The organism is Dactylosporangium sp. NPDC048998 (assembly GCF_043197855.1).
Lineage (GTDB): Bacteria > Actinomycetota > Actinomycetes > Mycobacteriales > Micromonosporaceae > Dactylosporangium.
Genome location: NZ_JBICTV010000025.1, coordinates 55,979 through 112,712, shown reverse-complemented (window position 1 = coordinate 112,712; position 56,734 = coordinate 55,979). Strand labels below are relative to the sequence as shown.

Annotated in this window: 47 protein-coding genes, 1 tRNA gene and 1 pseudogene (2 of these 49 cut by a window edge); 25 read left to right on the top strand and 24 right to left on the bottom strand. The window is 73.3% G+C overall.

Annotation, left to right across the window (positions count from 1 at the left end):
• The 4 genes from ACGFI8_RS36475 to ACGFI8_RS36460 all read left to right on the top strand — a co-directional run.
• Positions 1–460, top strand: the end of a protein-coding gene (locus ACGFI8_RS36475; protein ID WP_392811622.1) for a glycoside hydrolase family 27 protein. The gene continues 749 nt to the left of window position 1, outside the view; 460 of the gene's 1,209 nt are visible here — the last part of the coding sequence; its start codon lies beyond the left edge, outside the window; it ends in the stop codon at positions 458–460.
• Positions 461–542: 82 nt separating this feature from the next.
• Positions 543–1,421: an ABC transporter substrate-binding protein gene (locus ACGFI8_RS36470; RefSeq protein ID WP_392811621.1), complete on the top strand. Its 879-nt coding sequence runs from the start codon at positions 543–545 to the stop codon at positions 1,419–1,421.
• A complete protein-coding gene (locus tag ACGFI8_RS36465) occupies positions 1,421–2,275 on the top strand; it encodes an amino acid ABC transporter permease (RefSeq protein WP_392811620.1) in 855 nt (284 codons plus the stop codon). Before ACGFI8_RS36470 ends, ACGFI8_RS36465 begins: the two co-directional genes overlap by 1 nt.
• Positions 2,272–3,018, top strand: a complete 747-nt coding sequence (locus tag ACGFI8_RS36460; protein ID WP_392811618.1) for an amino acid ABC transporter ATP-binding protein — start codon at positions 2,272–2,274, stop codon at positions 3,016–3,018. The genes ACGFI8_RS36465 and ACGFI8_RS36460 overlap by 4 nt, the downstream gene beginning before the upstream one ends.
• Here the strand turns inward: ACGFI8_RS36460 and ACGFI8_RS36455 are convergent.
• The 5 genes from ACGFI8_RS36455 to ACGFI8_RS36435 form a co-directional block, all read right to left on the bottom strand.
• Positions 3,015–3,359 carry a DUF488 domain-containing protein gene (locus ACGFI8_RS36455; protein ID WP_392811616.1) on the bottom strand — a complete coding sequence of 115 codons (345 nt, stop codon included), beginning with the start codon at positions 3,357–3,359 and terminating at the stop codon, positions 3,015–3,017. The genes ACGFI8_RS36460 and ACGFI8_RS36455 overlap by 4 nt on opposite strands.
• A gap of 32 nt (positions 3,360–3,391) precedes the next feature.
• Entirely contained in the window at positions 3,392–4,699 is a 1,308-nt protein-coding gene (locus tag ACGFI8_RS36450; protein ID WP_392811615.1) for an LLM class flavin-dependent oxidoreductase, read from the bottom strand.
• A gap of 26 nt (positions 4,700–4,725) precedes the next feature.
• Complete coding sequence (locus ACGFI8_RS36445) at positions 4,726–5,688, bottom strand: LLM class flavin-dependent oxidoreductase (protein ID WP_392811613.1); 963 nt, start codon at positions 5,686–5,688, stop codon at positions 4,726–4,728.
• Positions 5,685–6,968: an MFS transporter gene (locus ACGFI8_RS36440; protein WP_392811611.1), complete on the bottom strand. Its 1,284-nt coding sequence runs from the start codon at positions 6,966–6,968 to the stop codon at positions 5,685–5,687. The genes ACGFI8_RS36445 and ACGFI8_RS36440 overlap by 4 nt, the downstream gene beginning before the upstream one ends.
• A 134-nt stretch (positions 6,969–7,102) precedes the next feature.
• Positions 7,103–7,327: a hypothetical protein gene (locus ACGFI8_RS36435; RefSeq protein ID WP_392811610.1), complete on the bottom strand. Its 225-nt coding sequence runs from the start codon at positions 7,325–7,327 to the stop codon at positions 7,103–7,105.
• A 196-nt stretch (positions 7,328–7,523) separates the two neighbouring features.
• On the opposite strand from ACGFI8_RS36435, the gene ACGFI8_RS36430 reads away from it, so the two are divergent.
• The 5 genes from ACGFI8_RS36430 to asnB all read left to right on the top strand — a co-directional run bounded on the left by ACGFI8_RS36430 (position 7,524) and on the right by asnB (position 15,392).
• Positions 7,524–8,105 (top strand): cadmium resistance transporter, encoded by a 582-nt coding sequence (locus ACGFI8_RS36430; RefSeq protein WP_392811608.1) that lies wholly within the window; start codon positions 7,524–7,526, stop codon positions 8,103–8,105.
• Between the two features lie 141 nt (positions 8,106–8,246).
• Complete coding sequence (locus tag ACGFI8_RS36425) at positions 8,247–8,642, top strand: hypothetical protein (RefSeq protein ID WP_392811606.1); 396 nt, start codon at positions 8,247–8,249, stop codon at positions 8,640–8,642.
• 133 nt (positions 8,643–8,775) lie between these two features.
• Positions 8,776–11,106: a beta-galactosidase gene (locus ACGFI8_RS36420; protein WP_392811605.1), complete on the top strand. Its 2,331-nt coding sequence runs from the start codon at positions 8,776–8,778 to the stop codon at positions 11,104–11,106.
• Positions 11,107–11,192: 86 nt separating this feature from the next.
• Positions 11,193–13,376, top strand: coding sequence for a diguanylate cyclase (locus tag ACGFI8_RS36415; protein WP_392811604.1), 2,184 nt, complete (start codon positions 11,193–11,195; stop codon positions 13,374–13,376).
• 180 nt (positions 13,377–13,556) lie between these two features.
• Positions 13,557–15,392 (top strand): asparagine synthase (glutamine-hydrolyzing), encoded by a 1,836-nt coding sequence (gene asnB / locus ACGFI8_RS36410; RefSeq protein ID WP_392811603.1) that lies wholly within the window; start codon positions 13,557–13,559, stop codon positions 15,390–15,392.
• A 10-nt stretch (positions 15,393–15,402) separates the two neighbouring features.
• Here asnB and def read toward each other — a convergent pair whose 3' ends face one another.
• Entirely contained in the window at positions 15,403–15,951 is a 549-nt protein-coding gene (def, locus tag ACGFI8_RS36405) for a peptide deformylase (protein WP_392811601.1), read from the bottom strand.
• A gap of 51 nt (positions 15,952–16,002) precedes the next feature.
• Here def and ACGFI8_RS36400 point away from each other — a divergent pair, with 51 nt between their 5' ends.
• Positions 16,003–16,572, top strand: a complete 570-nt coding sequence (locus ACGFI8_RS36400) for a winged helix-turn-helix domain-containing protein (RefSeq protein WP_392811599.1) — start codon at positions 16,003–16,005, stop codon at positions 16,570–16,572.
• Positions 16,573–16,663: 91 nt separating this feature from the next.
• Here ACGFI8_RS36400 and ACGFI8_RS36395 read toward each other — a convergent pair whose 3' ends face one another.
• Entirely contained in the window at positions 16,664–18,370 is a 1,707-nt protein-coding gene (locus ACGFI8_RS36395; protein ID WP_392811597.1) for a dihydroxy-acid dehydratase, read from the bottom strand.
• Between the two features lie 64 nt (positions 18,371–18,434).
• Here ACGFI8_RS36395 and ACGFI8_RS36390 point away from each other — a divergent pair, with 64 nt between their 5' ends.
• The 4 genes from ACGFI8_RS36390 (at position 18,435) to ACGFI8_RS36375 (ending at position 25,691) form a co-directional block, all read left to right on the top strand.
• Complete coding sequence (locus ACGFI8_RS36390) at positions 18,435–19,343, top strand: SMP-30/gluconolactonase/LRE family protein (protein ID WP_392811595.1); 909 nt, start codon at positions 18,435–18,437, stop codon at positions 19,341–19,343.
• A complete protein-coding gene (locus ACGFI8_RS36385; RefSeq protein ID WP_392811594.1) occupies positions 19,325–20,335 on the top strand; it encodes a zinc-binding dehydrogenase in 1,011 nt (336 codons plus the stop codon). Before ACGFI8_RS36390 ends, ACGFI8_RS36385 begins: the two co-directional genes overlap by 19 nt.
• Before the next feature lie 227 nt (positions 20,336–20,562).
• On the top strand, positions 20,563–20,709 hold the full coding sequence (locus ACGFI8_RS36380) for a hypothetical protein (protein ID WP_392811592.1): 147 nt from the start codon (positions 20,563–20,565) through the stop codon (positions 20,707–20,709).
• A 14-nt stretch (positions 20,710–20,723) separates the two neighbouring features.
• Positions 20,724–25,691, top strand: coding sequence for a carbohydrate-binding protein (locus ACGFI8_RS36375; RefSeq protein ID WP_392811591.1), 4,968 nt, complete (start codon positions 20,724–20,726; stop codon positions 25,689–25,691).
• Between the two features lie 97 nt (positions 25,692–25,788).
• Here ACGFI8_RS36375 and ACGFI8_RS36370 read toward each other — a convergent pair whose 3' ends face one another.
• Entirely contained in the window at positions 25,789–26,067 is a 279-nt protein-coding gene (locus ACGFI8_RS36370; protein WP_392811666.1) for a zinc-binding dehydrogenase, read from the bottom strand.
• 415 nt (positions 26,068–26,482) lie between these two features.
• Positions 26,483–26,638: pseudogene (locus ACGFI8_RS36365) on the bottom strand (alcohol dehydrogenase catalytic domain-containing protein); the annotation flags it as partial.
• A gap of 282 nt (positions 26,639–26,920) precedes the next feature.
• Here ACGFI8_RS36365 and ACGFI8_RS36360 point away from each other — a divergent pair.
• From ACGFI8_RS36360 to ACGFI8_RS36350, 3 genes are all read left to right on the top strand, one after another.
• A complete protein-coding gene (locus ACGFI8_RS36360; RefSeq protein WP_392811589.1) occupies positions 26,921–27,403 on the top strand; it encodes a nuclear transport factor 2 family protein in 483 nt (160 codons plus the stop codon).
• 70 nt (positions 27,404–27,473) lie between these two features.
• Entirely contained in the window at positions 27,474–29,711 is a 2,238-nt protein-coding gene (locus tag ACGFI8_RS36355; protein WP_392811588.1) for an ATP-dependent RecD-like DNA helicase, read from the top strand.
• Positions 29,712–29,754: 43 nt separating this feature from the next.
• Positions 29,755–29,827: transfer RNA gene (locus ACGFI8_RS36350), tRNA-Leu, on the top strand.
• Between the two features lie 20 nt (positions 29,828–29,847).
• Here the strand turns inward: ACGFI8_RS36350 and ACGFI8_RS36345 are convergent.
• Positions 29,848–30,366, bottom strand: coding sequence for a hypothetical protein (locus tag ACGFI8_RS36345; protein WP_392811586.1), 519 nt, complete (start codon positions 30,364–30,366; stop codon positions 29,848–29,850).
• Positions 30,367–30,548: 182 nt separating this feature from the next.
• Between ACGFI8_RS36345 and ACGFI8_RS36340 the strand changes: the two genes are divergently transcribed.
• Positions 30,549–31,208, top strand: coding sequence for a response regulator (locus tag ACGFI8_RS36340; protein WP_392811585.1), 660 nt, complete (start codon positions 30,549–30,551; stop codon positions 31,206–31,208).
• 9 nt (positions 31,209–31,217) lie between these two features.
• Here the strand turns inward: ACGFI8_RS36340 and ACGFI8_RS36335 are convergent, their stop codons facing one another.
• Both ACGFI8_RS36335 and ACGFI8_RS36330 read right to left on the bottom strand, forming a co-directional pair.
• Positions 31,218–31,883, bottom strand: coding sequence for an ABC transporter ATP-binding protein (locus ACGFI8_RS36335; protein WP_392811584.1), 666 nt, complete (start codon positions 31,881–31,883; stop codon positions 31,218–31,220).
• 75 nt (positions 31,884–31,958) lie between these two features.
• On the bottom strand, positions 31,959–32,327 hold the full coding sequence (locus tag ACGFI8_RS36330; RefSeq protein ID WP_392811582.1) for a hypothetical protein: 369 nt from the start codon (positions 32,325–32,327) through the stop codon (positions 31,959–31,961).
• Positions 32,328–32,696: 369 nt separating this feature from the next.
• Here ACGFI8_RS36330 and ACGFI8_RS36325 point away from each other — a divergent pair, with 369 nt between their 5' ends.
• On the top strand, positions 32,697–33,794 hold the full coding sequence (locus ACGFI8_RS36325; protein WP_392811581.1) for a peptidoglycan-binding protein: 1,098 nt from the start codon (positions 32,697–32,699) through the stop codon (positions 33,792–33,794).
• Positions 33,795–33,877: 83 nt separating this feature from the next.
• Here ACGFI8_RS36325 and ACGFI8_RS36320 read toward each other — a convergent pair whose 3' ends face one another.
• Together ACGFI8_RS36320 and ACGFI8_RS36315 are read right to left on the bottom strand one after the other, a co-directional pair.
• Positions 33,878–35,077: an ABC transporter permease gene (locus ACGFI8_RS36320; RefSeq protein ID WP_392811579.1), complete on the bottom strand. Its 1,200-nt coding sequence runs from the start codon at positions 35,075–35,077 to the stop codon at positions 33,878–33,880.
• Positions 35,064–36,215: a peptidoglycan-binding protein gene (locus ACGFI8_RS36315; protein ID WP_392811577.1), complete on the bottom strand. Its 1,152-nt coding sequence runs from the start codon at positions 36,213–36,215 to the stop codon at positions 35,064–35,066. The genes ACGFI8_RS36320 and ACGFI8_RS36315 overlap by 14 nt, the downstream gene beginning before the upstream one ends.
• A 265-nt stretch (positions 36,216–36,480) precedes the next feature.
• Here ACGFI8_RS36315 and ACGFI8_RS36310 point away from each other — a divergent pair, with 265 nt between their 5' ends.
• Complete coding sequence (locus tag ACGFI8_RS36310; protein WP_392811575.1) at positions 36,481–36,852, top strand: MmcQ/YjbR family DNA-binding protein; 372 nt, start codon at positions 36,481–36,483, stop codon at positions 36,850–36,852.
• A 96-nt stretch (positions 36,853–36,948) separates the two neighbouring features.
• Here the strand turns inward: ACGFI8_RS36310 and ACGFI8_RS36305 are convergent, their stop codons facing one another.
• The 3 genes from ACGFI8_RS36305 to ACGFI8_RS36295 form a co-directional block, all read right to left on the bottom strand.
• Positions 36,949–38,469, bottom strand: coding sequence for a family 43 glycosylhydrolase (locus ACGFI8_RS36305; RefSeq protein WP_392811574.1), 1,521 nt, complete (start codon positions 38,467–38,469; stop codon positions 36,949–36,951).
• A gap of 195 nt (positions 38,470–38,664) precedes the next feature.
• Complete coding sequence (locus ACGFI8_RS36300; RefSeq protein WP_392811573.1) at positions 38,665–42,705, bottom strand: discoidin domain-containing protein; 4,041 nt, start codon at positions 42,703–42,705, stop codon at positions 38,665–38,667.
• Between the two features lie 383 nt (positions 42,706–43,088).
• Entirely contained in the window at positions 43,089–43,325 is a 237-nt protein-coding gene (locus tag ACGFI8_RS36295) for a hypothetical protein (RefSeq protein WP_392811571.1), read from the bottom strand.
• A gap of 283 nt (positions 43,326–43,608) precedes the next feature.
• Here ACGFI8_RS36295 and ACGFI8_RS36290 point away from each other — a divergent pair, with 283 nt between their 5' ends.
• Entirely contained in the window at positions 43,609–45,180 is a 1,572-nt protein-coding gene (locus ACGFI8_RS36290) for a mucoidy inhibitor MuiA family protein (protein ID WP_392811569.1), read from the top strand.
• A gap of 22 nt (positions 45,181–45,202) precedes the next feature.
• Here ACGFI8_RS36290 and ACGFI8_RS36285 read toward each other — a convergent pair whose 3' ends face one another.
• Complete coding sequence (locus tag ACGFI8_RS36285; protein ID WP_392811567.1) at positions 45,203–46,081, bottom strand: alpha/beta fold hydrolase; 879 nt, start codon at positions 46,079–46,081, stop codon at positions 45,203–45,205.
• A 65-nt stretch (positions 46,082–46,146) separates the two neighbouring features.
• Between ACGFI8_RS36285 and ACGFI8_RS36280 the strand changes: the two genes are divergently transcribed.
• The gene (locus tag ACGFI8_RS36280; protein WP_392811565.1) at positions 46,147–46,869 is read left to right on the top strand and encodes a MerR family DNA-binding transcriptional regulator; all 723 of its coding nucleotides are present in this window, start codon (positions 46,147–46,149) and stop codon (positions 46,867–46,869) included.
• A gap of 9 nt (positions 46,870–46,878) precedes the next feature.
• Here the strand turns inward: ACGFI8_RS36280 and ACGFI8_RS36275 are convergent, their stop codons facing one another.
• The 5 genes from ACGFI8_RS36275 to ACGFI8_RS36255 form a co-directional block, all read right to left on the bottom strand.
• Positions 46,879–47,388 carry a hypothetical protein gene (locus tag ACGFI8_RS36275; RefSeq protein WP_392811563.1) on the bottom strand — a complete coding sequence of 170 codons (510 nt, stop codon included), beginning with the start codon at positions 47,386–47,388 and terminating at the stop codon, positions 46,879–46,881.
• 107 nt (positions 47,389–47,495) lie between these two features.
• Positions 47,496–48,218 (bottom strand): hypothetical protein, encoded by a 723-nt coding sequence (locus ACGFI8_RS36270; RefSeq protein ID WP_392811561.1) that lies wholly within the window; start codon positions 48,216–48,218, stop codon positions 47,496–47,498.
• A gap of 266 nt (positions 48,219–48,484) precedes the next feature.
• Positions 48,485–49,435 carry a DUF1861 family protein gene (locus tag ACGFI8_RS36265; protein ID WP_392811559.1) on the bottom strand — a complete coding sequence of 317 codons (951 nt, stop codon included), beginning with the start codon at positions 49,433–49,435 and terminating at the stop codon, positions 48,485–48,487.
• Positions 49,436–49,537: 102 nt separating this feature from the next.
• Positions 49,538–50,536, bottom strand: coding sequence for a cation diffusion facilitator family transporter (locus tag ACGFI8_RS36260; protein ID WP_392811557.1), 999 nt, complete (start codon positions 50,534–50,536; stop codon positions 49,538–49,540).
• A 128-nt stretch (positions 50,537–50,664) separates the two neighbouring features.
• A complete protein-coding gene (locus tag ACGFI8_RS36255; RefSeq protein WP_392811665.1) occupies positions 50,665–51,948 on the bottom strand; it encodes a multidrug effflux MFS transporter in 1,284 nt (427 codons plus the stop codon).
• Between the two features lie 127 nt (positions 51,949–52,075).
• Between ACGFI8_RS36255 and ACGFI8_RS36250 the strand changes: the two genes are divergently transcribed.
• On the top strand, positions 52,076–52,984 hold the full coding sequence (locus ACGFI8_RS36250; RefSeq protein ID WP_392811556.1) for a 2-hydroxyacid dehydrogenase: 909 nt from the start codon (positions 52,076–52,078) through the stop codon (positions 52,982–52,984).
• 229 nt (positions 52,985–53,213) lie between these two features.
• Positions 53,214–53,852 (top strand): TetR/AcrR family transcriptional regulator, encoded by a 639-nt coding sequence (locus tag ACGFI8_RS36245; protein ID WP_392811554.1) that lies wholly within the window; start codon positions 53,214–53,216, stop codon positions 53,850–53,852.
• A gap of 74 nt (positions 53,853–53,926) precedes the next feature.
• Here ACGFI8_RS36245 and ACGFI8_RS36240 read toward each other — a convergent pair whose 3' ends face one another.
• Positions 53,927–54,640 (bottom strand): DUF421 domain-containing protein, encoded by a 714-nt coding sequence (locus ACGFI8_RS36240; RefSeq protein ID WP_392811552.1) that lies wholly within the window; start codon positions 54,638–54,640, stop codon positions 53,927–53,929.
• A 172-nt stretch (positions 54,641–54,812) separates the two neighbouring features.
• Between ACGFI8_RS36240 and ACGFI8_RS36235 the strand changes: the two genes are divergently transcribed.
• Positions 54,813–56,734 carry the 5' portion of an Hsp70 family protein gene (locus tag ACGFI8_RS36235; RefSeq protein ID WP_392811550.1) on the top strand. Its footprint extends 508 nt past the window's final position, so only the first 1,922 of its 2,430 coding nucleotides appear in the window; it begins with the start codon at positions 54,813–54,815; its stop codon lies beyond the right edge, outside the window.

Sequence of the window (56,734 nt, the reverse complement as noted above, 5' to 3'; positions counted from 1 at the left end):
CGGCGGCTGGAACGACCCCGACATGCTCGAGGTCGGCAACGGCATGACGGCGACCGAGGACCGCGCCGAGCTCAGCCTGTGGGCCGCGATGGCCGCGCCGCTCATCGCCGGCGCCGACCTGGCCACCGCCGGCGCCGCGACCCTGGCCGACCTCGCCAACCCCGGCGTGATCGCGGTCGACCAGGACCCGCTCGGCCGCCCGGCCCGCCTGATCTCCGCCGCCGGCGGCCTCGACGTGCTGGCCCGGCCGCTCGCCAACGGGGACGTCGCCGTGGTGCTGTTCAACGAGACGGGCACCGCCGCCACGATCACCACCGGCGCGGCCCGGGCCGGCGCGCCCGCCGCGGCCCGGTACACGCTGCACGACCTGTGGGCCGGGACCACCGCGACCACGACCGGCCCGATCGCCGCGACGGTGCCCGCGCACGGGGCGGCGATGTTCCGGGTCGCGAAGGGATAGTCGCGAAGGGGTGGCGTCGGGGCACGTGATCGGCCCCACCTTTCCGGTATTCCTACTCGGAAGCATGGTTATGATCCCGGCCATGCGTCCCGCGACCCTCCTCCTCGCTGCCGGGCTGGCCTCCGTCCTGGCGGCCGCGGCCGGCTGCGCGCCCGCCGACGACAACACCGCGGCGCCCGCCGCATCCGGTGGCAGCGCCGGCGCCGGCTCCTGCGCGCCCGCCCAGCTCAAGACCGTGGCCGCGGGCAAGCTCACCGTCGGCACCGACGACCCGGTGTACCCGCCGTGGTTCAACGACAACAAGCCCGAGAGCGGGCAGGGCTTCGAGTCCGCCGTCGCCTACGCGGTGGCCGAGAAGCTCGGCTACGCCAAGGACCAGGTGGTCTGGACCCGCGTCACGTTCAACAACGCCATCGCGCCCGGGCCGAAGACGTTCGACTTCGACATCAACGAGTTCTCCATCACCGACGAGCGCAGGAAGGCCGTCGACTTCTCCTCGCCGTACTACGACGTCACCCAGACCGTCATCGCGCTGAAGAGCTCGAAGCTCGCCGGGGCGAAGAGCCTCGCCGACCTCAAGGGCGCCAAGCTCGGCGCGCAGGTCGGCACCACGAGCTACCGGTCGATCACCGAGATCGTGAAGCCGGACGCGCAGCCCTCGGTGTACAACAACAACGACGACGCGAAGCAGGCGCTGCAGAACGGGCAGATCGACGGGCTCGTGGTCGACCTGCCGACCGCCTTCTACATCACCGGGGCCGAGATCACCGACGCCGTGATCGTCGGGCAGCTGCCGCCGGCATCGGGCACGCCGGAGCAGTTCGGCCTGGTGCTCGACAAGGGCTCGGCGCTCACCGGCTGCGTGAGCGGCGCCGTCGACGCGCTGCGCGCCGACGGCACGCTGAAGAACCTGCAGCAGCAGTGGCTGTCCGCGACTCAGGGCGCCCCGACGCTGTCCTGATGGAGCACCCCGTCCTGATCAAGTCCCCGGTACAGCTGGGGCGCGAGGCGTACCGCCGCCGGCAGACGATGCTGTCGGTGGTGGTCGCCGCCGTCTCCACGGCCGTGGTCGGCGGCCTGCTGTTCGTCGCCGTCACCGGCGCGCCGGGCTGGCCGCGGGTGCGCCACAGCTTCTTCGATCCGGATACCGCGCGCCGGGCACTGCCCGCGGTGGCCCGCGGCCTGCTGCTCAACCTCGAGATGCTGGTGTTCTGCGCCGCCGGCGCGCTGCTGCTCGGGCTCGGCATCGCGATGCTGCGCACGCTGCGGCCGGCGGTGTTCTTCCCGTTGCGCGCGCTCGCGGTCTGGTACACGTACACCTTCCGCGGGCTGCCGCTCGTCATCACCATCTACCTCTTCGCGTTCGGCGTGCCCGGGCTGCGCCTGTCCGGGACCCCCTCGGTGCTGGTGCTCGGCGGGGCCGCGCTGGTGCTGACGTACGGCGCCTACATCGCCGAGGTGTTCCGGGCCGGCATCGAGTCGGTGCACCCGTCGCAGCGGGCCGCGGCGCGCTCGCTCGGGCTCACGTACCGCCAGACCATGCGTCACGTCGTGCTGCCGCAGGCGGTGCGCCGCGTCGCCCCGCCGCTGCTCAACGACCTCGTGGCGATGCAGAAGGACGTCGGCCTCATCTCGCTGGCCGGCCCGGTCGACGCTGTCCGCGCCGCGCAGATCGAGACGTCGGTCTCGTACAACTACACGCCGTACGTCGTTGCCGGGGTCCTGTTCGTGCTTCTGGCGATCCCCCTCATCGCCGTGACCGACTGGGTCACCGTCAGGGCGGCCCGCCGCCAGTCCGGAGACAACGGCCTATGACCACCGTCCTGTCCGTCGAGGGCGTGCACAAGGTGTTCGGTGCCCGCCCCGTGCTGCGCGGCGTCTCCCTCGACGTGGCCGAACACGAGGTGGTGGCGCTCATCGGCGCCAGCGGCTCGGGCAAGTCGACGCTGCTGCGCTGCATCAACCTCCTGGAGCCGGTCGACGACGGCACGATCCGTCTCGACGGCGAGGACATCACCGATCCGAGGGTGAACCCCGACCGGGTCCGCCGCCGCATCGGGATGGTGTTCCAGGCGTTCAACCTGTTCCCGCACATGTCGGTGCTGGACAACGTGACGCTCGCCCCGCGGCGGGTGCACGGCCGGTCGGCCGCCGAGGCCCGCGAGCGGGCGATGGTCCTGCTCGCCCGCATCGGCCTCGCCGACCTCGCCGGCTCCTACCCGGACCGGCTCTCCGGCGGCCAGCAGCAGCGGGTCGCCATCGTGCGGGCGCTGGTGAACGCGCCGCGGCTGCTGCTGCTCGACGAGGTCACCTCGGCGCTCGACCCGGAGCTCGTCGGCGAGGTGCTGGAGCTGATCCGCGACGTCAAGTCCGACGGCGTCACCATGCTGCTGGCGACGCACGAGATGGGCTTCGCGCGGCAGGTGGCCGACCGGGTCTGCTTCCTCGACGGCGGGGTGCTGGTCGAGCAGGGGCCGCCGGAGCAGGTCCTCGGCGAGCCGCGGGAGCCGCGGACCCGGCAGTTCCTGAGCCGCATCATCGAGGCCGGAAGGCTCTAGCTCAGCAGCTCGGCGAGCACGGCGGTCTGGGAGTGGCCGACGTCGCGGGTGGCGGTCAGCAGGGTGAGCGGGGCGTCCCCGGCGAGCTCGCGCAGCCGCCCCAGCGCCGCGGCCTGCTCGCCGCCGTCCAGCTCGGCCCGGTACCGCTCGGCGAACTCCGCGAAGCGGTCCGGGTCGTGGCCGTACCACTTGCGCAGGTCGGCGGACGGGGCCACATCGCGCAGCCACTCGTCGACGGCGGCGCCCTCCTTGCGCAGCCCGCGCGGCCACAGCCGGTCGACCAGCACCCGCCGCCCGTCGTCGGGCCCCGGCGGGTCGTATACGCGCTTGACGTGTACCACCCCTCCAGCCTGCCTCGCGCCGGCCCCCGGCGTCATGACCCTCGGCGGTCGAGCGGGGGCAGGTCGAGGTGCTCGCGCAGGGTGGTGCCCTCGTACCGCGTTCGGTACACCCCGCGCTCCTGCAGTTGCGGCACCAGCCGGTCCACGACGTCCTCCACGGTGCCGGGCAGCAGCTGAGGCAGCAGGTTGAACCCGTCGACGGCGCGCGTGCGCACGTAGCGGGCCCACTCGTCGGCGACCTGACCCGGCGTGCCGACGAAGGCGCCGTGCCCGGGCGTGACCTCGATGACCAGCTCCCGGATCGACAGGTTGCGCTCGGCGGCCAGCGCGCGCCACTGCCGGATCCGCTCGAGCTTGCCGGTGCGCAGCTCGATCGAGATCGTGCCGCGCGACGGGTCCAGCTCCTCGTCGGTCGGGTCGATGTCGGGCAGCGGGCCGTCCGGGTCGTAGCCGGACAGGTCCTTGCCCCAGAACTGCTCCAGGTAGGCGATGGCCCGCGGGCCCGTGGTCTGCTCGCGGCGGATCCACGCGGCCCGCTCCTCGGCCTCGGCCCGGGTGTCGCCGAGCACGACCGACGCCCCGGGCAGGATGCGCACCGCGTCGGGGGAGCGGCCGTAGGCGGCCAGCCGGCGGCGCAGGTCCTCGGCATAGGCGAGGGCCTTGTCGTACTCGGTGTTCGCGGAGAACACGACGTCGGCGTGCCGTGCGGCCAGGTCGCGTCCGCCGGGGGAGTCGCCGGCCTGGAACAGCACCGGCCGGCCCTGCGGGCTCGCCGGCACCGTCGCCGCCGCGCGCAGGTCGACCAGGTCGGTCCGCCGCGCGACGACCTCGCCGGGGGCGGCCGCCCACAGCGCCTTCGCGGCCTCGACGAACTGCCCGGCGCGCTCGTAGCGCCGCTCGTGCGGCAGCCAGCCGCCGTGCCGGAAATTGGCGCCCGTCCACGCGTTGTCGGTGGTGACGACATTCCACCCGGCGCGGCCGCCGGAGACGAGGTCGAGGCTCGCCAGGCGGCGGGCGAGGTCGGCCGGGAAGTTGTACGTCGTGTTCTGCGTGGCCACCAGCCCGATCCGCTCCGTGACCGCGGCGAGGGCGGTGAGCTGGGTGATCGCGTCCGGCCGCCCGGCCACGTCGAGGTCGTGGATCTCGCCGCGGTTCTCCCGCACGCGCAGCCCATCGCCGAGGAAGAACGCGTCGAAGAGGCCGCGCTCGAGGGTCCGCGCCACGTGGACGAACGTGTCGATGTGGGTGTGCGAGGCGAAGTCGGGCCGGGTCCACAGCAGGTTGGGGCCGACGCCGGTGAAGAAGACGCCGAGGTGCAGCCGGGGCTTGGGGTCGCTCACGAGGGGCTCCTTCTCAGACGACGGGCTCAGACGGCCGCGAAGCGGTTGGCGGGGCGGGGCAGGCCGAGCGTGTCGCGCAGGGTCGGGCCGGCGGCGCGCGGGGCGACGGCGGGCAGCACCCGTTCGGCGAGGATCGGCAGCTCCTCGTCGAGCCGCGCGGGGTGCAGCCGCACCCCGTCCACGGCGCCGGACAGCTCGGTGAGCAGCGCGACGAGGCCGTCGGGCGGGCCGGCGTACCGGATCCGGTCGGTGGCCGGCCGGGTGTCCGGCGCGCCGGTCAGCGCGGACTCGACCTCGGCGAAGACGAGCGGGGCACCCTCGGCGCGGGCCCGCTCGGCCCGCCGCCGCACCGCGTCCGGCCCGTCGCCGCCGACCAGTGCCACGTCGAGGCGGTCCGTCACGCCGAGGGTGTCGGCGCCGAGGACGACGACCTGGCCCTGCGGCGGCCGGGGCGTGATGAGTGGCCCGACGATCGAGAACGTGGGGCCCTCGAAGTCGACGTGGTGCACTCGCCGCCGGTCGAGGAACCGGCCGGTGGCCACGTCGCGGATCACCGCGTCGTCCTCCCACGAGTCCCACAGCCGGCGGGCGGCCTCGACGACGTCGGCGGTCTCCCGGCGCAGCGCCGCGGGCTCCAGCGGTGCCCGGCCGATGGTGGCGAGGGCCTCGACGGTGTTCGCCGCGCCGACGACCCAGGCCGCGCGGCCGAGGGAGGCATGGTCGAGGCTGGCCAGCTGGGTGGCCAGGTGGAACGGCTCGGTCGCGGTGGCGTGCAGTTCGGGCCCGAGCCCGATCCGTTCGGTACGCCGGGACAGGAACGCCGCCCGGACACCGGCCTCGACGCGTGCCCGCCCCTCGGGCAGCGGCGTGTCGGCGAGCGTGACGAGCGCGACGCCGGCCCGTTCGGCGGCCCGCGCCGTGCGGGTAAGGGCCTCGATGTCGGCGGGGTCCGGCGCCCCGTCGAGCTCGAGCGCGACGTGCAGGGTCATGAGCGTGCTACCTCCAGTGCGTGCGGTTCCCGGGCACCGTGCCGGCCCGGGCGGGCGCCGTCGGCGACGGCGAAGAGCAGCGCCAGCACCACCAACGCCAGGCAGAGCAGGACGCCGTGCAGCAACGCGGCGCGGTACCCGGCGCCCCCGGCTACGGCTGCGCCGAGGAAGATCCCGGTCACCGCGGCGATGCTCACGCTCGCCGAGAGCCGCTGCGACAGCTGCAGGATCGCGGCGCTGAGCCCGTTCGCGCCGGCCGGGGCGTGGGCGAGGGTCAGCGCCTGGTTCGGGGCGTTGACCAGGCCGCCGGCCACGCCGGTGACGAGCTGCCCGGCGGCGAGCGCGGCGACCAGCCCGCGGTCGCCGAGCAGCGCGACCGCGGCGGCGTCGGCCGCGATGCACGCCGCGGCGACGGCGAGGGCGACGCAGATGCCCCGCCGGCCGTAGCGCGCGACCACGCCCGCGCTGGCCGTTGAGGCGGCGGCGAAGCCGACGGCGCCGGGCAGCGCCATCGCGGCCGCGGCCGGCGCGGAGAAGCCGAGGCCGTCCTGCAGGAACAGCGAGAGCACGAGGTTCAGGGCGAGGGTGGCGCCGAAGAAGCACATGGCCACGAGGGTCCCCAGGACGTACCCCCGGCTGCGGGTCAGCGCCGGCAGCAGCAGCGCGGTGCGGCCCGTCGCGCTGTAGCGCCGCTCCCAGGCCACGAACCCGGCGGCGGCGAGGGCGGCGAGCGCCGCCCAGCGCCAGCCGCCCGGGGTGCCCACCAGCGGCAGGATCAGGCCCAGCGTTGCGGCGCCGAGCAGCAGCAGTCCGGGAAGGTCGAGGTCGGTGCGGTGCCCGCGCGGCCGGCCGGCGGGCAGCAGGCGCAGCGCGAGCGGGACGGTGAGCAGCACGAACGGCAGGTTGGCCAGCAGCACCAGCCGCCAGCCGGGGTCGGGGCCGGCCAGGTGCAGGATCAGCCCGCCGAGCGGTGGGCCGACCGAGCCGGACAGGCCGCCGACCACGGCGTAGGCGCCGAGCGCCCGCACCCGGTCCCGGCCCTGGAAGACGTCCTGGAACAGCCCGATGATCTGCGGGTTGACGGTCCCGGCGCCGAGGCCCTGGGCCAGCCGCGCCGCCGCCACCAGCCAGTCGCGGTCGGCGCAGGCGGCGACGACCCCGCCGGCGCCGAAGACCGCGAGGCCGCCGGCGAAGAGCGCGCGCCGGCCGTACATGTCGCCGAGCCGCCCGGCCGGGACGACGCGAGGCCGAACGTGAGCGAGTAGCCTGCCATGATCCACTGCAGGGCGGCATCGCCCGCGTGCAGCGAGGCGCGCATGGCCGGCACGTCGACGTTGAGGATGGACTGGTCCAGCAGGGTGGTCCAGCCGGCGCCGAGACAGACGGCCAGGATCAGCCGGTGCGAGCGGTCCACTCAGCGCGCCGCGCGCCCGGCGATGCGGCGCAGTTGCAGCTCCGTCGCGAGCTCGGCCCACATCGGGGCGTCCTGCACGCCGGTCCGGCAGAACGGCTCCGCGTCCGCGTCCGCCGGGCCGTCGGCCGCCGCGGCGCCGAAGCCGATCAGGCGGTGCGCCAGGCCGACCGCGCGGTTGACGAGCCGCGTGACGGCCCGCTGCACGAGGAATCGCCGGTTGCTCATGCTCCGGAGGCTATCAGATTTCCTACTTCACCCATAGGATTAATTCCACAAGTCCTGCGGTCCGCCGCGACGCGGGCCCGGCCGCCCCCTGACCCACGTATCCCGCTCGGCCGCCGGGCCGACCCGGGACGGCGAGATGGCCCTGACCAGGCCGGGAGCTGCGATAGGGTTCCCCGCATCGGCGGGAGGATCTTCGGTGGTGCTGGGCGCGGTGGGGCAGGCGATCGGCCTGTTCGCGGTCACCAACGTCGACGATCTTCTCATCCTCTCGCTGTACTTCGCGCGCGGCGCCGACCACCCCGGGGCCACCCGGCGGGTCGTCCTCGGGCAGTACCTCGGCTTCGCCGCGATCCTCGCGGTGTCCGCGGCCGGCGCGTTCGGCGTGTCGTTCCTGCCCGAGCAGGCCCTGCCCTACCTGGGGCTGATCCCGCTCACCCTCGGGCTGCGGGCGGCCTGGCGGGCGTGGCGGTGCCGCGGCGACGGCCGCGGCCCGCGGGCGGGCCGGGGAGGGCCCGCCGCGACCGAGGTCGCCGCGGTCACCCTCGCCAACGGCGGGGACAACATCGGCGTGTACGTGCCCGTGCTCGCCACCGCCGGCGCCGGGCGGCTCGCGGTGTACGCCGTCGTCTTCCTGGTGCTGGTGGCCGTCTGGTGCGCGGCCGGCCGGCACATCGCCACCCGCCCGGCGGTCGCGCGGATGCTCAGCCGCTGGGGCAACGTCGCGCTGCCCGTCGTGCTGATCGGCATCGGCGTGCTGATCCTCGCCGGCTTCGAGTAGGCCATCGAGTAGGCCGTCGAGCAGGCCATCGAGTAGGCCGTCGAGCAGGCCATCGAGCAGGCCGTCGAGCGTGTTCGAGGCCGGCCCCGGGGCGTGGGAAGTGGGAATGGCGGCCGCGCCGGCGGCCCGTACCATCTCCGGGTGACCGAGACGCGCGGCCCCGGGTGGGCGCCGGTTTTCCTGTCGTACGCCGCGTTCGTGCTCGTCGGTCTGGGCGCCGGGATCGGCGGCATCCTGATCCCGGCGCAGATGGCGGACTACGGCGTCGACGAGGCGACGATCGGCATCACGTTCCCGACGGCGATGGCGGTGGTGCCGGACCTGGTCGAGCCCCGGCTGGTGGCCACCGCGATCGGCCTCATGAACGGGGTGTCGGTCCTCGGCGGCGCCGGGCTGCCGTGGCTGGCCGGCCGGCTCGCCCAGCACGTCGGGATCTGGACGCTGATGCCCTTCGCGCTGGCCCTGTCGCTGCTGCAGCTGGGCGTGTGGCGGCTCATGGTCGCCCGCACCGCCCCGGCGCCCGTTCCCCAGGAGTGATCTCAGAAGTGATCCACGAGTGATCTCAGGAGTGATCGCGGATCCGGCCGCAGTTCGGGGCAACGCGCGTCGATCGAATGTGCCACCATGCGAGGGATGACGAAGCGCCGCACCGCCTGCGCGAAGCGCTGACGTGGAGCACCTCGTGCTGCCCGCGGGACCGGCCGCTGCCGTCGCGCTCGCCGTTCGCCGCCGCGCCTGGCCGGGGCCGCCCGTCGCGCCGCGGATGGCCAACGCCGAGGACGTCCGGGCCGGGCTCGCCCTCACCGACCGCCACCTCCTGCGCGACGGGCGGCCCTGGATCCCCGTCTCCGGGGAGCTGCACTACAGCCGGGTGCCCCGCGCCCGCTGGGCGGAGCGGCTGGAGCTGATGCGCTCCGGCGGCGTCGACGTCGTCTCGGCGTACATCCCCTGGATCCACCACGAGGAGCGGCGCGGCGCGGCGCGCTTCGACGGCGGGCTCGACCTGGCGGCGTTCGTCGACCTGTGCCGCGCCGCCGGCCTCGAGGTCGTGCTGCGCATCGGCCCGTGGGTGCACGGCGAGATCCGCAACGGCGGCCTCCCCGACTGGGTGCTGGCCGAGCCGGTCGAGCACCGCAGCGACGACCCGGGATACCTGGCCCTCGTCGCGGAGTGGTTCGGGCGGATCGGCGCGGCGCTGGACGGGCGCTGCGCGCCGGAGAACGTGCTCGCGATCCAGCTCGAGAACGAGCTCTGCGACCGGCCCGGGCACCTGGTGACCCTCAAGCGCCTCGCCCGCGAGGCGGGGCTGTCGGCGCCACTGTGGACGGCCACCGCGTGGGACGGCGCGCGGCTGCCGCCGGCGGAGGTCCTGCCGGTGTACAGCGGATACGCCGACGGTTTCTGGACCGACGCCGGCGCGCCGTGGCAGCCCGTGTTCCGGGCGCAGTTCTTCTTCTCCCACGCCTGGGACGAGCCCCGCCCGCCGCGCGGGCCGGGCCCGTTCCCGCCCGTGACCTCAGAGCTCGGCGGCGGCATGGCCACGGCGTACCACCGCCGGCCCCGGCCCTCGGCGCGCGACATCGCGGCGGTGGCCCACTGCAAGATCGGCAACGGCTCGGTGTGGCAGGGGTTCTACATGTACGCCGGGGGCACGAACCCGCCCGGCGCCGGCGGCCTGCAGGAGTCCCACGCCACCGGCTACCCCAACGACATGCCCCGGCTGGGGTACGACTTCCATGCCCCGATCGGCGAGGCCGGCACGCTGTCGCCCGCGCACGCCGAGCTGCGCCGCCAGCACGCGTTCCTCGCCGCGTTCGGGGCGCGCCTGGCGGGGGCGCCCTCGAGCCTGCCCGACGTCAGGCCGGGCGGCATCGACGACACCACCACCCTGCGCTGGGCGCTGCGCGGCGAGTTCCTCTTCATCGCCTGGCACCAGCCGCACGTACCGCTGGACGTCTACCGCGACGCCCGGTTCCGCGTCGGCGACCTGCTGCTGCCGTCCCGGCCGGTGGACGTCCCGCCCGGCACCCTCGCCCGCTGGCCGGTAGGGCTGGACCTGCACGGCGTGCGCATCGACTGGGCCACCGCCTCCGCGCTCACCGTCCTGCCCGGACCAGTGCCGACGCTGGTGCTGTGCGCCGAGCCGGGCATCCCGGTGGAGCTCGCGACCGCCGGGGAGGTCGTCGCGGTGGAGCCCGGCCGGGAGCCGCTGCGGCTGCGGGCCGGCCTCACACACTCGACCGAGCACCTGGCCGAACACCCGGTCGAGCACCCGACCGAGCACCCGGTCGAGCTCGACGTGCTGGTGCTGACGCCCGGGGACGCCGCCCTGGCGTGGGTGTGCGAGGCCGATCGCCGGCTGCTGCTGTCCGCGGAGGACCTCGGGTGGGGCGCCGACGGGCGGATCGTTGCGCGGACCGCCGCGCCTTCGCCCGAGGTGCTCGCCTACGACCCCGGGACGCGCACGTTCCGGCCGGTGCCGCTGCGCCCCGATGCTTTTGACGCGCCCGACGCGCCCGACGCGCCCGACGCGCCCGACGCGCCCGACGCGCCCGACGCGGTGGCCCAGGACGTCCCCGCGCGGCCGCTCCGCCCGGCGGGCGCCGCCGTGCCCGCGGTCTACGGGCTGCGCGACAGCCGGCAGTCCGCGCCGCCGCCGGCCGTCTTCGACGAGCTCGCCGCCGTCTACGAGCTCGAGCTGCCGGCGTGGGCCCTGGAACGGGGGCGGGACGCGCTGCTGCGCATCGACTGGGCCGGCGACGTGGCCGAGCTGCGCGTCGACGGGCGCGCCGCCACCGACCGGTTCTGGGACGGCTCGCCATGGGTGGTGAGCCTCCGCGACGCCGGCTGCGGGCCGGGCTCCGCGGTGACCCTGCACGTGCTGCCGCTGTCCGCCGGCTCGCCGGTACACCTGCCGGCCGAAGCCCGCGCGCTGCTCACCGATCGGCTGCTGCGCGTCGACCGGGTGCGGATCGAAGAACGGCGGGTGTGGCGCGAGTAGCCGACTGCATTCCGGGAGCCCGTGCACTACGGTATTGGGCGGCTTCGATCCCGGGCTCACATCGACAGCGCCATCGGGGAGCGCCTATGTCAAGCGCGAGAGCGGTCGTCCGGGAAAACCGGGTGTGGTTCGGGTATCTGCTCGCCGGCGCCCTCGCGATGCTCGGATACTTCCTGGTGCCCGAGCGCGACGCCTGGGTCTACGCCCGGGTCGCGGTGTACCTCGCGATCAGCTCGTCCGGCGCCGCGGCCGTCTGGTGGGGCATCGCCCGCAACCGCCCCGCGGTGCGCCTGCCCTGGCTGCTGCTGGGCCTGAGCCAGCTGGTCTACGCGAGCGCCGACGCGGTCTTCTACGTCTCGCACTACGTGCTGCACTCCGAGCGGTTCCCGTCCTTCGCCGACCTGCTGTACCTGGGCCACTACCCGCCCCTGCTGGCCGCGCTGCTGCTGCTGATCCGCCGCCGCGAGCCGCGCGGCGCGGCCGGGCTGATCGACGGGCTCGTTGTCGCCGTCGCGGCCGCGCTGCTGTCCTGGATGTTCCTCATCGGCCCCACGGCGGCGTCGCGCGGCGACCGCCTCCTCGCCCGCTATGCGGAGCTCGGCTACCCGGTCATGGACCTGGCGCTGGTGGCGCTCACCGCGCGGCTGGTGATCGGGGTCGCCGCCCGGTCCGTCTCGTTCGGGTTGCTGCTGGCCAACCTGCTCGGCATCGCCGCCGCCGACACCGTCTACAGCTACCAGCAACTGCACGGCGTCTACGAGGCCGGCAACTTCCTCGACGCGATGTGGCTCACCGCCAACCTCACCCTGGGCGCCGCCGCGCTGCACCGCGGCATGGCCGGGCTCACCGACCCGGCGCCGCCCGGGCGCGACGAGTCGAGGCCGGTCCGTTTCGTACTGCTGGCCGGCGCCGCCCTGCTCGCCCCGGCCGCACTGCTGGTCCAGTCGGCGCGCGGGATCGGCGACGACGTGCCGGCCGCCGCCGTCGCCTGCGCGGTGCTGTTCCTGCTCACCCTCGGCCGGATGGCGGGCGTGGCGGTCGAGCAGCGCCGCCTGGCGGTCACCGACCAGCTCACCGGCCTGTCCACCCGCCGCTGCATCGAGGGCCGGCTGCCCGCCGAGGTGGCGCGGGCCGGCCGGCGCCACGGTCCGGTGGCGCTGTTCATCGTCGACGTCGACCACTTCAAGTCGGTCAACGACCGCTTCGGCCACCCGGCCGGTGACCGCGCGCTCGTCGAGATCGCCCGGCGGCTGCGGCGGGCTGTGCGCCCCGGCGACGTGCTGGCGCGCTACGGCGGCGAGGAGTTCGCGCTGCTCATGCCCGGCCTGCACCCGGAGGAGCTCGAGGCGGTCTCGCAGCGGCTGCGGCGCAGCGTCGGCGACGAGCCGATCGCGCTCGACGACGACACTCGCGTCACGATCACCGTCTCCATCGGTACCGCGGCCTTCCCGGCCCACAGCGCCTCGCACACCGACCTGGTGGCGGTCGCCGACCGGGCCCTCTACACGGCCAAGGTCCTCGGTCGCGACCGGGTCGTCGTCGGCGGCGACGCGTGCGCCGAGCCCTGCCCGGAGCCGAGCCCGCAACGGGCGGCCCCGGCTGATCCACCCGAACGATCGGATGCCGTGCCGGCCGCGCACCTCGACTACCTCCAGCGCGTCGCCGACGAGGTCGACGCCTGGCTGTCCGGCGTCGAACACAGCGCCGCGATCGCCCGCTGGGCCACCGCGACGGCCGTGTTCATGAACTACTCCGAGGCGGTGACCATGCGCGCCGGGCTGGCCGGCCGGCTCCACGACGTCGGCAAGGTGGTGATCCCGCGGGAGATCCTGGTCAAGGCCGAGCCGCTCACCGACGAGGAGTGGGCGCTGCTGCGCCGGCACCCGCAGTTCGGCGCCCGCATGTGCCGGGTCGTGCCGGAGCTGGACGTGGTCGCCGACGTCATCCGCCAGCACCACGAGCGCTTCGACGGCGGCGGCTACCCGGACGGCCTGCGCGGGCTCGGCATCCGGCCGGAGGCGCGGCTGCTCGCCGTGTGCGACTCGTGGGCGGCGATGCGCTGCGACCGGCCCTACCAGGCCGCCCTCGGCGAGGACCGGGCCCGCGACGAGCTGCTGCGCGGCCGGGGCGGCCAGTTCGACCCCGACGCGGTCGACGCCTTCCTGACGCTGCACGAGCAGGGCGCGGTCGGCGAGCTGCGGCCGCTGGGCCCGGTAGGAGGCTCCATGCAGAGCGTCGCGCCGGCCGGCGTGTTCCAGATCAGCTCGTAGTACTGCGGCATGCCCCGGTGCCGGCGACGCCGGGGAGCTGCCCGTGTTGCATCGGTCGCAGTCTGGTTACCGGCCGACCATCGGGGGAACGTGGTCATTCCGGCCATTGCGGACGGGACTCGGACGGGATTCGGACGTGATTCGGGCGGGACTGGCCGCGGACCGAGGAGGTACGTGATCATGTGTGGCATCGTCGGCTGGGTCGACTTCCACCGCGACCTGCGTCTTGAGCGCGCCGGCGCGCGGGCCATGGCCGGCACGATGGCCCTGCGCGGGCCGGACGCCGAGGGCCTTTGGGTGCGCGAGCACGTCGCGTTCGGCCACCGCCGGCTCGCCGTCATCGACCTCGTCACCGGCGGGCAGCCGATGACCGTCGAGCACGACGGCGCGGAGCTCGCCGCCATCACCTACAGCGGCGAGCTGTACAACTACCGCGAGTTGCGGCAGGAGCTGCGCGCGCTCGGGCACCACTTCCGCACCGAGAGCGACACGGAGGTCGTCCTGCGGGCGTACGTCCAGTGGGGCGAGGACTTCGTGGACCGGCTCAACGGGATGTACGCCTTCGGCATCTGGGACGTGCGCCAGGACCGGCTGGTGCTGGTGCGCGACCGGATGGGTGTCAAGCCGCTGTACTACCACACCGGCGACGGCGGGCAGCTGCTGTTCGCCTCCGAGCCCAAGGCCATCTTCGCCCACCCGGGCGCGGAGGCGGTCGTCGACGCCGACGGCCTGCGCGAGCTGCTCGCCTTCGTCAAGACGCCCGGTCACGGCGTGTACCGCAACCTCCATGAGGTCGTCCCCGGCGAGCTCGTGCGCGTGGACCGCGCCGGGCTGCACCGCCGGCTGTACTGGCGGCCCGGCTACGCGGAGCACCGCGACGACCTCGACACCACCGTGCGCACCGTTCGCGAGCTGCTCGACGACATCGTGGCCCGGCAGACCGTCGCCGACGTGCCGATGTGCGCGCTGCTGTCCGGCGGCCTGGACTCCTCGGCGATCACCGCGCTGGCCCACGCGGCGCTGACCGGGCGGGGTGAGGGGCCGCTGCGCTCGTTCGCCGTCGACTTCGCCGGGCAGACCGAGCACTTCCGCCCGGACGCGATGCGCGCCACCCCGGACACGCCGTACGTCCACGACGTGGTCAAGCACGTGTCGACCGACCACGAGGACATCGTGCTGGACGCCGCGACGCTGATGGACCCGCTCGGCCGCGCCGCCGTGGTCAACGCCGCGGACCTGCCCACCGTGGGCGGCGACATCTACACGTCGCTGTACCTGCTCTTCCGGGCCGTGCGCGAGCACTCGACGGTGGCGCTGTCCGGCGAGGCGGCCGACGAGGTCTTCGGCGGCTACGCCTGGTTCCACCAGCCGGAGATCGTGTGGACCGAGACCTTCCCCTGGCTGGTGATCGGCGATCTCAAGGGCGGCGCGCTGGACAAGGACCTCGTGGCGTCGCTGGACGTGGAGGGCTACCGGGCCGGCGCCTACCACGACGCGATCGCCGAGGTCGACCACGGCGAGGACGCCGACCCGTTCAACCGGCGCATGCGCGAGATCTCCTACCTGCACCTGACCCGCTTCGTGCGGATCCTGCTGGACCGCAAGGACCGGATGAGCATGGCGCACGGCCTGGAGGTGCGGGTGCCGTACTGCGACCACCGGCTCGTCGAGTACGTCTACAACACCCCGTGGGCGATGAAGACGTTCGACGGACGGGAAAAGAGCCTGCTGCGCGCGGCCGCCGCCGATGCCGTGCCAGCCTCGGTGGCCGGGCGCACCAAGAGCCCGTACCCGTCCACCCAGGACCCGCGCTACGAGCGGGCGCTGCGCGAGGCCCTCGCGCGGGTGCTCGAGGACGACTCGCCCGTCGCGCCGCTGCTGGACCGGCAGCGGGTCGCCGAACTGGCCGCCGCCCCGTACGAGTACGACGGCTTCGCCGCCGACCGCCGCGCGATCGAGCACGCGCTGAGCCTCGACCTGTGGCTGCGCCGCAGCCCTGTGCGCCTGCTGCTGTAGCGGTCTTTGTTCAGCGGTTGCGGCCGAACAGCGGATGTGGGCTCACCCGCACCCGCGGTGCCGGGTCGCCGAACCACGGCGCCTCCCGGATGGCGCGCATCGCGGCCCGGCGGCGCTGCGCGTCCATCCGGTCGATGAACAGCACGCCGTCGAGGTGGTCGGCCTCGTGCTGCAGGCACCGGGCCAGCTCGCCCGCGCCGACCACCTGGACCGGGTCGCCGTGGTCGGTGTAGCCCTTCGCGACGACGTGCTGGCGGCGCTTGGTGTCGAAGTACAGCCCGGGCATCGACAGGCAGCCCTCCGGGCCGTCCTGCTCCCGCTCGTCGGGGAAGCTCAGCACCGGGTTGACCAGGTGCCCCTCGACCCCGTCGACGTGGAAGACGAAGGCCCGCAGGCCGATGCCCAGCTGCGGCGCGGCCAGACCCGCGCCCCGCTCCGAGCGCAGCGTGTCGGTCAGGTCGCGGACCAGCCGGCGCAGCTGCGCGTCGAACGTCGTCACCTCCTCGGCGGGCGTGGTCAGCACCGGATCCCCGAACACCCGGACGGGCAGCACAGCCATGGCGTCCTCAACTCCTTGCGTCGCGCTTTGCAAAGCACAATACTTTGCAAAGTGATCGACCAGAAGGCCGCCGGCGCGGCGCTCGGCCACCCGGTCCGGGTCGCCCTCATGGAGCTGCTACGCGCCCGGGGCACCGTGACGTCGACGGAGGCCGCGCGCGAGCTTGGCGGCTCGTCCGGCCTGCACTCCTTCCACCTGCGGCAGCTGGCGCGGTACGGCCTCGTCGAGGAGGCCCCTGGGAGCGGCCGCTCGAAGCCGTGGCGGCTGGCGGGCGCGGCGGATGCAGCCGACCCGGCGAACCCGGCCGGCCCGGCGCCGGACGCGGACGCGGCTCCGGACCTCGGCGCCCTGGCCCGGGGGCTGGAGGACGAGAGCTACCGGCGCTGGCTCGCGATGCGGGACGAGGCGCCGGCGCGGTGGCGGCGCGACGACGCGTTCAGCCAGGTCGTGTACCTCACGCCGCGCGAGATGGCCGAGCTGGCCAATGCCGTGCGCGCGCTGATCGCCGGGTACCGCCACCGCGAGGAGCGGCGCGGCACCGGCCCGGCCGGGGCCGGACCGGTCGCGGTCGTCGCCCGGTTCTTCCCCCTGCTGGGCCCGGACACCGGCGGCCTCGGCTGAGACCGCCGGGTCCAGGGTGCCCGCCCGACAGGTCGGCGTCCCGGCGTCCGGCCCAGGCCGGTCAGGCTAGGTCAGGCCCGGTCAGACTCGGTCAGTGGGACTCGCGGGCGACCCGGTCGCCGCTGGCGCCGAGGAGGAAGTCGCAGTCGGCGCCGGTGTTCGCCTGGCCGACGGTGTCGACGTAGAGGCGCTCCCAGCCGCGGCTCGGGCCGGCCAGGGCGTCGAGGAAGGCCGGGGTGGGCTCGCGGGCGTCGAGGTCGGCGTCGGCGTGCAGGGTGCGAGCCTCGACGTCGAGGGTGATCATGTCGCCGGTGCGGACCCGCGCGAGGGGGCCGCCGGCGGCGGCCTCCGGGCTGACGTGCAGGACCACCGTGCCGTAGGCGGTGCCGCTCATCCGGCCGTCGCAGATGCGGACCATGTCGCGTACGCCCCGCGCGAGGAGCTTGGCCGGGATGGGGGTGTTGGCCACCTCGGGCATGCCGGGGTAGCCGCGCGGGCCGCAGCCGCGCAGGACGATGACCGAGTCGGCGGTGACGTCCAGATCGGGGTCGTCGAGGCGGGCGTGCAGGTCCTCGACGGAGTCGAACACGACCGCGGGGCCGCGGTGGCGCAGCAGGTGCGGCGAGGCGGCGGCGGGCTTGATGACGGCGCCGTCCGGCGCGAGGTTGCCGCGCAGCACCGCGATGCCGGCGTGCGGCCGCAGCGGCTCCGCGCGGGGGCGGATCACCTCGCGGTCGTGGACGCGGGCGTCGGCGAGGTGCTCGACCAGGGGCCGGCCGGTGACGGTCAGCGCGGCCGGGTCGAGCAGGTCGCTCACCTCGGCGAGGACGGCGTGCAGGCCGCCGGCGCGGTGCAGGTCCTCCATCAGGAACCGGCCGGCGGGCAGCAGGTCGACGAGGAGGGGCACGCCGGCGCCGAAGCGGTCGAAGTCGTCGAGGGTCAGCTCGATGCCCGCCCGGCCGGCGATGGCGAGCAGGTGCACGACGGCGTTGGTGGAGCCGCCGAGCGCGGCGAGGGCGACGATCGCGTTGCGGAACGAGCCACGGCTGAGCACCGTGCTGGGCCGGCGCTCGGCGTCGACGAGACCGACGGCGAGGGCGCCGGTGGCGTGCGCGGCCTCCAGCAGGCGGCTGTCGGCGGCCGGAATGCCGGCGATGCCGGGCCGGGTCATGCCGAGGACCTCGGCGAGCAGGCCCATGGTCGAGGCGGTGCCCATGGTGTTGCAGTGGCCGCGGCTGCGGATCATCGAGGACTCGGAGCGGGTGAACTCCGCGGCGCTGAGCGTGCCGGCGCGGACCTCCTCGGACAGCTTCCACACGTCGGTACCGCAGCCCAGCGGGACGCCGCGGAAGGTGCCGGTGAGCATCGGCCCGCCGGGGACGACGACGGCGGGCAGGTCGACCGAGCAGGCGGCCATGAGCAGCGCCGGGATGGTCTTGTCGCAGCCGCCGAGCAGCACCACCCCGTCGATCGGGTTGGCCCGCAGCATCTCCTCGGTGGCCATCGCGGCCATGTTGCGCCACAGCATGGCGGTGGGGCGGACCTGCGTCTCGCCGAGGGAGACGACGGGCAGGCCGAGCGGGATGCCGCCGGCCTCGTAGACGCCGTTGGCGACGCTGCGGGCGACCTCGTCGAGGTGGGCGTTGCACGGGGTCAGGTCGGAGGCGGTGTTGGCGATGGCGATGTGCGGGCGGCCGTCGAACGCGTCGCCGGGCAGGCCGCGGCGCATCCAGGCCCGGTGGATGTAGCTGTTGCGGTCGTCGCCGGAGTACCACTGCGCGCTGCGTCTCGCGGGCATCGCCAACCCCCTGTCGGTGCCGCAACCGTACCGCCGGGCCCGGACGTCGATCTACCATCCGGATATGAGCGAGCCGGCCCGGTACACCGCCCGCCCGGCGACCGCCGGCGCCTATGCCCTCGGCGAGGGGCCGGTCTGGGACGCGGACCGTTCGCGCCTGCTCTGGGTCGACATTGTCGGCGGCACCGTGCACGAGGGGCGCCTCGACCCGGCCGCGGGCGCCGTGACCCCGACCGGCTCGTGGTCGTTCGGCGGCACCGTCGGCGCGGTCGCGGTCACCGCCGGCGGCGAGCTGCTCGTCGCCGAGCGGCACACCCTCACCCGGGTCGGCGCCGACGGCGCCCGCGCCCCGGTGGCCCGGGTCCTGCCCGACGGGCGGGCGAGCCGGCTCAACGACGGTGCCGTCGACCCGGCGGGGCGCTTCCTCGTCGGCAGCCTCGCCCAGGACCGGCGGCGCGGTGAGGAGATCCTGGTCCGCCTCGACGCGGCCGGCGTCACTGTGCTCGACGCCGACCTCGACCTGTCCAACGGCCTGGCCTGGAGCCCCGCGGGGGACCGCTTCTACAGTGTCGACACCGTCCCCGGCCTGGTCCGGGTCCGCGACTACGACCCGGGCACCGGCGCGGTCGGGCCGCGGCGGGACCTGTTCAGCATCGCCGACGGCTACCCCGACGGCATGTGCGTGGACGCCGACGGCAACCTGTGGATCGCGGTGTGGGGCGGCGCCCGGGTCGAGTGCCGCGACCCCGGCGGCGACCTCCTCGCCGTCGTCGCCGTCGACGCCCCGCACACCTCGAGCGTCGCGTTCGCCGGCCCGGACCTCGACGTCCTCGTCGTCACCACCGCCACCGCCGAGCTGTCGCCGCGGGACCTGGCGCGGCACCCGGACTCCGGCCGCCTGTTCACCGCCCGCGTCGGGGCCCGCGGGCTGCCCGCAGCCTCCTGGGACCCGGCGTGCGCGCCCTCGTCCTGAGCGGGCCGCGGCGCGCCGACGTCCGCGAGGTGCCCGAGCCGGTCGCCGCCGCCGGGCAGGTCGTCGTCGACGTCGAGCGGGCCGGCGTCTGCGGCACCGACGTCGAGCTGTTCACCGGGGAGCTGAGCTACCTGCAGACCGGCGTCACGGCCTACCCGCTGCGGCCCGGCCATGAGTGGTCCGGCGTCGTCGCCGCCGTCGGGCCGGACGTCGACCGGGGCTGGCTGGGCCGCCGGGTCACCGGCGACACGATGATCGGCTGCGGTCGCTGCGAGCGGTGCCGGCGCGGCCGCCACCACGTCTGCGCCGACCGGCGCGAGCTCGGCATCCTCGGCCTGCCCGGCGCCCTCGCCGAGCGCGTCGCCGTGCCCGCGCACGCGCTGCACGCCCTGCCGCCGGCCGTGGACGCCGAGGCCGGCGCGCTGGTCGAGCCCGGCGGCAACGCGCTGCGCTGCGTCGAGGGCGCCGGGCTCGGCCCCGGCGAGCGGCTGCTGGTGCTCGGCACCGGCACGATCGGCCTGCTCGTCGAGCTGTTCGCCCGCGCCCGGGGCGCCGAGGTGCACTTGCTGGGCCGCGAGGAGGGCCAGCTGCGGCTCGCCCGCTCGCTCGGCCTCACCGACGCGTGGACCCGCGACTCGCTGCCGCGGCGGCCCTGGGACGCGGTCGTCGACGCCACCAACGACCCGCAGCTGCCCGCCCTGGCGCTGAGCCTGGTCGAGCCGGGCCGGCGGATCGTGTTCATCGGGCTGTCGGGCGCCCCGAGCGCCGTCGACACCCGCGAGATCGCCCTCAAGGACGTCACCGCGGTCGGCATCCTCGGCGCCTCGGCCGGGCTGGCGGGGGCGATCGACGCCTACGCCGACGGCTCGGTCGACCCGCGGCCCCTGGTCGCCGCGACGATCGGCCTCGACGAGGTGGCCGCCGCGCTCGCCGGGCGTCGCCCCGACGGCTCCGGGCCGGGGCCGAAACTCCTGGTCGACCCGCGCCGCTGAGCCGCGCCCGGCCCTTGCCCGTCACGCAGTGTCGATTGTTTTGATCATCTAAGTGTTCACGTTCACGACGCCTGTCGCTGGCTGAGCGCAGCCTGTGCGTTTTCCGAACGCCCGGCAGACTTCCGGTCGCACAATCGTTTCCGCACAACCGGAGTGTCGTCCTTGGCTCAGTCTGCATGTCGGCGGCGGCGCCTTCCGGCGGTCGCCCTGGCCCTCGGGGCCATCGCATGACGGCCGCGGACCGCCTGCGCGGCGCCCGCGCGCGCTCCGCCCCGCGCCTCGCCGCCCGCGTCGCGCCCATGCTCGCCGCCGCCGGTATCACGCTGCCCGGCGTCGTCGCGGTTTCCGCGATCCACCTCGTCACCGTCAGCTAAGGAGACACCGCAGCATGAGGCAACGACTACGGCGGGCGCTCGCCTCCGCGCTCGCCGTCGCACTGGTCGGCGGGACCAGCGCCGCGATCGGCCCGGACACGGCCGGCGCGCAGGACGTCCCGCCCGGGTCCACCGGCGCGCCGGTCATCAATCTCACCGACGGCCAGACGCTGGAGGGCACGGTCCGGGTCGACGCCGAGGCGGCGGTCGAGAACGACTCGGTCGTCTCGCTCACCGTCGACGGCGTCCCGGTGAACGCCAAGCCGACCGCGGGCACGGCGCGGTTCGCCTTCGACATGGGCGGCAACGGTACCGAGGCCCGCTACCACAACTCCATCACGGTCAACGACCACACGGCCGAGGCCGACCGCGTCTACTTCCCCGACATCCCCGGCAGCCGCGCCGGCTCGCTGGACTTCCCCGGCGAGTGGCTGCACGCCGGCGTCAACACGGTCACCGTGCGCGCCGGCTGGAACTGGGTCGACACCACCAACGCCGCCGCGGTCGGCGTGGAGAAGCTGCCGTTCGGCGAGGGCCTGCGCTGCCCCAACTACGACGACTTCGCGCTCAGCAGCATCAGCCTGAGCCTGCTCGGCGTCGTCGCCGACGGTGAGCAGAACAACTTCAGCTACAGCTTCGGCGACGGCACCTGCGGCAGCTCGCCGCACCTGCTGAAGCAGGACCTGACCTTCGTCGTCTCCGGCACGCCCGGCAGCAGCACCGCCGGCCTCGGCGCCGACCTGGACACCACGACGCTGGCCAACGGCACGCACACGGTCGCCGCGACCACGAAGTCGGGCGCCACCACCCGGGTCACCGTCGGGGTCAACAACGCCCCCGCCGGCGCGCCGAAGATCACCCCGGCCGACGGCGCCCTGATCCGCGGCAGCCGCCCGGTCATCGCCGCCCTGCCCGCCGGCGGCGCCGGCACCGTCGAGTCCCTCGCGATCGACGACCGGCCGGCCGAGAACGCCGAGACGCTCGCCCCGGGCACCGCGACGCTGGGCCTCACGATCGAGGCGGGCAACTCGCTCGAGGCGAGGTACCACAACTACCTGCTCGTCAACGGCAACCGCGTGGACCTCGGCGGCGACTACGGCGTCGCCGGCCAGGAGACCGTGGCGATCAAGTTCCCCAACCGGTTCCTGCACCTCGGCGACAACGTCATCCAGGTCAAGACCGGCGACTACAACGGCACCCTCAACGGCGTGACCTGCGCGAACCACGACGACTTCCGGCTGACCCGCGAAGCGACGCTGCTCGCGATCGGCACGGCCGGCACGGTGACCGCGGGCACGACGTACATCCTGACCACCAACGGCACCACCGTGACCAAGGCGGCGACCACCGCCGCCTCCCTCGCCCTGGGCGACGGCACCTGCGGCGCCAACAAGGATGCCGAGTTCCACTTCGACATCGCCGGGGCGCCGACCACGCGGACGATCGAGACCCTCGGCGCCGCCGTCGACGCGCACCTGCGGGTGTTCGTCGGCGGCAACGGCTCCGACGCCGGCTTCGACAACGTGGTGCTGATCAACGGCATCCCGATGGACCTCGGCATCTGGGAGAAGGAGGTCGCCGACCTCGCCTTCCCCAACGAGTGGCTCGTGCCGGGCGTCAACACCGTCGAGTTCATCGCCGGCAGCGACCACGGCAGCGCCAAGCCCGGCGGCTGCGACAACTACGACGACTACACGCTGCGCGACTTCGAGCTCGCCCCGGTGGGCGGCAAGGCGACCCAGCTGACCAGGCACATCGCCGAGAGCACGGTGACGATCGGCTCGGCGAGCTACCCCACCGGCCAGCCGGTCACCGTCTACATCGGCGACGGCACCTGCGGCAGCAGCTTCAACGGCACGCTGGACAAGACGATCCTGTTCGACGTCACCGCCGACGACGGCGCCCCGGCGGCGGCGCTCGGCCGGCGCGCCGACGTCGACACCACCGCGCTCGCCGACGGGGCGCACACCATCAAGGCCGTCGTGGGCGACAAGGCCTCGACCCGGCGGTTCACCGTCGACAACACCGCGCCCGAGATCGAGAACAGTGTCCCGGCCGAGGGGCAGAACCTGACCTCGACGGTGGCGCTCGTCATCAAGATCAAAGACGCGTCGGGCGTGGCCGGCACGCCGGCGATCACCCTGGACGGCAAGGCCGTCGCCCAGGGCGACCAGATCGGCCGCGGCCTGCCGGCCGGCGCGCACACCATCGCCGTGAGCGTGACCGACATCCTCGGCAACACGGCCACCCGGCAGATCCACTTCACCAGCGCCAACATCCCGGACGTGCCGACCGACCTCGCCGCGGCCCTGACCGGCACCAACCTGCCCTCGGCCAACCTGTCGGCGAAGGTGCCCGGCGCCGCCGGGGTGCCGCTCACGGCCACGTTCACCAAGGCCGACGTCGTCCTGCCCACCGGCGGGTACCAGGGCACGGCGAGCGCGGTGCCGACCACGCTCGACGTCGCGCACGACGGCAGCGTCGACCTCGGTTCCCTACGGCCGCTGGACGGGCGCACCGTCGACACGCCGTCCGGGCGTGACGTGGTGTTTCAGCGGTACGACCTGAACGTCGGCACCGCCGCGTCGCCGACCCTGCGCTGGGAGGGCACCATCGACCCCGAGCGGGTCGTGGCGCTGCGCGTGTGGGACCCGGCCGCGAAGCAGTGGGTCGTGCTGACCAGCTCCCGCGGCCAGGCCGAGCACAGCACCGTGCTGGCCGCGCAGCTCGGCGACGGCTACCGCGACGGCGGCACCGTGCACGTGCTGGTCACCGGCGAGGACCCGTTCGCCGACGACCTGTCGCCGCACGACGCCACGGCGCAGCTGGACAAGGACCACTTCGAGGACCCGAGCACGTACGACTTCGCGCTCGCGCACTTCACCGACACGCAGTACCTCTCCGAGGGCGCGGCCGGCGGCACGTACGACAACTGGAACGGCAAGCAGGAGCCCTCCGACGTGGAGACCGCCGAGGAGCAGGCGATCTGGGCGGCGGCGTACAAGGACACCACCCAGTGGATCGCCGACAACGCGGCGAGCCGCAAGATCGCCTACACGGCGCACACCGGCGACGTCATCGAGAACGACTACTACGACCCGCTGGCGAAGAACCCGGACGGCTCGCTGCAGCGGCCGGGCCTCAACGAGGAGGTCGAGAAGGAGCTCGCGCTCGCCTCGGGCTACCAGAAGATCCTCGACGACAACGGCGTGGTCAACCAGGTCATCGCGGGCAACCACGACGACCAGTTGGGCGCCGAGACCGGGCCGGACTCCCGGTTCAGCCGGACCTTCAGCGCCGACCGGTATTACCGGGTGGCGAAGGGGTGGCCGGCCGGGACCGAGTATCACGCCTGGGACGAGCAGGTCAACGCCGACGGCACGGTGAAGCCCGGCAAGGACAACCAGAACAACTACGTGCTGTTCTCCGCCGGCGGCCTGGACTTCGTCGCGGTCGGCCTGTCCTACGGCGTCACGCCGCAGGAGGCCAAGTGGGCCGACTCGATCTTCAAGCGGTACAAGGACCGCAACGGCATCCTGCTCTCGCACGACTACCTCAAGCCGTCGACGAGCCCCGACGGCCGCGGCGCGGCCTTCTCCGCGCCGGACGGCTCGCCGCTGTACAAGCAGGTCGTCGAGGCCAACCCGAACGTCTTCCTGGTCCTCGCCGGCCACGAGCACGGCGTGGGCACCAACCTGAAGACGAAGGTCGGCGTGACGGTGGCGCACGACGTGGTCGAGCTGCTGGCGGACTACCAGTTCTACACGGTGCCGGCCGGCGAGCTGTGGCCGAAGCTGGTCGACGCCAACGGCAACATCGACGTCAACGGCGACGGCACGCCCGACCACAAGGCGACCGACCGGCTCCAGTTCGGCGCGAGCTTCCTGCGCCTGCTGCAGTTCGACGTCAAGCGCGCCGAGATGCACATCGACACGTACTCGCCGTTCCTGAACAACTTCGGGGCGACCAAGTACGACATCCGCCAGGACGGCAGCCAGACCAAGCCGCGGTACAACGGCGCCGAGGACAACCTGACGCTGCCGGTCGACCTGACCAGCCGCAAGACGTCCTTCGCCACCGACTCGCTGGCCGTCTACGTGCCGTCGGGCACCATCGGCACCGACCAGGTGCAGGCCAACGGCACGGCCAAGGTGACCTGGAGCGGGCTCGCCCCGGCCACGTCGTACGCCTGGATCGTCTCGGCGAAGAGCGCCGACGGCGGCGTGGCGGTGGCCCAGCCGGCCGTGTTCCGCACCGCCAAGGGCGCCCCGACGCTCACGGCGAGCACCGCGCCCGTCGACTGGGGCACGGCGGCGACCGTCACGGTCAAGGTGAACGCGGACGGCGCGCCGGTCACCGGCACCGTGGAGCTGCGCGAGGGTGACAAGATGCGCGGCTCGGTCGCCCTGGACGCCAACACGGCCACGTTCAAGCTGCCTCCGGGCCTGGCGGGCGGCAGCCACGCGCTGACCGCCTCGTACACCGGCAGCGACACGTTCGGCCCGGCCCAGGCCACCGTCACCGTGACGGTGAACCTGCCGCCGGCGTGGAGCTCGTCGAAGCAGTACAAGGCCAACGAGAAGGTCAGCTACGACGGCCGGCCCTACGTCGCGGCGTGGACGACCAAGAACGAGAAGCCCGGCGACCCGAACGGTCCGTGGCAGGAGCTCGCCATGATCGAGGACGGCGCCGCACTGTGGACGGCGTCGCGGATCTTCAACAGCGGCGACGTCGCGATGTACAGGGACAAGAAGTTCAAGGCCCGCTGGTGGACCCGCAACCAGGCCCCCGGCGACCCGAACGGACCCTGGGAGGAGATCGCGCCGCCGTCACCCGGCGGCGGCCCCGCGGCCTGGACGCCCACGACGGTGTACAACGCCGGCGACCGGGTGACGTACCAGAACCACGTGTACGAGTCCAAGTGGTACAGCCGCAACCAGGTGCCCGGTGACCCCGGCGGCCCCTGGAAGCTGATCGGCTGACATCACGCCGGGAAGCCGGCCGGGACCCGAACGGTCCCGGCCGGCTTCTGCATGCCGCCCACCGCCGCAGCCGGCCAGCCGCGGATGTGTGCGCCGGTCAGGGGCGCAGCACCACGCGCCGGCCGTGCAGCTCCCCGCGCTCCACCATGCGGTGCGCCTCCGCGGTCTCGTCCAGCGGCAGCTCCACGGTCGCGCGGGGGCGCAGCCGGCCCGCGGCGAGCAGCCGGTTGACGCTCACCGCCGCCTCCGCGAGCTCCGCGGCGGTGGCGTGCGAGATGACGAAGCCGGTCACCGTCCGGTCGTGCAGGTACAGCGCGCCGACCGGCAGCACGGGCCGCGACCCGGCACCGGCGAGCACCACCACGCGGCCCCGCAACGCCAGCAGCTCCAGCGCCTTTTCCAGGTCGTTGCGGCCGGAGGTGTCCAGGTAGAGGCCTGGCGCCGCCGGGGCAGGCCAGGGCCAGCCGGGCGGCCAGGTCCGGGGCGCGGTAGTCGAGCACCTCGGCCGCGCCGAGGCCGGCGCAGTACTCCGCGTCGGCCGCCGAGGCGGTCGCGACGACCCGCGCCCCGGCCTCTGCGGCCAGCACGACCAGCGCCGCGCCGACGTTCCCGCCGGCCCCTTCGACGACGACCGTCTCGCCGGCGCGCAGCCGGCCGTGCGTGAACAGCGCCAGATACGCGGTGGCCGCCGGGTTGACCATCGTGACCGCGGTCGCCGCCGGCACCCCGGCGGGCAGCCGGTAGAGCCGCTCGACCGGGACCACGGCCCGCTGCGCCGCCGCGCCCTGCCGCCCCGCGTGGCCGAGGCTGTTGCACCACACCGGGTCGCCCGGGGCGAGGCCGGCGACCCCCGCGACTCCCGGCCCGGCCGCGGCCACCGTGCCGACCAGGTCCCGGCCGACGACGAACGGCATCGGCAGCGGGGTGCGGAACAGCCCCGAGCGCACGAACGTGTCGACCGGGTTCACGGTGGTGGCGAGCACGTCGACCAGCACGTCGGTGGGGCCGGGGACGGGGTCGTCGACCTCGCCGTACCGGATGACGCCGGGCGGTCCGAGCTGCTCGAGGTATGCGGCGCGCACGAGCGCCGATTCTCCGGCCGGGCCGGGCCGCCGCCAACCGGAACCGCCGGCCCCGGCCGGGTTTCACCCCGCCGCGTCGCCCGCCCGGCCTGTGTGAGGGGTAGTCGTCAACGGTCGACTCGCACTCGCAGGAAGCCCGGAGGAACCATGACCCAGCACCCGCCGCTGCCGCCGTTCACGCTCGAGACCGCCCTCGCCAAGGTGCAGGGCGCCGAGGACGCCTGGAACACCCGCGACCCCGAGCGGGTCGCGCTCGCCTACACCGAGGACTCGGTGTGGCGCAACCGAGACCAGTTCATCACCGGCCGCGCCGAGATCGTCGCGTTCCTGCGCGCGAAGTGGGCGCGGGAGCTCGACTACGCGCTGCGCAAGGAGCTGTGGACGTACCACGACGACCGCATCGCGGTGCGGTTCCAGTACGAGTGCCACGACGCCGGCGGCCGCTGGTGGCGCAGCTACGGCAACGAGCTGTGGCATTTCACCCCGGACGGGCTCATGTCGCGACGCGAGGCGAGCATCAACGACGTGCCGATCGACGAGGCCGACCGGCGCATCCTCGGGCCGCGCCCGGACCACCTGCGCGGAGCCCCGCCGTCGCCGCACGTGTGGACCATCGGCGGCGCGGCCTGAACGACCCGGGCGGCGGAGACCGGCGCGCGGCTGACCGGCGCCGGCCTGCGACGTATGTACGATGTCGGGCGTGTCCACGTCGCCGCCGGTCGCCGACGCCGGTCGGTCCGCCGGGGTCGTGCTGGACGCGGTGCTGGAGCGCATCACCTACGTCAGCGAGGACACCGGATACACGATCGCCCGGGTGGCGACCGATCGCTCCGGCCAGGACCTGCTCACCGTGGTCGGGTCGCTGCTGGGGGTGCAGCCGGGGGAGAGCCTGCGGCTGGTCGGGCGGTGGGGGTCGCACCCGAAGTACGGCAAGCAGTTCGAGGTGCACTCGTTCACGACGGTCCTGCCCGCCACGGTGCAGGGCATCGAACGGTACCTCGGCTCCGGCCTGATCAAGGGCATCGGCCCGCGGATGGCGGCCCGCATCGTCGGGCACTTCGGCGCCGATACGCTCCGCGTCATCGAGGAGGAGCCCGGCCGGCTGGTCGAGGTGCCCGGCCTCGGCCCGAAACGCACCGGGATGATCGGCGCGGCGTGGGAGGAGCAGAAGGCCATCAAGGAGGTGATGGTCTTCCTGCAGGGCGTCGGCGTGTCCACGTCGCTCGCCGTGCGCATCTACAAGCAGTACGGCGACTCGTCGATCTCGGTGGTGCGCAACGAGCCCTACCGGCTGGCCTCCGACGTGTGGGGCATCGGCTTCCGCACCGCCGACACGATCGCGCAGGCCGTGGGCATCCCGAGCGACAGCCCGCAGCGAGTGCAGGCCGGCATCCAGTACACGCTGTCCGAGGCCGCCGACAACGGCCACTGCTACCTGCCGGAGCCCAACCTCGTCGCCGACGCCGCGCAGATCCTCGCCGTCCCGCCCGACCTGGTGCGGACCTGCCTGGACGACCTCGCCGCCGCCGACGGCGTGGTCCGCGAGGCGGTGCCCAACCCGAGCAACGACGGCGGCACCATCCCGGCGGTCTACCTGGTGCCGTTCCACCGCGCCGAGTCGTCCCTCGCCACGAGCCTGCTGCGGCTGCTGTCCACGCGCGCCGACCGGATGCCCGCCTTCGGCACCGTCGAGTGGGACAAGGCGCTCGCCTGGCTGCGCACCCGCACCGGCACCGACCTCGCCGAGGAGCAGGAGCAGGCGGTACGCCTGGCGCTGACCGCGAAGGTGGCGGTGCTCACCGGCGGCCCCGGCTGCGGCAAGTCGTTCACCGTCAAGTCCGTCATCACCCTGGCCGCGGCGAAGAAGGCGAAGATCGTGCTGGCCGCCCCGACCGGGCGCGCCGCCAAGCGGCTCACCGAGCTGTCCGGCCACCCGGCCACGACCGTCCACCGGCTGCTGCAGCTGCGCCCCGGCGGCGACCCCTCCTACGACCGCGACAACCCGCTCGACGCCGACCTCGTGGTGGTCGACGAGTCGAGCATGCTCGACCTGATCCTGGCCAACAAGCTCGTCAAGGCGATCCCGGACGGCGCGCACCTGCTCCTCGTCGGCGACGTCGACCAGCTGCCGTCGGTGGGCGCCGGCGAAGTGCTGCGCGACATCCTCGGCGCCGGCAGTGTGCCCCGGGTACGGCTCACGAAGGTGTTCCGGCAGGCCGCCAAGTCCGGCGTCGTCGTCAACGCCCACCGCATCAACGCCGGGCAGGCGCCCGTGTTCGGCGAGCACCCCGACTTCTTCCTGTTCCCCGTCGAGGAGGCCGAGGCCACCGCGGAGACGGTGGTCGACATCGTGGCCCGGCGGGTGCCGCGGCGCTTCGGCATCAAGCCCCGCGACATCCAGGTGCTCACCCCGATGCACCGCGGCCCGGCCGGCGCCGGCAGTCTCAACACGCTGCTGCAGCAGGCCCTCGCGCCGCACCGGGAGGGCGCCCCGGAGCGCCGCCACGGCGCCCGGGTGTTCCGCCCCGGCGACAAGGTCATCCAGATCCGCAACAACTACGAGAAGGGCGCCGCCGGCGTGTTCAACGGCACCGTCGGCGTCGTCACCGAGCTGTCCCCGACCGACCGGCAGCTGACCGTGCGCACCGACGAGGACGAGGACATCGACTACGACTTCGACGAGCTCGACGAGCTGCAGCACGCCTACGCCATCACCGTGCACCGCTCGCAGGGCAGCGAGTATCCCGCCGTCGTGATCCCGGTGGCGATGAGCGCGTACACGCTGCTGCAGCGCAACCTGCTGTACACCGCGGTCACCCGTGCCAAGCGGCTCGTCGTGCTGGCCGGCAGCCGCAAGGCCCTGGCCATCGCGGTGCGCACCGCCGGCACCGGCCGGCGACACACCGCGCTGACCCACCGCCTCAGCCGGCCGACGTGATGTGCGGCCGGCACCGTCGCGTATCTTGGGTGCACGGCCGCGCGTCCCCGTATCCCAACGGCAGAGGAACGGAGCTCAAACCTCCGACAGTGTGGGTTCGAATCCCACCGGGGGCACCCTCGTCCCGGGCGGCCGGTCAGCGTCCCTTGGTGGCTCCCGGGCCGGCGTCGACGCTGATCGGGCCCGGCTCCAGGCTCCGGCAGGCGGTGTCCGCCCGCTGCCATCTCGGGTCGTCCTCGGCCGGCATGGCCGGCTTCGGGTGGAAGATGCCCTCGTCGTCCGGGTCGGGCCAGTCGGGCAGGCCGTTCGCACGGATGCAGCCGGCCCACCGGCGCAGCTTGGTGATTTCCTGGGCGGTCACCGCCCGGTGCGACTCGCGCGGCAGCGTCCCGGCCTGCCGGAAGAGGTCCGTGCACTCCGGGGCCGGTTTCGGGGCCATGGCGGTGGCGCCCGGCGGGAACGTCCAGCGGCCGCCGGTCTCCACCGGGTCGGGGTAGTCCGGGAACCCGTTGGCCCGCATGCATCTCGCGGCGTCGGCGAGCTTCTCCCGATTGTCCGGGGCCGGGGCGGCCGTCGGCCGGCTGCCGGTGCCGCCGCTGCACCCGGCCAGTGCGATCATCGCCGCGCCGGTCGCGGCAAGCACGCGGATTCTCATGCCTGACACGCTCGCCGACATCGCCGCACCACGCTTCCCCCGGCGGTAGCCTGCCGCTCCCCGCATTCGGGGGGTGGCCCGGCTCCGCCTCGGGTAACCGACCGTGTGCCCGGGGAAGACGCACCGCTCGATATCCTGGAGGCCGGTGACGACATCGACCGGCGGGGGCGGTGCGGTTCGGCATGGTCAAGGTTCTGATCGTCGACGACCATGAGGTCGTCAGGCACGGGCTGCGATTCATGCTGGCGCAGGAGCCGGACTTCGAGATCGTGGGCGAGGCCGTCGACGGCGTGACGGCCCTCGCCGAGATCCGCCGCTGCGAGCCGGACGTGGTGCTGCTCGACCTGATGATGCCGGTCCTGGACGGCCTCGGCGTGCTGCACGCACTGCGTGGCGAGCAGCGCCGCCCGGCGATCATCGTGCTGACCTCCTACGCCGACGAGGCCAAGGCGATGGAGGCGGTGCGTGCCGGCGCCCTGTCCTACCTGCCCAAGACCACCACCGCCGACCGGGTGAGCGAGGCGGTGCGGGCCGCGGCGACGGGCGGCAGCGTGTTCGAGCCGGGCGTCGCCGCGGCGCTGGTGCGGCGGTGGCGCGAGCACGAGCGGGAAGGACCGCTGGAGCGGCTCTCGGCGCGTGAGCGGGACGTGCTCGTCGAGTTGTCCCGGGGCCGCTCCAACCGGGAGATCGCCCGGTCGCTGTCGCTGGGCGAGCAGACGGTGAAGTCCCACGTGTCGAGCATCCTCACCAAGCTCGATCTGCAGGACCGCACTCAGGCGGCGATCTTCGGGCTGCAGCACGGACTGGTGCCGCTCGGCGAGGCCCTGCGCAGCGGCGACTGAGCCCGGCGGTCAGCCGGCCAGCAGGCCGTCGCGCATGGCGACCTGGCGCTGGCACGCGTCGGCGACGGCCTGCTCGTGCGTGATGATCACCATCGTGGTGCCGGCGCTGTTGAGCTCCGCCAGCAGCGCCATGATTTCGCCGCTGTTGTTGGAGTCCAGGTTGCCGGTGGGCTCGTCGGCGAAGACGATCGCCGGCCGCCCGACCACCGCACGGGCGATCGCCACCCGCTGGCGCTCGCCGCCGGAGAGCTTGGTGACCGGGTGCCGGACGCGGTGCCCGAGCCCCACCCGCTCCAGCGCCTCCTGCGCCGCCGCGCGCCGCTGCCGCGCCGGCACGCCGCGGTACAGCAGTCCGTTGGCGACGTTGTCCAGCGCGTTGAGCGATTCGAGCAGGAAGAACTGCTGGAACACCACGCCGACCCGGTGCGCGCGCACCCCGGCTAGCTGCCGGTCGGACAGGCCATCCACGGCCATGCCGTCGACGACCACCGAGCCGGCCGTCGGCCGGTCCAGCGTCGCCATGAGGTTCAGCAGCGTGGACTTGCCGGAGCCGGACGCCCCGGTGATGGCCAGCATGTCGCCGGCCTCGACGCTCAGGTCGACGCCACGAACGGACTCGACGGGCGGCTCGCCGGGGTAGGTCTTGCGGACTTCGCGCAGCTGGAGGACGGCCATGGCGCCACGATGCCGGGGCCGGGACGCCCGCGCATCCCCCAAAGGTCAATCGCGACCTGCCTCCTTTCGGGGGTGCTACCCGTGGGTGTTCGGCTTCATGAACGTGCCCTGGGGCGGCTCTTGCGATGTGCAGGCATTGGTCGCGTTGTGCTGCTCCACATTGTCCTTGGCCCTCAGATGCTCCGGCGGATCGAAGTAGCCCTCACTGTCCGGGTCGGGCCAGTCGGGCAGGCCGTGTGCACGCATGCACCCGGCCCATCTGCGCGCCTGGGCCAAGTACTCCGCGCTCGTCGGCGGTTTCGGTCCCTGTTCGTTCTTTCCGGCGATGAACAGCCTCGCGCAGGCGGATGGCGGCTGTACGTTGGGCGCGGAGTCCGGAAACCCCCAATGGCCGTCCTCGAACCTGACCGGGTCGGGCCAGTCGGGATACCCGTTCTCGCGCATGCATCTGGTCGCCTCGAGGAGCGTCGAGGGCGCGGGCCCACCACTGGACGTGGCAGTCGGACTGTCGCCGCGGCCGCACCCGGTGAGCGAGATCAGTACTACCGTTCCTGCCACGGCGAGCGTTCGTAGCTTCATGCTTCGACGCTCGCTGACGCCGCTGCGAGGTCGCTTCCCCCAAAGGTAGCCGCCCACCGCTGGACTTTGGGGGAGTGTGGGGGACCAGGGATGCGCTTCGAGGCGCCGAAGACCCGAATTGGGGGGCCGGACCTGCCACTATTTGGGGAAGCGGCAGCATACGACGTCCGGCGAGGCTGTATGCATGGAGCCAGTCTCGGGATCTCGTCCCATCGAAGCGCAGGGGCGGACGACGTGAATCGCAAACGCGGCGCCGTGGTGGCCGGGGTCGCCCTGGCCGGAGTGGCGGGTGCCGGCGCCGTCGCGTTGATCGATAACCGCTCGTCCGTCGACGGGCGGCAAGCCGCGACCGACACACCGGCCGCGACGGCCCCGATCGTCAGCACCGACGTCTCGCGCCGCCAACAGGTCACCGGCACGCTCGGGCGTTCCGGGTCGTTCACGGTGGTTGCGCCGGGCCAGGGGACGCTGACCTGGCTGCCGGCCGTCGGCTCGGTGGTGGGCCGTGGCAAGCCGGCCTACGAGGTCGACGGCAAGCCGGTCATGCTCCTGTTCGGCGAACGCCCGCCGTGGCGCGCGTTCCAGTCCGGGATGACCGACGGGGTCGACGTCCAGCAGCTGGAGGACAACCTCAAGGCCCTCGGCTACGGTGCCGGACTCACGGTCGACCAGCACTTCTCGCCGGCCACCTCCCGGGCAATCCGCCGCTGGCAGGAGGATTCGGGCCTGCCGGTCACCGGCGCCGTCCCCCTCGGCCAGATCGTGTTCGTCCCCGGCGCGGTGCGCATCGCCGGCAGCGACCTGCGCGCCGGCGCGTCCGTCGGCCCGGGGACGACGGTCGAGCGGGGCACCGGCGAGCAGCGGGCGATCACCGTGCAGGTGTCGACCAACGTGCTCGCCGCCGTGCACGCCGGCGACCCGGTCGTGGTGGACCTGCCCGATGGCAGCCGCAAGACCGGCACCGTCACGACCGTCGCAGCGGTGACACAGCAACAAAGCACCGGCGCTGCCGACGGCCGGCAGCAAGGCACCACGGAGCCGTCGGCCTCGGTCATCGTCACGATGACGGGCGAGATCGGCGGGGTCATCGAGGACGCGCAGGTGCAGGTCGGCATCACCGTCGAGGCGCACCGCGGGGTGCTGGCCGTGCCCGTTCCGGCACTGCGGGCGCTGGCCACCAACGAGTATGAGGTGCTGGTCGCCGACCGGACGCAGACCCGCCACGTGCCGGTCAAGGTCGGCATCTTCGACCAGGTCCTGGGCGTTGTCGAGGTCACCGGCGACGGGCTGGCCGCCGGCCAGCGGGTCGCCGTCCCCGGCGACGCTTCCTGACGGGCACGGCGCGGCGGCGCGAACGCTGAACGGGCCGCCGGATCTGCTTCCGGCGGCCCGTTGTGCGTGCTGGTGTGCGCGGGTCAGGCGGTTCGCAGCGCGTCGGTCGGCGGCAGGTGCGCGGCCCGCAGCGCGGGGTAGAGGCCCGCGACGGCGCCGGCGGCGACCGACACCAGGATGCCGCCGTACAACGCCTCGGGCGGGATCAGCGTCGCCCAGCCGCGGTACACGGCCATGCCCACCGTGACCCCCGCGCCGATGGCGATGCCGGCGATCCCGCCGAGCGTGGCCAGGATGAGCGACTCGGTGAGGAACTGCGCCGCGACGTGGCCGCGGGTCGCGCCGAGCGCCCGGCGCAGGCCGATCTCGGTCCGCCGCTCCAGCACGGCGATCACCATCACGTTGGCGATGCCGATCGCGCCGACGAGCAAGGCGATCGCGCCCAGCCCGAGGATGAGGCCGGCACCGGACCGCATGACGCTCAGCTGGGCGGTGAGGGCGTCCGAGGGGCGGCTCACGTCGACCCGCGAGGGGTCCTCCGGGTTCGCCGTGCCCGCGAGCAGTTGGGAGACGGCGGTGACGTACTCGGTCTCCGCGCGCAGGTAGATCCGGCTGGGGTGGCCGTTGTAGCCGAGCAGGTGCCCGGCCGAGTCGAACGACACGATGGCGGCCTGGTCGATCTCCGGGGCGAGGACGAACGGCTTGAGGATGCCGACCACGTTGTACCAGTGGCCGCCGAGCCATACCCGGTCGTTGCCGCTGACGTCCGAGATGCCGAGGGTTGAGGCGGCCGAGTAACCCAGCACCGTGACGGGGGAGTCGTCGTCGCTGATGAACCGCCCGGCGAGCAGCGACCCGTCGAGCGTGGTGAGCAGTGACGCGTCCGCGGCGCGCACCGACCGCCCACCGGTCCGGCCGGTGGCGACGTGGTCGTTGCGGAACACGGTCACCCCGGCGAGCTTCGCGGTAGGCGCCACCGACCGCACGTGCGGCAGCTGGCGGATCATCGGCGTGGCGGTCGTCGGCAGGATCTGCTCCACACCCGCCTGCGGGGTGCCGTTGGCGACCGTGAGCAGGTTCGTGCCGAGCTGGTCGATCTGCGCCAGGAGCGCCGACTGGCTGGAGCTGGTCACGCCGAGCACCGAAACGATCGAGGCGATGCCGATCGCGATGCCGAGCCCCGACAGCAGCGCCCGGACCTTCCGCGAGCGAAGCCCGAGTGAGCCCGTCGGCAGCAGGTCTCGGGTGCGCAGCGTGCTGCGCGGCATCTCATGCGTCTTCACGTGGGACCTGCACCTTCTGCCCTTCGGCGAGGCCGTCGCCGCTCACCTCGGCCGTGCCGGCGAGCTCGTCGAACAGCCCGGTCCGCACCGCGACGCGCCGCCTGGTCGTGCCGTCGACCAGCATCAGCTCGTACTCGCCGTCGGAGACGCAGTTGAGCGCCGCGATCGGCACCGTCAGGACGTTGGGATGCGTGGCGCGGATGAGCCAGACCTGAACGGCCGCCTGGTCGACGAAGCCGGTCGCCTCGCCCTCGATGCGGACCGTCACCGCGACCGTGGTCTGGTTCTGGCCGTTGCCGGCGTTGCCGCTACCACCATTGCCATTGCCATTGCCATTGCCATTGCCATTGCCATTGCCATTGCCATTGCCATTGCCATTGCCATTGCCATTGGTATTGCCGGTCGACGTCGCGGTGGCGCCGATGGCGCTCACCTTGCCGTTGCGGGTCTTCCCGTCGGGCAGGGTCACGACCACCGCGTCGTTCACCGTGATCCAGCCCAGCTGCCGCGTCGACGCGTTGAGGTTGACCGCGGGCTCATTGCTCGTGCCGTACTCCACGGGCCCGCCCGGCTCGACACGCGTGCCCGGCTCGAGCTCGTGGCCGCTCACCCGGACCGCGCCGGGCATGAACGCGATCATCCCCATCGGTATGGAGCCGGTCACCGTGACGTGGACGGCCTGCTGCCACCGGCGGATGGCGTTGGAGGTGGCGCTGGTGAACTTCTGGTCCACGGTCAGCCCCTGGCCGAAGCCGAGGTCCCGCAGGTTGCGCTCCAGCTGCTCGACGTCGGCCCCGTCGCTCATGCCCGGCGTGAAGTCCCGCCAGACGGGGCGTGCGCCGTAGAACAGCGTCACCCGCCGGCCGTCCACCTCGTAGAGAGCGTCGCCGCGGTTGACGACCGTGCCGATCGGCGGCAACCAGGTGAGGGTGCCCGGCCCCGACCCCGGGACGACGTACGAGCCCGAATATCCGAGCGCGCCCGTGACGAACTGCCGCTCCGAGATGGTCCTCCGGGTCACTTCGGCGGTGGACGTGCTCACCGAGGCCGGCACCGGCGGGCCGTCGTGATGCGGCAGCTGCTCGGCCACCACCAGACCCGTCGCGCCCGCGAGGCCGACCAGGGCAACGCCCGTCACAACCTTTGACGTTCGGCTCATGGCAACCGCCCCGTGCCACGGCGAAACACGCCGCAGGCGCAGCCCGGCACCGAGCCAATGGGATTGTCCAGTACGGTCATGGTAGGACCTTCACCCGCACGGTCCCGTTGACGCTTCCCCCAAAGGTAACCCGCGCCGAACCCAATTTGAGGGGTACCGCGGCCGGCCCCGTCTCCGGCGGCCGCCGCCACGCGGACCGGATAGCCTGTGCGCATGCGGATGGCGACACCCGGGAGGCGCCGGCATGGCTGACGCGCACGACGTGCGCCGGCTGGCGCTCGCGCTGCCGCACGTGGTCGAGATCGACAGCGACGGGTTCGACTTCCGGGTCGGGAACAAGGGATTCGTCTGGTCGTATCCCGAGCGGCTGCCGGGCCGGCCGCGGGTCATCCGCACCGACGTCGCGGTGCTGTACGTCGGCGACGAGGCCGAGAAGCAGGCGCTGCTGCTCGGCGAGCCCGAGCGCTTCTTCACCACGCCCGCGTACGACGGCCTGCCGCTGGTCATGCTGCGGCTGGAGACGGTGGACGCCGACCGCCTGGCGGAGCTCGTCACCGACGCGTGGCGGATGCGCGCCCCGGACGAGCTCGCCGCCGACCTCGACGACCCGAGCTGAGCGTCCGGACCACGACGTCGGACGGCACCTGAAAACGAGCGCCGCGGCGGGCCGGTGGGGAACCGGCCCGCCGCGGCGACGGGGCAGCGGTCGCCGTCAGGCCGGCTCGCCGGACGGCACCGCCAGCGGCGTGCCGAGCGCGGCCGGCACGCCGAGGTTCGGGGTACCGTCGGCGTTCCAAGTGATCTTCTGCGCGCGGGTGCTGCGGTTCATGTCGCAGCCGCCGCTCGCCGAGCTGTTGGCGTGGTAAACCATCCAGTCCTCGGTGCCGTCCGGCGACTTGAAAAACCCGTTGTGGCCCGGGCCGTAGACGCCGTTGGCGTTGGAGCGCTGGAACACCGGCGTCGAGGACTTCACCCACGACGACGAGCTGAGCGGGTCGCCGCCGTTGTAGGTGAGCATGCCGAGCTTGTAGTCGGGCGTGGAGCAGTGGCTGGCGGAGAACACGATGAACGTCTTGCCGCCGTGCGTGATCACCTCGGGCGCCTCGTTGACCGCGCCGCCCACCGTCTCCCAGCTGTACGTCGGGGTGGACAGCAGCCGCCGGGTGCCGCTCGCCGTCCACGGGTTGGACAGCGGCCGGATGAACATCGGCTGCGAGCCGTTGTAGTACGTGCCGAGCAGGTACAGTTGCCCGTTGAGCTGCAGGATCGTCGGGTCCAGCTCCCAGGTGTTGTCCTGGGTCGGATCGAGCATGTCGGCCTTGAACGCGTAGGGGCCCATCGGGTCGAGCCCGGCGCTCTCCAGCACGTGGATCCGCTGGGTGCCCAGGTTGTACGGCTCGGCGCCGGCGACGTAGTACAGGTACCACCGCTTGCCGTTGGGGCCGTCCAGCAGGTGGAACTCGGGCGCCCACATGGTGCCGGCCCCGTTGGGGCGGGTCAGGTTGAAGATGACGGTCTCCGGCGCGGTGGCCAGGCCGCCCAGCGTCGCCGACTTCCGCATCGTGATCGTGCGGTTCCACGTGGTGGCGGCGAGGTAGTAGTAGCCGTTGTAGTACGTCAGCCACGGGTCCGGGCCCTGCGGGTCCAGCGGGTTGGTGAAGGTGCCGCCCGATCCGCCGCCGCTGCCCGGGTTGTACGCGGGGAGCCGCCACACGCGGGTCAGCGCGCTCGTGCACGGCAGCTGCACCAGGTTGGCGTTGGCCGCGGTGCTGTCCCCGGCGGGCGCGACGCACTTGCCGGAGTGCACGGCCACGAGGTTGAAGGTGTTGCTCGCGCCGGCGACCGTGACGGCCTGCAGCCGGAAGCGCTGGTTGTTCTGGCCGTTGCAGGTGTACTGGATGACGGCCGCGTTGTCGGCCGTGGACTGCCCGGTCACGTCGATGCACGAGCCGGCGGTCAGGGTGCCGATGGTGTACGTGTTCGCCACCCCGGTGACCGGGGTGAACGTGAACGTTTCATTGGCCGCGTTGTGGCAGGTGTACGCGACCAGCCGCAGGGCGTTGGTGGAGCCGCTGTTTGGCACGTCGATGCAGGTCGTCCCGGCCTGCAGGGCGGCGCTGCTGCTGAACGTCACCGGCGCGGCGGCCGCCGGCGACGCCACGAACGCCAGTGGCAGGAGCACGGCCGCGAGCAGGGCGGCGGCGGCCCGTGGCGGGCGGGCATGACGGTTCATTTCTCACGTCCTCGGATCGGGTCTTCCGGCCGAAAACCATTTCGGAGATGGTGCCCAGTCGATGCGATGGACGTCAATGTTGTGACACTATGTTCCAGGAATCAGGCATTGCGGCCGTCGAAATGCTTTCGGCGCGCGGCTCGACGCGGAGCGGGGGCCCCGAGTCGATCGGGACCCCCGCCGCTGTTCGTGAGGTCAGTTCGGGGTCCCGTTGAACACGAACTGGGAGCCCGGTTCCTTGACGACGCTGCCGGTTGCCGAGTTGGTGATGGTGACGTTGGTCAGCGTGGCGCTGCCCCGGGCGCTGCCCATGGCCAGGATGCCGGCGCCGTTGTTCGACTTGTCGATGCGGACGTTGGTGATGGCGACGTTCGGGTACTGGCCGCTGCCCGCCTTGAACTGGATGCCGTCGTAGGTGGAGTCGGAGATGTCGGTGTCGCGGATGGTGACCCCGACAATGTCGCTCGACGGCGCGAACAGGGTGATCGCGCCGAACTTTTGCTGCTCGCCCCAGAACACGCCGCCGCAGCGGTACAGGCCGTTGTTGGCGATCGTCGTCGTGCCGGAGAACGCGATGGGGGAGTGGTCGGTGGCGAGCATGATGCCGGGGTAGTTCATCGTGTCGGAGATCAGGTTGTTCTCGATGACGTTGCCGTAGCCGCCGTAGACCGCGATGCCGTTGGCCCGCCAGGGCAGCTGCACCGTGTTGTTCGTGAAGTGGTTGTCGTGGCCGACGTCCACGGACTGGTCCTTGACGTACGTGCTCGACCACACCGCGAGGGAGTCGTCGCCGGTGGTGCGGAACGAGGAGTTGAACACCGTCGAGTTGCGCGAGCCGTTGGCGAAGTTGATGCCGTCGGCGTAGGTGTCGCGGATGCGCATCCCGGTGAACTGCAGGCCGTCGGCGGGGTTCCAGTAGGCGGGCGTGTCGCTGTAGTCGCGGCCGACCCAGGCGCCGACGTTGGTGTGCTCGATCCACACGTTGCTGATCTTCGTGTTCTTGCCGAACCGGCCGTTGAGCCCGTGGCCGCGGTCCTTGCGGTTGGTGGTGCCGCCGAAGATGGCGATGTCGGAGATCTGGACGTTGTCGTCGATGTCGAAGCCGACGTTGCCCTCGTGCGGGTGGTTGATGTTGCCGACCACCTTCTGCGGCTCGGTGGTCGTGTACAGCTGGGAGTACCACATGCCGGCGCCCTTGATGACGACGTTGCGGATGCCCTTCTGGTTGTACTGGCCGCGGGCCGGGTCCGGGGTCAGGATCTTCTGCTCCTGCCGCCACTGCCCGGCCGGGATCCACACGCAGGAGATGACGCCGTTCTGGTTGTCCATCACCGCCTGCTGGATCGCCGCCGTGTCGTCCTTGCCGTCGTCCGGGATCGCGCCGTACTGCGTGATCGAGGTGCAGCCGGCCGGCTGGGTCAGCGGCGGAGCGACCTGCTCCAGGTCGATGAGGTCGATGACGTAGAACGCGGCACTGTCCCCGGCGTCGCGCTGCAGCTTGAACTTCGTGCCGACCGGGTAGCTGCGCGAGAGCAGCGCGTGCGACTCGTCGAAGAGCCGGCGCGCGTCCCCGCCCGGGGTGTTGGACAGCGACTCGGTGTCGTCGCTGTTGCCGTACAGCCAGCTGAAGTGCGAGGAGAGGGTCAGCTTCTGCACGAAGACGTTGTCGGCGTACAGGCTGATCGTGTAGTCCTGCCCGCCGCCGGAGGGCGAGTCGGGCACCGAGTTGCGCACCACGATGGAGTTGGCCTGGTTGGTCGAGGTGAACTCGACGTACTGCCCGGCGGTGTCCAGCCGCACCGACTTACGCCCCGACGACTCGGTGGCGAAGTTGGTGTGCCCGAACGTGCGCAGCGGATCGGCGGTCAGCAGCGTGCCGTTGTAGGTGCCGTTCTCGGCCTCGTACTCGGTGTACGGCACCGCGGCGCCGCGACCGACCACGATGGACTGTGACAGGGAGTTGTTGTTCTCGTTGGTCTCCGCGACCACGTTGGTGGCGTCGGCGGTGGCCACGATGGTGGCCCCGCCCGCGACCGCGGTCCAGGTGCCGGGGATCGCGACGTTGACCGTCTGCCCGGCGCCGATCGGCCCGGTGTTCGCGTTGAGCGTGGTGCCGCCGACGGTCACCCGGGTGACCGTGGTGACGGTGACCGCGGTGGTGCCGCGGTTGTTCACGGCCACGGTGAAGGAGACCGCCGCGCCGACGGCCGGGCTGGCCGGGTTGGTGGTGATGGACAGCACCTGCAGGTCCGGGCCGGGCGCCTGGGCCACCACGAGCGGGCTCGCGGCGGTGAACGTGTTGTTGTCGTAGTTCTGCTCGATGACGGTCTTTGCCGGGTTGACGGTGGCGGTGACCGGGTACGAGCCGATCGGGCGCGTGCCGGCGTCGAACGTGACGGTGGTGGACGCGCCTGGCTGCAGCGCCCCGACCGCGGCGCTGCCCGCGACCGCGCCGCCCAGGGCGAAGTTCACGCTGGTCGCCGGGGATGCGGCGGTACCGCTGTTGCGCACCGTCGCGGACAGGGTGATCGGGGTGCTCTCGTTCACCGACGTCGGCGTCCAGCTGAGCCCGGTGACCACGAGGTCGGGGTTGGGCGCCATGGTGCCGAACACCTGCAGCTCGGCCACCTGCCCGCCGGGCGCGCCGGTGTTCGAGAAGAACTGCAGCTGTACGTCGGCGACCCGGCCGCTGACCGGGATCGTGACGGTGTTCTGGTTGCCCGACGGGCTGAACGCGTAGTCCGCGCGCGCCGTGAGCGTGGTGAACCCGGTGGCGGATTGCTCGCGGCCGAGCACGGCGAAGTTCTGTGTGCGCGGGCCCCAGGCCGTGTCCGGGTTGAGCTTCACCGCCAGCGAGGTGAGGTCGGCGTTGGCGCCGAGGTGCAGCGTCAGCGTCGAGGTGAAGCCGTTGGACTCCCAGTACGTGCCCACGTTGCCGTCGTTGGCGTTGGCCGCCGCGAACGTGAACACCGACGACGACGCCTCGATCGCCTTGCCCGGCGCCAGGTTCGTGCCGCTCGGCGGGGTGGTGCCGGTGCGGGTCACGTGGTTGCTGTCGGCGGACTCGTTGCCGGCGTTGTCGCGGGCGCGCACCCAGTAGGTGACCGTGGCGGTGGTCGGCTGGGTGTCGGTCCAGGTCAGCACCGTGCCGGCGACGGTTGTGCGGGCGGTGCCGTCGGCGTAGACGGTGTAGCCGGCGATGCCCTGGCTCGACGTGGACGCGGTCCAGGTCAGCGTGATCTGCCCCGGCGTGGGCTCGGTGAAGGCCAGGTTGCCCGGCGCGGTCGGCGGCTGCGGCGGGTCGACGTTGGTGCCGTACACCTCCAGCTCGGCGACCTGCCCGGCGTTCTGCACGCTGTTGGCGGTGAAGTTCAGCCGGACGTACCGCGCGGTCGCCGGGGTGACCCCGATGGTGACCGTGTTCGCGGCGGCCGGGTTGAACGCGTACTGCGCCGACGCGACGAGGTCGGTGAAGTTCGTGCCGTCGGTGCTGCCGCGCACGGCGAAGGTCTGGTTGCGCGCGCCCCAGCCGGTCGGCAGCTTGACCACGACCCGGTTCACCTGCCGCGACGCGCCGAGGTCGACCTGCAGCCACTGCGGGAACGCGCCGCCGTTGCTCTCCCAGTAGGTGCCCTGGTTGCTGTCGACCGTGTTGCCGGCGGGGTAGCCGCCGACGCTGCTGCTGGCGCTCGCCGGGCGCCCGGCGGCCAGGTTCGGCCCGGTGTTCGTCCCGCCGGCCCCGTACACCTCCAGCTCGGACAGCTGCGCGGCGGGCCAGGCGGTGTTCGCGGTGATGTTGACCCGCACGTACCGCACCGTCGTCGCGGTGAAGTTCACGACCACGGTGTTGCCGTTGGCGGGATCGAAGACGGCGCCGTACGGTGCCGACAGGTCCGTCCAGTTAGTGCCGTCGGTGCCGCCGCGGACGCTCAGGTTCTGGGTGCGGGCGCCCCAGCCGGCGGGCAGCTTGAGCACCACCTGGTCAATGCTGGTGGCGCTGCCCAGGTCGAGCTGGATCCACTGCGGGAAGGCGTTGTTCGGGCTCTCCCAGTAGGTGCCCTGGTTGCCGTCGTTGACGTTGGCGGCCACGTACTGGCCGTTGGCGCCGCTGGCGGTGACGGTCTTGCCCAGGGCGAGGTTGGGCCCACCGGCGGCGTGGGCGGGTGCGGACGAGGCGGCGGCGCCGGCGACGGCCAGGATGACCGTCAGGGCGCCGGCGAGCAGCTTTGATCTCATGGGGTGTCGTTGCTCCGTTCGGACGACAGCGCGGGTCGCCGGTCGATGGCAGGCGGTCGGCGGTGCGCCTGCCGCGAAGTTGCAAAAGGTTGCCAACTTCTTGCGGACGTGAAATCTAAGGTTGCAGATATTTCGTCAATTCGTCAACGGTCGATCACCTTGGATCGCCTTGGATCGCCGGACAGCGGCGGCGCGTCGATGCGGTAGAGTGACCGCGTGGTCACAATGGGCATTCTCGTGGAGTGATCGCGGGCGCACGACTACCGCCACAAGCCCGGAGTGACCGACGTGCGGTGCTACTACGTCATCAACCCGGCGTCGCCGCACGGCGAGTGGGCGCGCCGCGAGATCATCCGGCCCGCGACCCGGGCGCTGCGCGCCGACTACGGCATCACGGTCGAGCCGCTGGCCCGCGGCGAGATCCCGCCGACCGGCCCCGGTGTCATGGTGCCGATCCCGGCGAACACCTGCGCCCGCGCGAACACGTCCTCCAGCCGGCCCGCATAGCGCAGGAAGTGCAGCGCGTCGACGAGCCAGGCGTCGGTCGCGCCCGAGAAGAACGTGAAGCCGGCGGCGAGCAGGAACGACACGCCCGCCCACGCCAGGACGCCCGCGTGCATGCGCCAGTCCAGCCAGTACAGCAGGGTCGTGACCGTGAGGGTGCAGCCCCCGAGCAGGGTAGGACACGCGGCGGCCCCACGTGTCGGCGACGGAGCTGGTGGGCACCTCGAACGTTGCGGCTCGTCGGGACCACGGCGGTCAGCCCAGGGAGGCCCTCGCGGGCTGGCAAGGATAGATCGCCGTAAGCACCCGCATGTGTCGGGGCCAGTGTGCCGCACCTCGGCTGATCACGGCCGATCAGGTCCGCCCGGAGACTGTGCGCGGGCTGCTACGGTGCGGATTGTGCAGAACTCGATCGACGCCGGGATCGTCGCGGTCACCGTCTACCCCACGCAGGCGCGGGTCACCCGCCGCGGCCGGGCCACCCTCGACGCCGGCGACCAGGTCGTCGAGGTGGGGCCGCTGCCGCTGAGCCTGGACGGCGACTCGATCCGGGTCAGCGGGCGCGGCCCGGCCACGGTCCTCGGCGTGGACGTCGCGCTGCGCCGCCGCGCCGAGCCGTCCGACGCCGCGGTGACGGCGGTGCGGCAGGAGCGGCGCGGCCTCGCCGCCGAGTCGGCCGAGATCGACGACGCGGAGACGGTACTGCGGCAGCGCCAGGCGTTCCTGACCACGCTGGGCGAGCGGGCCAGCGGCGCCTACGCGCGGGCGCTGGCCTCCGGCGAGGCGGCTCCCGACGCGGTCGCGGCGTTCACCGCCACGATGGGCGGCGAGCTGACCTCCGTGCTGGCCGGCATCCGGGAGCTGCAGCGGCGCCGCACCGAGGTGACCGACCGCATCGCCGCGCTGGACCGGCAGCTGCGCGACCTGTCCGGCAAGCGCGAACCCGACGCGCGCTACGCCGTCGTCACGCTCGCCGTGTCGGCGCCGGGCCCGGTCGAGCTCGACGTCTCCTACCAGGTCCCGGAGGCCGGCTGGCGGTCCACCTACGACGTCCGGCTGACCGGTGAGACTCTGGAGGTGACCTGGTTCGGCCTGGTGGAGCAGCGCACCGGCGAGGACTGGCCGGAGTGCGAGCTGGCGCTGTCGACCGCCCGCCCGTCGGGCGTGGTCGCGATCCCCGAGCTGCAGCCGTGGTATCTGGAAGCGCTGCCGCCGCCGGCCCCGCCGCGGTCCTTCGGCGGCTACGGCGGCCCGCCGCCCGCGGCCCCCGGGATGGCGGCGCCGGTCGCGGCGACGGCGATGCTCGACGAGGGCGCCCCGATCGAGCTGGCCCAGGCGCGGGTCGAGGAGGGGCCCGTCGCGGCGACGTACCGCCCGGCGCGCGCGGTCGCGGTGCCCGCCGACGGCACCACGGCCCGGGCCACGATCGCGGTGTTCGACCTCGCCGCCCGGCTGGACCACGTCACCGCGCCGGCCCGCTCGACCGACGTCCACGTGCGCGCCGTGGTGACGAACACGTCGCAGCACACGCTGCCGCCCGGGACGGCGGCGGTGTTCCACGAGGCCGACTTCGTCAGCCGCACCGGGCTGCAGACGTGGGCGCCGGGCGAGGAGCTGGAGCTGGCGCTGGGCCTGGACGACCGGATCCGCGTCGAGCGCGAGCTGGCCCGCCGCACCGCCACCAAGGCGACGCTGGGTTCGAGCCGCCGCCGCGAGGTCGAGTACCACACCAGGATCGGCAACTACACGGGCCGGCCGGTGCGCATCACGGTGCTCGACCAGCTGCCGGTCGCCCGCCACGAGGCGATCACCGTCCGGGAGACGGTCGTCGAGCCGGCGCCGGCCGAGCGCACCGACCTGGGCGTGCTCACCTGGCGGCTGCTGCTGGCGGAGGGGCAGACGCAGGCGCTGCGGTTCGGATACCGCGTCGACACCGGCAAGGGCATCGAGCTGTCCGGCTGGCGCGAGTAACGCGGGTGCAGCGGCCGCGCGGTCAGCGAAGCTCGCCGGCCAGCCAGGGGCGCAGGATCGGCAGGACGGCGGCGGCCTGCATGGCCCCCATGTGGTCCAGCCCGTCCAGGACGCGGACCCGCCAGCCGAGCGCCTCGAGCTCGGCGCGCCGGTCGACGAGTGGCCCGGTCATGTTGACGCGGACGCCGCCCCAGCGCTCCTCGTAGTCGATCTCGTCCGCGGAGCCTGCGAAGCACAGCCGGGGGCAGCCGATGCGCGCCAGGGCGGCCCGCTCGTCGAAGTCCCGCAGCGCCTCGTACAGCGTGACGAACTGGCCCGTCTGCGCCTCCGACAGCGTCATCTCGGCCTGCGACCAGTCCGGCTCGCCGGAGGGCGCCACGGGCGCCTCCACGGGCGGCTCGGCCCGAGGGCGCGGGGGCGCGGCGGCGTTGGCCGTCGCGGCCGCGTGGGCCGCCGCCGTGACCTTGAGCATCTCGGCGTAGGGCCCGCCGAGGGGTGGGTAGCCGCCCATCGCGAGGGCGGTGAGCCGGTCGGTCCGCACGGCGAGCTGCAGCCCGGCGAGCGCGAGCCAGGAGTACCCGTAGTAGGCGAACCGGCCGGCCCCGGCCGCATCGGCCACGGCCAGCACGTCGGCGGCGACGTTGTCCGGCGTCAGCGTCCCCGGCTTCGGCGCCCGCAGGAGGTGGCCCTCGTAGTCGAACGCCACGACCCGGAACGCGTCGCTGAGCCCGTCGACGAGGGTGCGGCCCAGGGCCGGGTCGGCGCCCCACCGGCGCATCTCGTCGGCCTGCGGCCCCTCGACCGGCCGGGGGTTGACCGGCAGCAGCACCGCGGGCCCCTCGCCCCGCACCTCCACGGCGATGGTGTCCCCGTCATGCAGTCGTACCTCAGCAGCAGTCATGACCTTTACCGTATCGTTGAACCTGCTTGTGAAGCTTTTGCGGCGATCAGACCCTGGAGCCCGGCGTGAAGCCTCAAACCGCGGGACACCGCCCGGTCGACCTCGCGCGGGAGCACGGCATCTCACCGCAGACGGTGCGCAACTACGAGCGCGACGGCGTGATCCCACCGGCCGAGCGCACGCCGAGCGGCTACCGGCGGTACACGGCGGTCCATGCCTCCGCGCTGCGGGCCTACCTCGCGCTCGTCCCGGCGCACGGATACGCGGCCGGCGCCGAGATCATGCGCGCCGTCGCCGGCGGCGACCTCGACGCCGCCCTGCGCGCGATCGACCACGGCCACGCCCAGCTGCTGCGCGACCGGGAGACGCTCGACGCGGTCGAGGCGGCCGTCCACGTCCTCGCCGGGCCGCCGGCCCCGAGCCCGCCGCAGCAGGCACTGCCGATCGGCGCCCTCGCCCACCGCATCGGCGTGCAGCCGGCGACCCTGCGCAAGTGGGAACGGGCCGGCATCCTCGCGCCGCAGCGCGACCCGGCCACGCGCCAGCGGGTGTACCGCGCCGACGACGTCCGCGACGCCGAGCTGGCCCATCTGCTCAGGCGCGGCGGCTACCTGCTCGGCCACATCGCCACCGTGGTGCGGCAGGTCCGCGCGGCCGGCGGCGCCGAGCCCCTTGCCGGCTCGCTGCACGCCTGGCGGCAGCGGCACGCCGCCCGGGCGCGGGCCATGCTCACCGCCGCCGGCCGCCTCGACGAACACCTGCGCGTCCTGGACGAGCACCCGCGCTGAGACCCGCCGTCACTCGTACGTCAGGTCCAGGGTGTCCGTGTGGCCCGGCCAGGTGAGCGTCAGCCGCCAGCACCCGGGCCGCGGCAGGTCGACGATCGACGGCCCGGGCCCGCCGGGAACGCTGCGGCGCGCGGTCTCGCCCGAGCCGCCGAGCGCGGCGTCGATCACGAGATCGCCCGGCGGGAACGGGTCCCGGGCCACCCAGAGGATCTTGTTGTTGGCTCCGTCCGTCCGGGTGACGGCGAGCGGCCGGACGAACAGCACGGCGAGGACGGCGCCGCCGTCGCCCATGACGTACGGCCACTGGCCGCCGTCGGAGAACCCGCCCCGCGCCCACTCGGGCAGCGGCCCGGTCTCGACCGGCGACCCGCAGGCCGTCTGAGCCGAATGAGCCGGCTGAGCCAGCACCGCCGGCGCGGCGGACGGCGAGGATCGCGGCGGCGTGGCCGTGCCGCCCGCCGTGCACGCGGCGAGCATCAGGACGGCGGCGGGCGGGCCCAGGATCGGCAGCAGTCTCACACCGTCGAGAGTCCCCGCGCGAGCGCCCGGTTCCCGCGTCCGGTCAGTTGCCGCTCAGTGGCCGCTCAGTGGCCGCGGAACACCGGCCGAGCCGCAGCCGGCCGGGCTCACCCGGCCGGCTGCGGCTCCGGCTCGTCCTCCGGTTCGTGGTTCTGGTCGTGGTTCTGGTGGTGGTCGTGCCGCGCCGCGGGCAGCAGCTCGCCGGCCACCGCGCCGGCGTCCTGGAATTCCGTCGCCAACTGCGGCTGGCCCACCCAGAGCGCACGCATCTGCTGCTGCATGAACGTGGTGAGGCTGGCCCGGTACTCGTGGTCGAACCGCTCCAGCGACTCGATCTGCTGCTGCAGCGCCTGCCGCTTGGACGTCAGCCCGCCGACGACGTCCTCGTAGATCTGCTCGGCGCGCTCCTTGATGTCGTACGCGTTGGCCTGCGCCTCCCGGACGATGTCCTCCGCGCGGCCCTGCGCCTCGGCCAGGACCTCGTTGGCGTTGCGCTCGGTCTCGGCGGCGAACGCCTCGGCCTCGCGGGCGACTTTCATCGCCGACGCGCGCGCCCGGTTGATGATCTGCTCGGCCTCGTCGCGCAGCGAGTCCGCCTGCGCCTGCGCCTGCGAGACGATCTGCGTCGCCGCGGCGTGCGCCTCGGCGTGAATGCGGTCCGCCTCGCGCCGGGCCCCTTCGATGTGCTCCTCGGCCGTGCGCTGCGCCATCGTCAGGACCTGCAGCGCCTTGTGCTGGTCCATCGGGCTGGCCGCCTCGACGGGCGCGTTGAGGATCTGGGGGCCGCCTGCCATGCGTTCGTCGTACTGTCGCATCCCGCTCTGCGTCATGTCCTTGCCCCTCCTCGATGGCGGTTCCGCGGCCCGGCCGGCGTCTTCGCCGCGGGCGCCCGCACCGGAACTCGTCCGCACCCTACCGGCCGAGTGCCCCGCGCACGGTACCCGACGAGCTGGAGGAAGTGGGCCTCGCTCAAGATCTCTTAACCTGGACCACAGCGATTCCTAAGGCGCGGGCGGCAGGACCGGACCGCCCGCGGGCTCATACCGGCGTCGGACGGCGCCCTGCACACAGCCGGATGGCGGAACCGTGCCGATGTTCAGAAGGGGCCGGCGGGCAGGATCGCCGAGCCGACGGAGGCGTCGCCGAGGCCGCAGAGCATGCGCCGCCGCCCGTCGGGCAGTCGCTCAAGCGAGCCGGGGAAGACCACGTCGGCGACGGCCGGGAACTTGGCCGGCCCGGGCGGGAAGTCCGCGCGCGTCGCGATCACCTCCGGGGCGCTGGTGGCCGGCAGAGGTCTCCCAGCCGGGTCGATGGTCCACCACGCCGCCGCGTACCGCTGCGTCGAACCCTCCTCGCCGACCGCGACGTGCCCGAGGACGCCGACCGTGCCACCCAGGTCGAAGAGCTCGTTGACGCCGAGCTTCGTGCCGGGTGCGACCTGGTCGGCGAAGACGTGCGCACCCTCGATCAGCTCCCGGGTCACGGTCTCGAACGACTCGGTCACCGCGATGCTGATCCGCCCGATCCCGGCCCGGCCGCCCTGGGGCCGGCCGCACACGACCACGCCGCCGTCGCGCTGCAGCAGCCGGATGTCCTTCATCCCCGGTACCGCCAGGAACGGCGCCCGCGGGTCCAGCCCCCGCACGTCCGGCGCGACGAAGAATTGGGTGACCGGCACCGGCGGTGTGCCGGAGTGGTCCAGTGTCACCACGCCGAACACGAGCCGGCGACGACCGTGCGCGTCGCGCATCCAGGCCGCGAAGGGATCCTCGGCGGCGTCGAACACGGGCGTGCCCGGGGCGGGCACCCACCGCTCGCCGGCCCGCGTGAAGAACCGGACCTGCGGGTCCCACGACGTCCGGTCCCGCCAGTAGCTGCCCGGCGACTCGACGCGGACGGCCAGCAGGGCCCCGCCGGGCTCCTCGATCAGGCACGGGTTGTACGCCAGCCGGCCGTCGGTGCCGGCGAGCTGCTCGTGGCGCCCGGCGGGGCGGCCGGTCCGCCGGTCGTACGCGGAGAGCAGGTCCTGAAAGCTCGGAGCCGTCACCGCCACAGTCTGCCAAGAACCGCCCGCGTCCCGGCGCGATCGTCGCAGGAGATTCCGGGCGGATTCCGGGCGGATTCTGGGCGGATTTCGGGGTGGATGCGCTCAGAACGCGGGGGTCGGCGGCCGGTAGGAGGCGCCGTGCGGGTCGGCGCAGTGGGCGTCCCGGGCATCGCGGCCGGGCCCGTCGCCGTCAGGCGTGATCGTCTCGGCGCCGGCGTGGTCGACCTGGAGGGTGCTGTGCGTGATGCGGTACTCCCGGCGCAGCAGCTCCTCGATCACGACCCGGACGGCGTGGCAGTCGCGCCCCTCGGCGACCAGCACGTGGGCGGACATCGCCGGCTGGCCGGAGGTGATCTCCCAGACGTGCAGGTCGTGCACCTCCACGACGCCGGGCAGCCCGGCCAGCCGCGAGCCCAGCGCGGGCGGGTCGACCCCGGCCGGGGCCGCCTCCAGGAAGATGCGGCCGGAGGCGCGCACGAGCTCGACCCCGGCCTTGACCATGAGGGCGACGACGACCAGGGTGGCGATCGGGTCGGCGCGGGTGAACCCGGTCGTCACCATGACCACGCCGGCGACCGCGGTCGCGATGAACGCGAACAGGTCGTTGAGGATGTGCTGGAACGCGCCCTGCACGTTGAGGCTGGACCGGTTGGCCCGGGACATCGCCCACGCCGCGACGAGGTTGACCGCGATCCCGGCCAGCGCGGTGACCAGCACCAGCCCGCCGGCGACGGCCGGCGGGTGGATGAGCCGCCGCACGGCCTCAATGCCGAGCCAGACGGCGAGGATGAGCATCGTGAGCCCGTTGGCCTGGGCGGAGAGGATCTCGGCGCGCTTCAGCCCGAAGGTGTACCCACCCTTCGGCGGCCGCGCCGCGAGGCGCATCGCCACCAGCGCCAGCACGATCGCGCCGGCGTCGGTGAGCATGTGCGCGGCGTCCGAGAGCAGGGCCAGGGAGCGGGCGACGAGCCCGACGACGACCTCGCCGGCCATGAACGCCGCGACGAGCGCGAGGGCCAGGCTCAGCCAGCGCCGGTCCGCGTCCGCCGAGACACCGTGGCCGTGCCCCGCATGGCCGTCGTGGTCATGCGTCTCGTGCATGCTGCCGACCCCTCTCGACGTGGTTTGACTCATGCGCAGTTACGCATGAGTCAGAGGATACCTCCACCCGTTCGCCGAGGAATGATCGTCGCGGGAAGAACAGCAGCCGGGCGGCGGCAGGGTCCGCGTCAGTGTGCGACGGCGACCGCCGTCTCGACGACCTCCGCCGGCAGGCGCCGCGGGCGGACCACCAGCCACAGCGTCAGCGTCGCGGCGGCCATGCCGCCGAAGACCACGATCGCCATCGCGACCGCGCCCACGCCGAGCACGCCCACCAGCGGCGCGGCGAGCGCGCCCAACCCGAACTGGACCGCCCCGAGCAGGGCGGCGGCCGTGCCGGCCACCTCGCCGTGCCGGGACAGGGCGATGGCCGGGGCGTTCGGCATGGCGAGGCCGACCGTCGCGAGCACCGTCCAGAGCGGCACCAGCACACCGGCCAGGCCGCCCACCCCGGTCGCCGCGAGCAGCAGCAGTACCCCGCCGGCCGCCACCCCGGCCAGCAGCGCGCCCGAGAGGATCCGCTGCGGCGTCCACCGGCGCAGCAGCCGCACATTGAGCTGGCTGGCCCCGATCAGCCCGACCGCGCCGGCCGCGAAGACCAGGGCGAACTGCTGCTGGCTCATGCCGTAGCCGTCCTGGAACACGAAGCTCGAACCGCTCACGTACGCGATGAGCGCGACCATCGCCAGGCCGGCGACGACGATCAGCCCCACGTAGACGCGGTCGGTGAACAGCCGCGCGTAATCCCGCGCCGTGCCGGCCACACCGCCGCCGCGGCGCCGCTGTCGCGGCAGCGTCTCGGGCAGTGCCAGCGCGGTCGCCGCCATGATCGCCAGGCCGGCGACGGAGAGCACCACGAACACGCCGCGCCACTGCGTCAGGCGCAGCACCAGCCCGCCGATGGTCGGGGCCAGGATCGGGGCCACGCCCACCACGAGCATCAGCCGGGAGAAGAGCCGGGCCGCGGCGAGCCCGCTGAACAGGTCCCGCACGACGGCCGTCGCCACCACGGAGGCGGCCGCCGCGCCGAGGCCCTGCAGCACCCGCAGCGTGCCGAGCACGGCCAGGTTGGGGGCGAACACGCAGAGTACCGACGCCACCACGTGCACGCCGATGCCGGCCAGGAGCGGCAGCCGCCGCCCGAGCGCGTCCGACAGCGGCCCGACCAGCAGCTGCCCGAGCGCGAGACCGGCCAGGGTGCCGGTCAGGGTGAGCTGGACGGCCGCGGCCGAGGCGTGCAGATCACTGGTGATCGTCGGTAGCGACGGCAGGTACATGTCGATGGTCAGCGGCCCCAGCGCGGTGAGAAAGCCGAGCAGGAGCACGAGCCGGAACCGGCGGCCGGCGGGCAGCAGGTCGCCGGGGGAGAGGCGGTCGTCGGGCGGGGTCGTCACAGTCTCGGCCACGACCATGGACAAGCCCCCGCGCCGTCCGCTTCTTCCACCGCCTGGCGTTTGGTAATCGTGATCACTTTTCCGGGCCTTTCCGGGCCTTCCCGGGCCTTTCCGGGTCTTGGCCCGCACTGCGTAGCCTGAGGCGGTGCTTCATGTCGCCGTGCCCGACGAGGGCCTCGTCACCCAGCTCGCCGACACCGGCGCCCGGCTCAGCGTCTGGACGATCGGGCGGCCGCCGCCGGTCGTCCCGTTCGATCTGCTCGTGCTGCCGTACATGATCCCGGCCGACGAGCTGCGCCGGCTACCCGCCGGCATCGCACCGGTGGTGCAGAGCCAGACCCTCGGCTACGACGGGGTGGCCGACCGGCTGCCGCCCGGTTTCGTGTACTGCAACGCCCCCGACGTCCACGAGGCGTCGACCGCCGAGCTGGCGGTCGGGATGATCATCGCCGTCCGCCGCGGCTTTCCGGGGTTCGGCGGCGCCCAGCTGGAGCACCGCTGGGCGCACAGCCGCCAGCCCGGCCTCGCCGGCTCGCGCGTGCTGCTGCTCGGCGTCGGCGGCGTCGGCGAGCAGCTGCGGATCCGGCTGGAGCCCTTCGAGGTCGACCTGGTCCGCGTGGCCCGGACCGCCCGGCGGGATGCGCACGGCCCGGTCCACGCGACCGCCGAGCTGCCCGGGCTGCTGCCCACCGCCGACGTGGTCGTGGTGGCGGTACCGCTGACGGCGCAGACCCGCGGGCTCGTCTCGCACGACTTCCTGGCCGCCATGAAGGACGGCGCGCTGCTCGTCAACGTCGCCCGGGGGCCGGTCGCCGACACCGCCGCGCTGGTCGCCCACGCGGCGAAGGGCCGCCTGCACCTGGCGCTCGACGTCACCGACCCCGAGCCGCTGCCGTCGGATCACCCGCTGTGGTCGGCGCCCAACGTGCTCATCACGCCGCACGTCGGCGGGCACACCGACGCCATGGCGCCGCGCATGCGCCGCGTCATCCGCACCCAGATCGAACGCCTCTCGGCCGGTCTGCGTCCGGCGAACATCGTCGTCGAGACCTGACGCGGCCGGTCCCCCGCGGGCCGGGCAGGCCACCACCGTCGCGCGTCGATGGACCGATCGACCGCCGTGAACCCCGGCGAGCGGTTCGCGGCGGGTCGTCGCGATGCGGTCCGACCCCGTAATCTGTCCGGGAAGCTCCTTGAGCGCGGGCTGTCCGGCGGGGTTCCGGAGCAATCCTTCCGACCGGACGGTAGGCTAATGGGGCTATGAATGGGATGGGAGGCCACAGATGGCTCGTGCGACGTCCACCCGGCCGGAGTCGACCCGGCGCCGGCAGCGCTGGCCCGACGGCTACGACCCGGAGAACACGCGCAAGTCGCTGATCACGAGCGCGCTGGAGCTGTTCGAGCGGCGCGGCTTCGACCGCACGTCGGTGCAGGAGATCGCCGACCAGGCCCACCTCACCAAGGGCGCTTTCTACCACCACTTCGAGAGCAAGGACGACCTGCTGCGCCACATCCAGGAGGAGTACCTGGAGGCACAGCTCGCCGCGATCCAGAAGATCGAGGCCGGCAGCGACGATCCGAAGGTCCGGGTGGCCGAGCTCATCCGGTTCAGCCTCACCAGCGTGGCCGAGTACCGGGCGCACGTGACGATCTTCTACCAGGAGCGGCGGTACCTCACCGGAGACCTGTTCGCCGAGGTGACCCGCAAGCGCGACCTGGTGGAGGCGGCCTTCGCCGGGATGATCCAGGACGGCGTCGCCCGCGGGGCGTTCCGCGCGGACGTCGACCCCCGCATCGCCACGTTCGGTCTCGTCGGCATGTGCGCCTGGGCCTACCAGTGGTTCAACGTCGGCGGCCCGCTCAGCGTCGACGAGGTGGCACGCCAGTTCAGCGCGATGGTGCTCGAGGGCCTGTACACCTGATCCGGGCGAGCGGCTCAGCCGTTGCACTGCCCAGGCCCCCGGGCCCGCGCTCGCGGCACACCTGCCGTGTGCCACTACGCCATGTCGGCGGAGGGCGGCGACGCTGAGGGGGACCGCACGACAGGGCCGGCGTCGCGGTCGCCGCTGTCGTCGCCGCTGCGGTCGGCGCCGGAGACCGCAGCGGTCAACTGTGCCGAACGGTCGGTGAGGCGTGCTTCGAGTCCGGCGACGGCGTCCTGGATCTCCGCGCGGATGCTGTTGAGGAGGGCCACGTGTTCGCGGCGGAGATCTCGGCGGGTGATGTCCTGCGCCTCCTCGGTGAGCGTGACCACGATCGCGCCACCGGGAGCGAGCGTGGCTCTCTTGACCTCGTGCACGTCGCTGGCGCCTTGGCGGCGCAGGGCCGCCGCGAGGTCGGAGTGGCGTATGCCGATTCGGTGTAGTGCCTTGTGATCGACCCGGCCGTCAGTGACGAGGACGGTCTGCCTTCCCTCGAAGATTCGGGTCAGCCGGGGACGCCGGTTGACCAACCGCACCATCGCGGCGTTGATCGCGATGAGGACGACCGCGCCGAGCAGACCGCCGGACAGGCTGTTGTCGTTGCCGATGATCGCGTTCTGCACAACGTTCGACAGCAACAGCATCACCACGAGGTCGAAGCTGTTGAGCTGGGCGAGCTCCCGCTTGCCGCCGACGCGCAGGAGCACCGCCAAACCCCCGTAGACCAGCACGGTGCGCAGCACTTTCTCAAGGACCGGGATGTCTATGTGCCACAGATCGGCCCACATGGCCCTGCTCTCCCATCGCTCGGAACGTCGGCTCCGGTGCCGCCTGGCATGCGACCCTACAGAAGGGAGGCACCGCCGCAGGTATCGGCGGCTGGCCCGTGACGTGTAGAGGGTCGACCCGACGGCCGAGCTGTCCGGCATCGACGAGGCTCGGCCCGTAGCATCCCGGGGTGTGAAGCAGCTCGCGGTCGATTTCGGTACCAGTAACACCGTCGCCGTGGTCCAGCGCGGTGATCAGGCGCCGCGGGCGCTGCTGTTCGACGGCACGCCGCTGCTGCCGTCGTCCGTGTTCGCCCGTACCGACGGCAGCCTGCTCGTCGGGCGGGACGCGCAGCACGAGGCCCGGAGCGACCCGAAGCGGTTCGCGCGGTTCGAGCCGCATCCCAAGCGCCGGATCGACGACGGAACCGTTCTGCTCGGTGAGGACGAGGTGCCTGTCGTCGATCTGCTGGCCGCGCCGATGCGGCGAGTCGCGGAGGAGTCCCGGCTCGCCGGCGTGGACCCGGCCGGGGTCACCGTGCTGACTTACCCGGCCAATTGGGGCCCTCAGCGCCGTGTGATCCTTGCCGAAGCGGCCAGCAAGGCCGGTCTCGGCGCCGTCGAACTCGTGCCCGAGCCGGTGGCGGCGGCGCGGTACTGCTGCAAGGTGACCTCGTTGCCCGAGAGCGGCGCGTTGGCGGTGTTCGACTTCGGCGGCGGCACCCTCGACGTCAGCGTCGTGCGGCGCACGGGCCAGGGCCTCGACACCGTGTGGTTGGGCGGTCGCGACGACCTCGGCGGGGTCGACATCGATGAGGCGTTGCGCCGCCATCTCGGCAAGCTGATCGAGCAGCGATGGCCGGCGGTGTGGGGTCGGCTGTGCCGGGCGGGCAGCGAACAGCTGGAGTTCCTGGCCGAGGTCAGGAAGACGAAGGAGATGCTGTCCCGTACGACATCGGCGTCGGTGCGCGTTCCGGGCCTGGCCGAGCCGCTGCACCTGACGCGAGAAGAGCTGGAGTGGGTCGCCGGTCCGCTCGTCGACCAGGCGGTTGAGCGGACCCGCGCGGCGCTCGCCGGGCTCGACGTCGGCGGGTCGCAATTCGCCGGCATCTTCCTGGTCGGCGGTTCGAGCCGGCTCCCGCTGGTCGCGACCAGGCTGCAGGCCCGCTTCGGGATCGGGCCCGAGGTACCGGAGCAGAACGAGTTGCCGGTGGCGTTCGGTGCGCTCCTGGTGGACCCGGTGCCGCGTTCACAGCCGAACCGTGTGGGCGCCGCCGCCGGGTCGTTGCGGGCGCGGTACGTCGCCGAGAGGCTGGGGACGATCGAAGATCCGGAAGAGCTGGCGCGGCAGCTGGACGAGATGCCGCCGGCCGAGGCGGCGGAGGTGCTGCCGCTGCTGGATGCCGCACAGGCGGTGGCCGCCTTCCCGCGTCTGCGTCCGTCGGTAACCGATGCGATTCTCAGCGCGATGACCGATGTGGAGTGCGCCGGGCTGCTGCGCGAGGCGCTCGTCGCGGACGAGGCGATCTACGGGTGTGGGACGCGCGAGGCGAGATCACTGGGGAAACCGGCGTCCCCGCTGCGGGTCGTGCCCAGCCGGTCGCGCTGGGACGACGGCAGGGGTTTCGTCCGGGAGTACGAGCACTACGGCGCGGTCTACTGGACCCGGGCAACCGGGGCCCAGCCCGTGTGGCACGGGATCCGGGCCTACTTCGACGCGCAGGACGGCATCGGCGGACGCCTCGGATACCCGGTGACGAAGGAGATCAGCATCGTCGGCGAGAGGGTGCTGCAGCGCTTCCAGGACGAGCAGGACTACGGCCAGGAGCTGATCGAGCGGCTCGGCGTCCGATGCGGCGCGGCCGTCTACTGGTCGCCAGAGCACGGCGCCCACGAAACCTGGGGCGGCGTCGGCGAGCATTTCGAGTTGCTCGGCGGTCCTCGCAGCAAGTTGGGGTTCCCGACGGGCGACGAGAACTGGGTCAACTCGTCCCGCGGCGATGACGGCGTGGCCGGCTGGCGGCAGCACTTTGAGGGCGGCCTCGTCTACTGGAGCTGGAAGACCGGCGGCGTCGCCGTGTTTTCCGAGCTCGCCGCATACCACGAGGAGCGCGG

What these genes read in the sequence shown, in the direction of transcription:
- def (WP_392811601.1), bottom strand. Translation starts at nt 15,951, where the DNA reads ATGGCTGTGCTGCCCGTCCGGGTGTTCGGGGATCCGGTGCTGACCACG.
- ACGFI8_RS36435 (WP_392811610.1), bottom strand. Translation starts at nt 7,327, where the DNA reads ATGAGCAACCGGCGATTCCTCGTGCAGCGGGCCGTCACGCGGCTCGTC.
- asnB (WP_392811603.1), top strand. Translation starts at nt 13,557, where the DNA reads ATGTGTGGCATCGTCGGCTGGGTCGACTTCCACCGCGACCTGCGTCTT.
- ACGFI8_RS36300 (WP_392811573.1), bottom strand. Translation starts at nt 42,705, where the DNA reads ATGAGATCAAAGCTGCTCGCCGGCGCCCTGACGGTCATCCTGGCCGTC.
- ACGFI8_RS36285 (WP_392811567.1), bottom strand. Translation starts at nt 46,081, where the DNA reads ATGACTGCTGCTGAGGTACGACTGCATGACGGGGACACCATCGCCGTG.
- ACGFI8_RS36360 (WP_392811589.1), top strand. Translation starts at nt 26,921, where the DNA reads ATGACCCAGCACCCGCCGCTGCCGCCGTTCACGCTCGAGACCGCCCTC.
- ACGFI8_RS36380 (WP_392811592.1), top strand. Translation starts at nt 20,563, where the DNA reads ATGACGGCCGCGGACCGCCTGCGCGGCGCCCGCGCGCGCTCCGCCCCG.
- ACGFI8_RS36470 (WP_392811621.1), top strand. Translation starts at nt 543, where the DNA reads ATGCGTCCCGCGACCCTCCTCCTCGCTGCCGGGCTGGCCTCCGTCCTG.
- ACGFI8_RS36330 (WP_392811582.1), bottom strand. Translation starts at nt 32,327, where the DNA reads ATGCGCGAGAACGGGTATCCCGACTGGCCCGACCCGGTCAGGTTCGAG.
- ACGFI8_RS36310 (WP_392811575.1), top strand. Translation starts at nt 36,481, where the DNA reads ATGGCTGACGCGCACGACGTGCGCCGGCTGGCGCTCGCGCTGCCGCAC.
- ACGFI8_RS36460 (WP_392811618.1), top strand. Translation starts at nt 2,272, where the DNA reads ATGACCACCGTCCTGTCCGTCGAGGGCGTGCACAAGGTGTTCGGTGCC.
- ACGFI8_RS36260 (WP_392811557.1), bottom strand. Translation starts at nt 50,536, where the DNA reads ATGCACGAGACGCATGACCACGACGGCCATGCGGGGCACGGCCACGGT.
- ACGFI8_RS36245 (WP_392811554.1), top strand. Translation starts at nt 53,214, where the DNA reads ATGGCTCGTGCGACGTCCACCCGGCCGGAGTCGACCCGGCGCCGGCAG.
- ACGFI8_RS36375 (WP_392811591.1), top strand. Translation starts at nt 20,724, where the DNA reads ATGAGGCAACGACTACGGCGGGCGCTCGCCTCCGCGCTCGCCGTCGCA.
- ACGFI8_RS36255 (WP_392811665.1), bottom strand. Translation starts at nt 51,948, where the DNA reads ATGGTCGTGGCCGAGACTGTGACGACCCCGCCCGACGACCGCCTCTCC.
- ACGFI8_RS36270 (WP_392811561.1), bottom strand. Translation starts at nt 48,218, where the DNA reads ATGACGCAGAGCGGGATGCGACAGTACGACGAACGCATGGCAGGCGGC.
- ACGFI8_RS36340 (WP_392811585.1), top strand. Translation starts at nt 30,549, where the DNA reads ATGGTCAAGGTTCTGATCGTCGACGACCATGAGGTCGTCAGGCACGGG.
- ACGFI8_RS36445 (WP_392811613.1), bottom strand. Translation starts at nt 5,688, where the DNA reads ATGACCCTGCACGTCGCGCTCGAGCTCGACGGGGCGCCGGACCCCGCC.
- ACGFI8_RS36415 (WP_392811604.1), top strand. Translation starts at nt 11,193, where the DNA reads ATGTCAAGCGCGAGAGCGGTCGTCCGGGAAAACCGGGTGTGGTTCGGG.
- ACGFI8_RS36335 (WP_392811584.1), bottom strand. Translation starts at nt 31,883, where the DNA reads ATGGCCGTCCTCCAGCTGCGCGAAGTCCGCAAGACCTACCCCGGCGAG.
- ACGFI8_RS36345 (WP_392811586.1), bottom strand. Translation starts at nt 30,366, where the DNA reads ATGAGAATCCGCGTGCTTGCCGCGACCGGCGCGGCGATGATCGCACTG.
- ACGFI8_RS36305 (WP_392811574.1), bottom strand. Translation starts at nt 38,469, where the DNA reads ATGAACCGTCATGCCCGCCCGCCACGGGCCGCCGCCGCCCTGCTCGCG.
- ACGFI8_RS36395 (WP_392811597.1), bottom strand. Translation starts at nt 18,370, where the DNA reads ATGCCCGCGAGACGCAGCGCGCAGTGGTACTCCGGCGACGACCGCAAC.
- ACGFI8_RS36390 (WP_392811595.1), top strand. Translation starts at nt 18,435, where the DNA reads ATGAGCGAGCCGGCCCGGTACACCGCCCGCCCGGCGACCGCCGGCGCC.
- ACGFI8_RS36465 (WP_392811620.1), top strand. Translation starts at nt 1,421, where the DNA reads ATGGAGCACCCCGTCCTGATCAAGTCCCCGGTACAGCTGGGGCGCGAG.
- ACGFI8_RS36295 (WP_392811571.1), bottom strand. Translation starts at nt 43,325, where the DNA reads ATGCACGCGGGCGTCCTGGCGTGGGCGGGCGTGTCGTTCCTGCTCGCC.
- ACGFI8_RS36240 (WP_392811552.1), bottom strand. Translation starts at nt 54,640, where the DNA reads ATGTGGGCCGATCTGTGGCACATAGACATCCCGGTCCTTGAGAAAGTG.